We start from the raw sequence: 56,361 nt of genomic DNA, 5'->3' as shown, positions 1-56,361 counted from the left end.
CTCCCGTTCCCTGCTGCGCCCGCTCGGCGCCTGACCCCGGCGGGTGCGTCGTGAGCGTCGAATCCACGTCTGTTTCCCCTGCCCGCCAGCGGAACCTGCGCCGACTGCTGGCGCCCGAGCACGTCGCCGTCTTCGGCGGGGACGCCGCCGCCGAGGCGATCCGGCAGTGCCGCCGCATCGGCTTCGCCGGCCAGGTCTGGCCGGTCCACCCGCACCGCACCGAGATCGAGGGCCTGCGCTGCTACCGCAGTGCCGCTGAACTCCCCGAGGCGCCCGACGCGGCTTTCGTCGCCGTGCCGAAGGAAGCGACGATCGGCGTGGTAGCCGACCTTGCCGCGCGCGGTACCGGGGGAGTGGTGTGCCACGCCTCCGGCTTCGCCGAGCACGGCCCGGACGGCTCTGCGCTGCAAGAGTCCTTAGTGGACGCCGCAGCCGGGATGCCGCTGATCGGGCCGAACTGCATCGGCCTGCTCAACTACCTCGACGGCGCCGCGCTGTGGCCGGACCAGCACGGCGGCCGCCGGGTGGAGCGCGGCGTCGCGGTGCTCACGCAGAGCGGCAACATCGGCCAGAACCTCACCATGCAGCGCCGTTCGCTGCCGCTGGCCCAGCTGATCACCCTCGGGAACGGCGCTGTGACAGGTGCCGCTGAGCTGGTCGACGCGCTGCTCGAGGATCCCCGCATCACCGCGATCGGCCTGCACCTCGAAGGCGTGGACGACGTCGCAGCCCTGTCCCGGGTGGGCCTGCGGGCGCTGCGCGCGGGGATCCCGGTCGTGGTGCTGAAGTCCGGCAGCTCCGAGCTCGGCGCGCAGGCCAACCTCAGCCACACCAGCTCCCTGGCGGGTTCGGACGTGCTCTGCGACGCACTGTTCCGGCGGCTCGGCATGGCCAGGGTGCGTCGCGTGGAGACCTTCGTGGAGGCGCTGAAGTTCCTGCACGTGCACGGCCCGCTGGCCGGTACCCGGATCGCCTCGGCCAGCTGTTCCGGCGGCGAGGCGGCCCTGGTCGCCGACCTCGCCGAGCGGCGCGGGCTGGACCTCCCGCCGTTCCCGGACGGCACCGGGCGGCAGCTGCAGCGGCTGCTCGGCGACCGGGTCGCGGTGGCCAACCCGCTGGACTACCACACCTACATCTGGGGTGATCTACCAGCGCAAACGGCCTGCTTCGCGGAACTCCTCGGCGCCGGGTTCGACGCCCACCTGCTGCTGGTCGACTTCCCCCGCGAGGACCGCTGCGCCGACGGCCCTTGGGTGACCACAGTGGACGCTTTCCTCGACGCGCACCGGCAGGTGGGTTCGCCTGCGTGCGTGGTGAGTTCCCTGCCGGAAGGGCTCCCGGAACACGTCGGGGAGCGGCTGCTGGCGGAGGGAGTGGCCCCGATGCAGGGCGTGGCGGACTGCCTCGCGGCCATCTCCGCAGCGGCCGAAATCGGTGCTGCACAACGGAGATCGGACGCGACGGCTCCGCTGGAGATCCCGGTCGAAGTCGTCGGCGAGCCGCACCAGCTCGACGAGCGGGCGGGCAAGCGGGCGCTGTCCGCATCCGGAGTCGCGATCCCGGAAGGTGCTCTGACCAGCGCGGATGGCGCGCCGGAGGTCGCCGCCCGGATCGGCTTCCCGGTGGTGGTCAAGGCGGTGTCGGCCGATCTGGCGCACAAGACCGAAGCCGGTGGCGTGCGGGTCGGGCTGACCAGCGGGGAGCAGGTGCGCGACGCGGTGGCCGACATGGCCGGGCTGACCGATGCGTTCCTGGTCGAGCGCATGGTCGAGGGCGCGGTCGCCGAGCTGATCGTCGGCGTGCGCCGCGATCCGCAGTTCGGCCTGTCGCTCACGATCGGCGCGGGCGGCGTGCTCGTCGAGCTCGTGCGCGATTCGGTCACGCTGCTGCTCCCGGCGACCCGCGAGCAGATCGCCGACGCCCTGCGCGACCTGCGGATCTGGCCGCTGCTGGCGGGCTTTCGCGGACCGGCCGCCGACGTGCCCGCGGTGGTGGACGCGATCACCGCGATCGCCGAGCACGCGCGCGGCGACGACGCGCTGCTGGAACTGGACGTGAACCCCCTGCTGGCGACGCCGCGGGGAGCGGTGGCGGTGGACGTGCTGATCCGCCGCGCGAAGGAGGACGGATGACCGATCAGGTGCGGACGGACGTCGACGGCGGGGTGCTCACGGTGACCCTGGACCGGCCGAAGGCCAACGCCATCGACGTCGCCACCAGCCAGGCGCTCCACGAGGCTTTCGACCGCCTCCAGCGGGACGATTCGCTGCGCGTCGCGGTGCTGACCGGCGCGGGCGAGCGGTTCTTCTCGGCGGGCTGGGACCTGAAGGCCGCGGCGGAGGGCGAGGCCATCGACGCCGACCACGGGCCGGGCGGCTTCGCCGGTCTCACCGAGTTCTTCGACCTGGACAAGCCGGTGATCGCCGCGGTCAACGGGCTGGCCCTGGGCGGCGGCTTCGAGCTCGCGCTGGCCGCGGACCTGATCATCGCCGCCGAGCACGCGGCGTTCGCGCTCACCGAGGTGACCCTGGGCATGGTCGCCGATTCCGGAGGTGTGCTCCGGCTGCCCGAGCGCCTGCCGCAGGCGGTGGCGGCGGAGCTGCTGCTCACCGGCCGCCGCATGACCGCCGCGGAAGCGGAGCGGTGGGGACTGGTGAACCGCGTGGTCCCAGCTGGCGACCTGCTCGGTGCTGCGATGGAACTGGCTCACCGGATCTGCGGCTCGGCGCCCTTGGCGATCGCCGCGGTGAAGGAGATCGTGCGCCGCACCGCCGCCCTGGACGTCGAGTCCGGCTACCGCCTGATGCGCAGCGGGGACCTGCCGAACTACCAGGCGATGCTCCGCTCCGAAGACGCGCAGGAGGGTCCCCGGGCCTTCGCCGAGAAGCGGAGTCCGAAGTGGACGGGACGCTGAGCGGTGCGTGCGGTATCCGGGCGATACCGCACGCACCGGAGCTCAAGCGATTCGCACGCCGCTCGCCAGGGTGCGCGCGGGTGTGCGGAGCCGTCGAGCGCTCAGCCACAGGGCACCGGCGCCGACCAGGACGTTGAAGCCGAGCCCGTACGGCCACACGGCCGGGCTCGAGTACAGCTGGAACCGGTCGTAGTCGGTCATGTCCATGCGCATGCTGCGCGCGCCCAGGCCGATGGTGCTCAGCGGATCCATGCTGATCACCGGCTCTTCCCGGCCGGTGTCGGGGTTGAACTGCATCGGCGGGGCCGGCGCGGCGTCGCCGAGGATGACGAACGGGTTCGGCGCCAGCAGCCACCACACGTACTGGGGCTGCGGCACCTCCTCGGTGCGGGTCGTGGACTCGCCCAGGTCGTTCGCGATGGTGTACTCGTGCTCCTTCAAGGTCAGCGGGAGCACCAGGGCGAAGGCGATCACCGTGCCGACGGTCAGGGCGAACACCAGCAGGTAGGACATCAGCGTCGAGGTGATCCCGCGGGCGAACAGCGCCGACAGGCCCTGCGCCATCGCGCAGATCACGCCGATCAGCAGCGCGACGACCGCGACCACCGCCAGCGCGCGCAGCGGGCCGACCCCGCCCTCCAGCACCGCCCACACCGCGAACGGCAGGGTCAACCCGAGGAAGACCAGACCGGTGGTCCACGCCGCCGCGAACTTGCCGAGCGTGATCTCCCACGCCGACAGCGGCGTCACCTGCACCGTGGCGAGGGTGCCGCGCTCGCGGTCGCCGTTGATCGACTGCGCCGCCAGCGCCGGGGCCACCAGCAGCGCGAGCCCGAGCACGAAGAGCATCAGGGCGCCGAACATCGGCAGGCCGATGTTGTTCATGCCGACCTCGGACGCCGAGCGCGCGAGCCCCAGGGCGTAGCGCAGCAGCGAGGTGAACGCCGCGATGACGACGACCCACGCGACCAGCAGCCAGCGCCAGCGGCCGGTGCGCAACCGGACCCGGAACTCCTGCTCGGCCACGATCTTGATACCGCTGAGGGTCATCGGCGCTCCTCGGTGTAGGCCAGGTAGGCGGACTCCAGGTGGTTGCCGACCGGGGCGAAGCTGGACACCTGCACGCCGTCGGCGATCAGCTGGGCGAGCAGGTCCGCCGCGGCCTGCTCGGAGTCGACCTGCACGTCGATCCCGGCGGAGTGCGCGGCGTGGGCGATCCCGCGCTGCGCCAACGCCGCGGGCAGATCACCCGAGACGGCCCGCACCCGCCACGCCGAGCGGTGGTCGAGCTCGTCCATCCGGTGCTGCCCGGCGGTCTGCCCGCCGCTGACGAACACGACGCGGTCGGCGATCTCGCCCAGCTCGCTCAGGATGTGGCTGGACACCAGGACCGCGGTGCCTTCCTGCGCCTGCGCCCGCAGCAGGTCGCGCAGCTCCACGCGGGAACGCGGGTCGAGCCCGGAGGCGGGTTCGTCGAGCAGCAGCACCGACGGCCGGTGCACCAGCGCGCGAGCCAGCGCGAGGCGCTGCTTCTGGCCTCGTGACAGCACGTGCACCGGCTGATCGGCGAACTCCGCGAGGTGCACCACGTCGAGCAGCTCGGCGACCCGGGCCTTCGCCCCGGCGGCGGGGATCCGGTAGGCGTTGGCGAAGAAGGCCAGGTACTCGCGGGTGGTCAGCTGGTCGTACACGCCGAACGCGTCGGGCATCCAGCCGAGCTTGCGGCGCACCGCCAGCGGCTCGGCCACCGGGTCGTGACCGGCCACCCGCAGCTCCCCGGAGTCCGGAGCGAGCAGCGTCGCCAGCATCAGCAGCAACGTGGTCTTGCCCGCGCCGTTCGGTCCGACTAGGGCGGTGACCTCGCCGTGCGGAACGTCGAGGTCGATCCCGCGCACGGCTTCCACCGCGCCGAACCGGCGTCGCACGTCCCTGGCGAGGACGGCTTGGTCCTGCGTAGGCATCGTGTGGCACTCCTGGTCGTTGATCTTGACCGTAGGACGTGCCGGGATGCCGTTCGGTTGCGTGTGAATTCCGCGTTATGAAAGAACGGCTTTCAGCTCTGGTGGGTCGACCGGTCCGCGGTGCCCAGCGACCTGAGGGCGTCGGTGGCCGAGGTCTTGGTCTCCTGGTCCACCGAGGTGCTTTCGGGCGCGGGTTGGAGCAGGGTCTCCGACGGTGCTGCGACGGGTTCGAGATCGGGCCGGGTGCGCGGTCGCTGCGGTGCCTGCATCCGCGGGCGGGACTGCGGCGGGTACGTCCGCGGCGGGTAGGTCTGCTGCGGCGGTGCGGGCGGTTCCGGCTGGTTCGCGCTGATGTAGAGCCATTCCAGCACCAGCACGATGATCCCGATCATCAGCGCGCCGAGCGCCAGCCACAGGCCGGTCGGTTCGCCGCCGTACCACCAGAGCGCGACCGCCGCGCCGCAACCGGCGCCGGCCGCCATGGCCAGCAGGTGGAACAGCAGGTGGACGGCGTAACCCCTCACGACCCGAATACCTCCCCGTGCTCGCGGTCCGTCCCGATGCGAACTGCGCTCGTCGGAAATCAGGCGGCTGGTGCCGAACACGCACCCCGCTGCCGCTCGGTTGCCCGGTCGCGGGCCAGGTCACACCGCTGGTGGCGGGCGGACTCCTCGACAACCGATGGTAGCGCCGGAAACGCGCATTCCGCCCGATCAAGGGACCCGAATCCGATCTCACCTGTTCGGGCGACCCGGGCGGTGCGTGCCCAGCGGCTCCGACCAGCCGGACCTACCGTGAATCGAAAGGGCCCCCGTCACCCGCAACGGTGCGGTGCCGGTCGGCGCGGTCGCATCCGCCGCCGAGCACGAGGTGGCCCGGTGCAACACAAACGGGGGGTGGGTGCCGGTGATCAACTCGCTGGCTGGATTCGCGTTGGCCGCGTCGATCGGAATCGGCGCGCTCCTCGCCTCGCCGATCGTGATGTCCTGGGTCGAGCACCGGATGCTCGGCCCGCGCACGCCCGCCCGAGGTCGGCACCGCCGCCCGGCCACCAGACCCCACCTGCCCGCCTTCCGGTGGCGCGACGTCATCCCGGCCCCGCGCCGGGCGTCGGTGGGCGGTCCGGGAGCCATGCGCAAGCCCGGCCAGCGGGGCGGCTTCGACCGGCCTACAGCGGTTCGAAGCCGGGTGAAGCAACGCAGCTGACCAGCGTTTCGACCGTTGCGGCGGCCCGCGCCCGGAACCAGGTCCCGGCCGGGACGACCAGCTGCGGCGACTGCCCGGCGCCCGCGCCCAGCACGATCCGCTCGATGTCGGCCGAGGCCTCCGGCCCGTCGCCGCCCAGCAGCAGCGTCAGCGGTCCGCCCCGGTGCCACAGCCAGACCACGTCGGAATCCACCGCGCGCCAAGCCGATTGCTGCGCGGGCGGCAGCAGGAAGTAGCTCGCCGACGCCGCCGGCTGGGCATCGCCGTTCGGGCTGGTCCAGGTGCGCCGGAACCAGCCGCCCGACGGGTGCGGCAGCAGGTCGAACTCCTCGGCGGTGCGGCTGCGCGTCTCCAGGGACACGAAGTCGCCCGCGACGTCGCGCCGCGCGTAGCGGACCCCGATCACCGCACCCCGCTCCAGCGGACCGTAGACGTGCGGGAACAGCTGGTCGGCGGGGACGCCGTCGGGCGGGGAGGGGTTGGCGGCTTCCCAGCGCACGGGCGCGGAGAGCTTCGTCGGGTCGAGTTCGAGCGCGATCATCGGTTCGGTCGCCGGCCGGAACAAGGTGTTGGCGACGGCGAGCGCGGTGCGGGAGTCCGGCGAGCAGTGCACGAAACCTTCGGTGTGGAGGCTGGCGGCACGGATCGGCGAGCTGCGGTCGGCGTGGAAGGTGCTCAGCGGCAGCAGGTGCAGCAGCGTCGAAGTCACGCCGACAGTCTCTCGTGAAATCAGGGCCCGGCGCGATCAGGAATCGATCCCTTAATCCCCGGTGGTCGCGAAGAACGACCGGCGCCGCCGCGCAGACCGGGCCCGGAGAACATCATTAGGATCGGCGGCATGGTTCGGGTTGCGGTTTTGGACGACTACCAGGGTGTTGCTCGCGACTACGCGGAGTGGGATTCGCTGTCCGCTCAGGTCGAGTTCTTCCACGAGCACGTCGAGGACCCGGACGAGCTGGTGCGCAGGCTGGCGCCCTTCGAGGTGGTCGCCGCGATGCGCGAGCGCACCCGGTTCCCGCGCGAAGTGCTCGCTGCGCTGCCGAACCTGAAGCTGCTGGTGACCACCGGCATGCGCAACGCCGCGATCGACATGCGGGCCGCGAGCGAGCTGGGCATCGTCGTCTCCGGCACCGGCAGCGGTGAATCGGACCGCGCGTGGGCGCCGACCGCCGAGCTGACCTGGGGCCTGATCTTCGCGCTGCTGCGCAAGATCCCCGAGGAGGACCGGCTGATCCGGGAAGGCGGCTGGCAGGGCGGCGTCGGCGTCGAGGTCGACGGCCGGACGCTGGGCGTGCTCGGGCTGGGGCGGCTGGGCTCGCAGGTCGCCACCGTCGGCCGGGCGTTCGGCATGGACGTGATCGCCTGGAGCCAGAACCTCACCGACGAAGCAGCGGCGGCGGCCGGTGCGCGGCGGGTGGACAAGGACGAGCTGTTCGCCGCGTCCGACGTGCTGACCATCCACACCGTGCTCAGCAAGCGGACCCGGGGACTGGTCGGTGCCGCCGAGCTGGCCCTGATGCGGCCGACCGCGTACCTGATCAACACCTCGCGCGGGCCGATCGTCGACGAAGCGGCGCTCCAGGCCGCGCTGCGCGAGGGCCGGTTGGCCGGGGCGGGCATCGACGTGTTCGCCCAGGAGCCGCTGCCGGCGGACGACCCGTGGCGCAGCACGCCGCGGACGGTGCTCACCCCGCACCTGGGGTACGTCACCGAGAACACCTACCGGGCCTTCTACGCCGACACCGTCGAATGCATCGCCGCCTACATGCAGGGGGAACCGGTCCGGGTGCTCAACGCCGGCTGAGCCGGTGGTGCGAATCGGGCACTGATACGGCTTCCGTCTCGATGCGAAATCGGTCTTGACGGCTGGGGAGACGCACATCACAGTCATACCAACCAGTCGGTCTGATCGTGATCTTCGTCCTCAGTAGTCCAGCCCAGGGAGCCCGCCGATGACTGCCGGTGCACCAGCTGAGAAAGCCCAAGGAACACCCAAGAAACTGCTGTTCGCAGCCCTGATCGCCAGTTCCATCGAGTGGTACGACTTCTTCATCTACGCCACCGCCGCAGCACTGGTCTTCGGCCACTTGTTCTTCCCCGGCGCCAGCCCGCTGATCGGCGTGCTGCTGTCCTTCGCCACCTTCTGGGCCGGGTTCATCGCCCGGCCGATCGGCGGGCTGATCTTCGGCCACCTCGGCGACAAGATCGGCCGCAAGCCCGCAGTGGTGACCTGCCTGGTCATGATGGGCGCGGCGACCTTCCTGATCGGCCTGCTGCCCGGCGCGTCGAGCATCGGCGTGGCCGCCCCGATCCTGCTGGTGACGCTGCGGTTCCTGCAGGGCATCGCGGTCGGCGGGCAGTGGGGCGGGATCGTGCTGCTGCTGACCGAGAACTCCGAGGGCCGACGCCGGGGCATGGCGGGCACCTTCGGCCAGATGGGCGTCCCGCTGGGCGTGATCATGGGCAACGTCGTGTTCCTCGCGGTCGGTGCCGCGATGAGCCAGGAGATGTTCCTGTCCTGGGGCTGGCGGATCCCGTTCCTGGCCAGCGCCGCGCTGGCGCCGGTGGTGCTGTTCATCCAGCTCAGGATCGAGGACACCCCGGTGTTCCGGGAACTGCAGGAGCGCAAGGAGAAGCGGGACGAGCAGGTCGTGCGGGCGCCGCTGATGGAGGTGCTGCGCACCCGCAAGCGCACGGTGCTGCTCGGCGCCGGACTGCTGTTCGCCACCAACTCGATCTTCTACATCAGCATCTCGGGACTGCTGGACTACGGCACCCGCGAGCTCGGCATGCCGCGCCAGACGCTGCTGACGATCTCGCTGGTGTCCTCGCTGGTCGGCGTGTTCGTGATCTTCCTCAGCGGCGCGCTGTCGGACCGCTGGGGTCGCCGCCCGCTGATCCTCGCCGGTGCCGGACTGCTGGTGCTGTGGGCGTTCCCGTTCTTCTGGCTGGTCGACACCGCCACCGTGCTCGGCGTGGCGATCGCGGCCTCGGTGGGCAGCGTCGGCTCGAGCCTGACCTACGGTCCGCTGGCGGCCTACCTCAGCGAGCTGTTCGAACCGCGGGTGCGCTACTCCGGAGCGTCCCTGGCCTACCAGCTGGCGGCGATCCTGGTCAGCGGTGGAACCCCGTTCATCATGACGGCCCTGCTGGCGGCGACGGGCACCTCGTCCTCGGTCTCGGCCTACCTGCTCCTGATGGGCCTGTGCACCCTCGCCTCGACCCTCCTGCTCCGCGAAACCCGCCCGAAGTCGGCCCCGGCGCCTCAACCTCGACGTGCCGTCACGGAGTCCTGACGAAGGACCCCGCCGCGGGTGCGCAGCGGTGCTGGAGCACTGCTGCGCACCCACGCCGAACCTGGTGATCAGATGTCGGTGGCGAGCTGCTTGACCCGCTCGATGAGCTTGGCCTTCTCCGGGCCGTCGCCGGCGAGGGGCGTGACGTTGAGGGTGGTCACGCCGGACTCCTTCAGGGCCGCCAGGCGTTCCTTGACGTGGCTCTCCGGGCCGACCAGGGCGGTCTTCTCCAGGAGGTCCTGCGGCACCGCCGCGGCCGCCTCCTCCTTGCGCCCGCTGAGGTAGAGGTCCTGGATCAGCTCCGCCTCGGCCTCGTAGCCGTAGCGGCGGGCGAGGTTGTTGTAGAAGTTCTTGCCCTTCGCGCCCATGCCGCCGATGTAGAGCGCGAGGACCGGTCGGACGAATTCCAGCAGGTCCGCCACGTCCTCGCCGATGGCCAGCGGGGCCTGGGCGACCACGTCGAGCGGCGGCAGCGATGCGTCGCGCTTGGCCTTGCCCGCGGCCAGCGGCTCGCCCCAGACCTCGCCCGCCTTCTCCGGCAGGTAGAAGATCGGTTCCCAGCCCTCGGCGATCTCGGCGACCAGCTCGACGTTCTTCGGCCCGATCGCGGCGATCATGATCGGGATCCGCTCGCGCACCGGGTGGTTGATCAGCTTCAGCGGCTTGCCCAGCCCGGTGCCCTGCTCGGCGGGCAAGGGGATGTTGTAGTGCTTGCCGCTGTGCTCCACCTTCTCCCGGCGCCACACCTGGCGGCAGATCTCCACGATCTCGCGGGTCCGGCCCAGCGGAGCGTGGTACGGCACGCCGTGGAAGCCCTCGATGACCTGCGGCCCGGACGCGCCGATGCCCAGCGTGAAGCGGCCGTCGGAGACGAAGTCCATGCCCGCCGCGGTCATCGCGGTCAGGCTGGGCGTGCGGGTGTAGATCTGGAGGATGCCGGAGGCGATCTCCAGGCGTTCGGTGCGAGCGGCGATGAAGCCCATCTGGCTGACCGCGTCGTACGAGTAGGCCTCCGGGACGTAGACGATGTCCAGCCCGGCCTTCTCGTAGGTGGCCAGGTCGTCGACGGTTTCCTTGAAGCCTCCGCTGTAGTTCAGCGGCATCCCGATGCGCATCGGCCGTCCCTTCCGGTTTGCGGCAGCGGCGATGTCCAGTCGGCCACGCCGCCGAGGTTGTCCCGAGGTTACCGCCGAGTACGGTCCGGCGGGAATCGCCCGGAACCGGCTCGATTGTGATCGAGATCTCAGGAAAAGGTCGATTTGACGGGTTTTCCCGTCGTTCGGGCCCCGACAATGGGAGCATGCCGTCCCTCGAAACCGCCACAGCGCCGAACCGGGCGCGTGGTGCGCGGGTGGGCCGGGCATGAAACTTGCTCTGCTGGACATCGGATCCACCGCTGCGCGCCTGGAGATCGTCGACCTCGACCGCTCCCGGATCCCGCGCGCGGACTGGAGCGTGAAGGCCCGCACCCGCCTTGCCGAACGCACGGGCACCGACGGCGTGGTCGACGAGCGCGGCGTGGAGCACGCCGTGCGAGCGGTGCAGCACTGCGTGCGCGCCGCGGCGGACCAGCGACCGGACGCGCTGGTCGCGTTCGGCACGTCGGCGGTGCGCGATGCGGCCAACGGCACGCGACTGCGCGAGGAGCTCAGCGACGCCGCCGGGGTCCGGATCGGCGTGCTCAGCCCCCGCGACGAAGCCGCGGTCACCTACCACGCGGCCCGGCGCTGGCACGCGCGTTGCGGTGCACCCATGACCGCCGTGGACATCGGCGGCGGCACCATCGACGTGTCCACCGGGGTGGACCTCGGACCCGACGAGGTGGTCTCGCTCCCCATCGGCGCGGTCCGGCTGACCAGGCAGTACCTGCCGGACGACCCGCCGCGCCCGGAACAGGTCGACGAGCTGGTCGAGGCCGTGCGCCGCACCATCCCGCGCTCGCTGCGCGGGTTCGCCGAGCGGGACCTGGGGCATCCGGTGGCGCTGTCGAAGGTGCTGCGGCAGCTGGCGGTGCTCACCGAGAGCTCGCCGGGCAAGCTCGCCCGCCACCCCGACCGCCTCTCGCGCGCCAAGCTGCGCCCCTGGATCCCCCGGCTGGCCGAGCTCGACCAGTCCCAGCGCGCGGCGCTGCCCGGCGTTTCGCGCAGCCGCGCCCGCCGCATCCTGGCCGGGGCGATCGTGGCGGACCTCATCCTGAGCGCGATCGGCGTGGACGAGCTGGAGATCTGCCCCTGGGGCCTGCGGGAAGGCCTGGTCTTCCGGTTCGCCGAGGCCCACGGCGACAGCGGCGACGTCCGAGGGCTGATGACGACGCTGTTCCGCTGACCTCGGCGGCGGCGGGAGATCCCGGAATGCCGGTAGCGTCGGTTTCGTTCATGACCGGAATTCGCCTAGGGGGACCCGCCGTGGCAGTCGTGCTGCAGCTCCTGATCACCATGGTGGCGGTGTGGATCACCACCGCACTGCCGGGAATCGACCTGGCGGGGGAGGACACCACCGCGAAGGTGCTCACCCTGCTCGCGGTGTCGGTGATCTTCGGCATGGTCAACGTGGTGCTCAAGCCCATCGCCAAGACCCTGGGCTGCCTGCTCTACCTGCTGACCCTCGGTCTGTTCGGACTGGTCGTCAACGCCCTGCTGTTCTGGCTGACCAGCTACCTGGCCGGTCGGCTGGGCCTGCCGTTCCACGTGGACGGATTCTGGCCGGCGTTCTGGGGCGCCCTGATCGTCACGATCGTCAGCAGCGCCCTGGCGGGCATCGTCCGCCGGGCCCAGACACCTGAAGAGGACTACCGCCGCTGAGGTGTCGTGAGTGCGGGAACCGGCTCCGACCGGTTTTCGCACTCACGACCCCCGGACGGCGTATCAGCGGTCCCGCGCTAGGCCGCGATGATCACGCTCCGTGACTCGTCGTCTTCGGGTGAATGCGGACGGCAGGCCCGGGCCTGCGGGCTCCTGGTAGCGGATTCCCGTCTTCGCGGTGGGATTCGAGTAGCCGTTCGATCACCCTGTGCTATGGTGCGGTCATCCTGCCGGGGGCCGCGGGAGCGGGACGCCGCCGAACCGGCGCCTCGCCCTGGGCCGAGTGGAGTGGGGTCTCCTCCCCGACGGGAGCGCACTGGGTCGGTTCGACGGTTGCGGAGCACTGTGGCGCGGACGAGCAGTTCCGGGAGCGAGTACAAGACGATCCGGGCCCGGCTGACGCGCATCGGCCTGGTGCCCAGCGTGATCCTGCTGGTCATGTGGCTCGGGTTCTCGTCCCTGACGATCTACGACGGCTACTACGCCACGATGGTCGCCACCGGCGTGCAGAACGCCTCGATCCCGGCAGCGAACAGCCTGATGGAGTTGCAGGAGGAGCGCCGCCTCGAGCTGGAGCACCTCAGCCGCCCGGACACCGACCCCAGCGCCGTGACCGCCCAGCGCACCCGGACCGATGCGGCGCTGGCGCGCACGCGCCCCAACTTCGACCAGCTGGTCTCCGGCTCGCCGAAGGTGATCGCCGACCAGGTCCGGGGCTTGGGATCTCTGCTGGCCGAGCTGCCGCGGCAGCGCGCTGGGATGGATTCCGGCGCGGTGTCGCGCCAGGAGGCCTTCGCCTACTACAACCGGCTGCTCGAGAAGTGGGCCGACCTGTTCGACACCCAGGCGCGGATCGTCCCGGACGCGAAGGCGGGCCAGGCCGGGTTGGCCGGCAGCGAGGTGTTCCGGGCGGCCGATCGGATGTCGCAGGCCGCGTCGCTGGGCAGCGCGGCGCTGACCAGCGGCCAGTTCGGCCCCGGCGAGCACGTGACGTTCGCGCACCTGGTCGGCTCGTACCACGCCCGGCTCGACACCAACCTCCCCGTCATGGAACCGGGCGGCGCCGAACTCCTGCGCCAGCTCACCGCCAGCGACGCCTGGCGCCAGCTGACCGAGTTCGAGAACGCGCTGATCGAGAACCCGCCGCGGCCGGGCGAGCCCTCGGTGGATCCGGCCGCGTGGGGGCGGGTCAGCACCGAGGTGTCCCAGCAGCTGGTCGAAGTCGCCGTCCAGCAGGCCCGCGAAGGCATCGAGCTGAGCCTGGACAACGGCAACAACCGGCTCCTCGAAGTGCTGGCCGTCAGCCTGGGCGGGCTGGTGGCCGTGCTGATCGGCATCGTGCTGGCCGCCCGCGCCGCCCGCAGCCTGGTGGACCGGACGCTGGTCTCCAGGCTGACCAGCCTGCGCGACGACACGCTGCGGCTGGCCCGGGAACGCCTGCCGGGCATCATGTCCCGCCTCGAGCGCGGCGAGCAGGTCGACGTGGAGGCCGAGCTCGCGCCGCTGGACTACGGCACCGACGAGATCGGCCAGGTCGCCGACGCGTTCAACACCGCGCACCACACGGCGGTGGCGGCCGCGGTGCAGGAGAACCACGCCAAGGCCGGGTTCAACAAGGTCTTCCTCGGCATCGCGCACCGCAACCAGGGCCTGGTGCACCGCCAGTTGAAGGTGCTCGACCGGATGGAGCGCAACGAGGAGCACCCGGAGCGGCTGGCCGGGCTGTTCGAGCTGGACCACCTGGCCACCCGCGCCCGCCGCAACGCCGAGAACCTGGTGGTCCTCGCCGGGGTCCAGGCGGGGCGGAAGTGGCGCAAGCCGGTGCGGCTGGCCGACGTGGTGCGCGCGGCCGTCGCCGAGACCGAGCACTTCGACCGGATCCAGGTGCACCGCGCGCCGGACCTCTCGGTGATCGGCGCCGCGGTGGGCGAGGTGATCCACCTGCTGGCCGAGCTCATGGACAACGCCACGTCGTTCTCCGCACCGAACTCGAAGGTGCACGTGTACTGCGGCGACACCCCGCGCGGCGTGCTGCTGCGGATCGAGGACGAGGGCATGGGCATGCGCCCGGCCGAGCGCGACGAGGCGAACGTGCTGCTGGCCAGCAAGCCGAAGTTCGAGGACATCACGCTGCGCGGCGACTCCCGGCTCGGCCTGTTCGTGGTGGCGGTGCTGGCCTCCCGGCGCGGCATCAGGGTGGAGCTGCGCGAGGCGGAGGGCGAAGGCACGGTGGCCCTGGTCCGCCTGCCGACCAACATCGTGGCGCACGAGCGGTTGTTCGAGGACCGCACCGAGGACCCCGACCTGCTGCGCCTGCCGTCGCCGAACCCCGGCGAGCGGTCGCCCGGCGCGCCCGTCCCCGGAGCGCCGGAACGGCCGAAGTGGGAGCGCGCGCGGGGCTCCGGCCGGGGCGAGCGCGGCGACTGAGCCCGCTTGGAGCGTCAGGCGGTCAGCGCGGTGATCGCCCGGCTGAGGGAGTCCTGTTCGGTGTCGGGCAGGCTGCGGGACGCGTGCAGCATGTGCAGGGCGGTGCGCAGGCGCATGCGGTCGTCGTCGGTGCCGAGGTCGCCCAGCCGCGCGGGCAGGACGATGGCGAGCGCTTTCAGGTTCTGCCGCTCGCAGAACTTCGCGATCAGCTCGTCCAGCAGCTCGTCGGCGGGGTTGGTCGGGCGCAGCCCTTCGGCGATGGCGTACCGGGTCCAGTCCGCGTACTGCCCCGGCGGGACGTCGTCGACGTGCTCGGCGGCCGAGGCGAAGTGCTCGTGCGCCCGGTCCGGCTGGTCCAAGTCTTGGTACGACTTCGCCAGGTTCAGGTGCAGCGAGGCGAAGAACCCGGTGACCCGCTCGTCGCCGACCCGTTCGGCGCGCTCCAAGCTTTCCCGGTTCCAGCGCAGCGCCTGCTCGGGGTTCGGTTGGTGCCGGGCCAGGTAGTGGGCGGCGATGCTGGCTTCGTAGTCGTCGGCGGCCCGGTCCCAGGCCTGCTGGAAGTGCTCGCGCGCGTCGTCGGCGCGGCCTTCGGCCTCGGCCTGCATGCCTTGCGAGCACAGCTGCACGACGGGGTTGTCGGGGCTCACGGTGTTGTCCTCGTTCCTTCGGTGTGCACGGGCATGACCAGCGTGGTGAAGCTGCCCTGGTCGGCGGAGCGGACGACGACCGGCTGGTCCGGTGCGGAGATCTCCAGCAGCACGTCGGGTCCCACCCCGGCCTCCAGCGCCGGGACGAGGACCGCCGGGTCGAACGCGATGCGCAGCGGCGGTCCAGTGTGGACAGCGGGCTGGAAGGTCCCGCCCGAGATCGCGAGTTGCTGGTCCTCGGTGCGCAGGACGGCCGGACCGGGGGAGCGGAGCAGCGCTGCTCGCAGGGCGTTGCGATCGGTGATGAGCCGGTTCCGCGGGCTCGGCAGGGCGTCCAGGATCAGCCGGTAGTCGGGGAAGCCCTCGTCCGACGTCGGCAGGTTCTGCGCCCGGCCTCCGCCGCGAACCCGAGCTCCGCGCTCGTCGACCTCGATGCCGACCTCGGCGAACGGCAACGCCCAGGAAGCGACGTCGCCGAATGCGGCGGCGTCGACCACCAGACGAGCCGCGGGACCCTCGACGCGGGCCCGCAGCGTCCGCACCGCCAGGCGGTAGCGGTCCGTCGCGACCAGCCGCACTTCCTGGTCGTCCAGCTCGACGAGGATGCACCCCAGCACGGGGAACTCCGCCCGCGCGGCGCCATCGCCGACCGACGGCGAAACCTGGCGCACAGCACTGGCAAGCTCCGCCCCGCCCACGCGCGCCAACGTCCGCCGCGCGCCGCCGGGGAGCGAATCCAAGATCGCCTCGATCGCCGCCTGCGCGGCCTCCGCCACCTCCTGCGCCTGCTGGGCGTGGGCTGCCAACACGGCGCGGGCCTGCTCGGCGGTTCCGTCGAGCACCGCGCCGACCTCGGGCAACGGCACTCCGGCCGCTCGCAGCCGGCGCAGCAGCACAGCGCGCGCGACCTGGTCGGGGGAGTAGAAGCGGTAGCCGGTCACGGCGTCGACGTGCGCGGGTACCAGCACGTCGCAGTCGCCGTAGAACCGCAGCGCGCTCGGCGTCAGCCCGACCTCCCGGGCGAAGGAACCGATGCTCAACAACTCGTCGTCCACGAAAGCGATTCTCGACCTTCGACCAACTCGAAGGTCAAACCACGATCCATCGCCCCTCGGCGCTATCATCGCCACATGACGATGAATTGTTCGGCCGAGGGGCTGGACGCGGCGGTGTCGCTGTTCCGCAGCCTCTCGGACGGCACGCGGCTGGCGATCGTCCGGCGCCTGGCGGGCGGCGAGGCCCGCGTGGCCGACCTGGTGAGCGAGCTGGGGCTGGCGCAGTCCACGGTGTCGGCGCACGTGGCGTGCTTGCGGGACTGCGCCCTCGTGACCGGCCGCCCCGAAGGCCGGCAGGTGTACTACTCGCTCGCCCGTCCGGAGCTGCTGGACCTGCTGGCCTCGGCCGAGGCGCTGCTGGCCGCGACCGGTCGAGCCGTGGCCCTGTGCCCGAACTACGGCGCGGAGTTGTCCGGTGAGTGACGGTTGCGCCGACGGCTGCTCGGCCCCGGTCGATGTCGGGTTGAGCGACGCCCGCCGGGCGGTGCTGACCCGGCGGATCCGCTGGTTCGTCGCGGCGACGATCACCTACAACGTCATCGAGGCGATCGTGGCGATCGCAGCGGGCAGAGCCGCGTCCTCCACAGCCCTGATCGGCTTCGGCCTGGATTCGACCATCGAGGTCGCCTCGGCAGCGGCGGTGGCGTGGCAGTTCAGCGGCTCGGACCCGGAAGCGCGCGAGCGGGTGGCGCTGAAGATCATCGGCCTGTCGTTCTTCGCGCTGGCGGCCTACGTCACCGTCGAGTCGGTGCGCGCGCTGCTCGGCGGAGCGGAAGCCGAGCACTCGACAGCGGGAATCGTCCTGGCCGCGCTGAGCCTCGCGATCATGCCGGCGCTGTCATACGCCCAACGACGCGCGGGCCGCGAGCTCGGCTCGCACAGCGCAGTGGCCGACTCGAAGCAAACCCTCATGTGCACCTACCTCTCCGGGGTCCTGCTGATCGGCCTCCTGCTGAACACCCTCTTCGGCTGGTACTGGGCGGACCCGATCGCAGCCCTGGTGATCGCAGTGGTGGCGGTCAAGGAGGGCCGAGAAGCCTGGCGCGGCGAACACTGCTGCTGACGCCGGAGTCAGCCCAGGACACGTCGAAGGCCCGGCAACGCACTCGTTCCGCGCTGCGGAACTCGGGTTCCGAGGTGTCCAATTTCAATGGAAATCGCATGTCCAATTTCCATTGAAATTGCGTTCTCCGGGGCGGAACGAGGTGCGAGAGGACTCCCTGGGCAGGTCATCGCTCGTGAGCACTTTGTGGGGTTATAGCGCCACAAAGTGCTCACGAGCCTTGACCAGCAGGAATGGGCGGCTCGGCGGGGTTCGCCGTTGCGGCAGCTGGCAGGGGCAGGAGTTTCAGGTGGGCCTCGGTGGTGCGAAGCGCGGGCGCCTTGGTTTGTCCACTGTGGCTTGATTGAGCTGATGCCGTCCACCTGGTTCGGCCGCGATACGCGGGCTGGGGCGGGCGGACGAGGTCGGTGTTCACCGCTCGTGGAGGAGGGCCACCAGGAAGGTCGAGTCGTCGGTGAACGGGCGCAGGTCCCAAGTGGACAGCAGCAGGTCGGGCTCGAGCCCGACCGCCGCCGCGTCGGCGAAGAAGTCGGCGAACTCGTAGCCGCGGCCGGCACCGAAGCCGATCACGACCCGGCCGCCCGGCGCGAGGTGCGCGCGGAACCGCTCCAGCACGGCACTGCGCGTGCTCGGCGCCAGGAAGGTCATCACGTTCCCGGCGCAGACGATCGCGTCGAACGGCGCGGTGATGCCCCGGGCGGGGAGGTCGAGCTCGGCCAGGTCGCCGACCAGCCAGCGCGGCCCCGGGTGGTCCTGCTCGGCGGCCTCGATCAGGACCGGATCGACATCGACGCCGACGACGTCGTGCCCGGCTTCGGCCAACTGGCCGCCGACCCGGCCCGGACCGCACCCGGCGTCGAGGATGCGGGCGCCGCGCGGCACCGCGGTGTCCACGAGGCGGGCCTCCCCGGCGAGGTCGTCCCCGGCGCGAGCCATGGAGCGGAAGCGTTCGACGTACCAGGAGGAGTGCCCGGGATCGGCGGCGACCTTCTGCATCCAGATGCTCTGCTCAACCATGCCCGCATTCTCCCGGAACGAGACGCCCACCTGCCACGACCTCTTCGCGGCAGCTTGGACGATCGCGCAGGCGATCCAGCTTCTCACCCATGGATTCGTCCGAGGTGGCTCGGTTGAATCGCTGCCATGAGCAACGACACCACCCTCGTCCTCGGCGCCACCGGCAAGTCCGGTCGCCGGGTCGCCGCCCGGTTGCGGCTGCGCGGCACCCCGGTGCGCGCCGCATCCCGGTCCAGCCGGACGCCGTTCGACTGGTCCGACCCAGCCGGGTGGGATCCGGCGCTGCAGGGCGTCGCCGCCGTCTACGTCGTGCCTCCGGCCGTTCCCGGCCCGGTGCACGAGTTCGTGAGACGGGCCGAGGCCGCCGGCGTGCGACGTCTGGTCCTGCTCTCCGGGCGCGGAGCCGACACCTGGGGCGACACGACGTTCGGACTGGACATGCGTTCGGCCGAGGACGCCGTGCGCGGCTCGGCGCTGGAGTGGACCGTGCTGCGGGCGTCGAACTTCGCCCAGAACTTCGACGAGGACCTCTTCCGCGCCCCGCTGAGGGCCGGCGAGCTGGCACTGCCGGCCGGCGCAGTTCCCGAGCCGTTCATCGACCTCGAGGACGTCGCCGACGTCGCGGACGCGGTGCTGGCCGAGCCCGGTCGGCACGAAGGACAGGTCTACGAGCTCACCGGACCCCGCGCGTTGACCTTCGCCGAGGCTGTCGACCTGATCTCCCGGGCGTCCGGGCAGCCCATCACCTACAAGCAGATCTCCCCGGCCGAGTACACCGAGGTCCTGGTCGACCAGGGCTTGAGCGAGGACGACGCCCACCACGTCGCCGAGATGTTCGTCGTGATGGAGCGCGGAGTGATCGCCGGGACGACCGACGACGTCGCCGCCGTGCTGGGCCGACCGCCCCGCACCTTCGAGGAGTACGTCGTGAGGGTCGCAGCGGCCGGAACCTGGCAGCGATGACCGCCCGGCAGCTCCCCGCTCGGAGGGCTGCCCCCCGAAAAGCTCTGCTGGCACACGAATTCCTGCTGAGGAGAAACGTCAAGTGCACAGTCTGGTAGTTGTTGCCCACCCCGATGTCGCGTCGCTGACGCACGGGCTCGCCCGCGAGGTGACCACGGCTCTCTCGGACGACGGGAGGTCCGCCGAGCTGGTCGACCTCGCGGCCGAAGCGTTCGACCCCCGCTTCACCGCAGCCGACCTGCTGCACTACCGCGGCGAGGGGCCCACACCGCCGGATGTCGTGGCCGAGCAGGCGAGGTTGGACCGCGCCCAGCAGTTGGTGCTCGTCTTCCCGGTGTACTGGTGGTCCATGCCGGCCCTGCTGAAGGGATGGATCGACCGGGTGTTCGTCAACGGCTGGGCCTTCGAGTACTCCCCGGTCGGCGGCGTGCTCCCCAAGCTGGATCAGCTGAGCGTGCACCTGCTGGCCGTGGCAGGTGGTGATGCGGACGGATACGAACGCCACGGCTACGGCAACGCACTCCGGACTCAGATCGAGCACGGCATCTTCGGGTTCTGCGGCGCGAGCATCGCCTCGACCCGCATCGTGCACGACTCCGAAACCGCGTCGGTCGAGGCGCTCGCAGCGGAGGTGAGCTCCACCGCGAAACAGGTCTCGACGTTGCCGGCCGTGCTCTGAATCCAAGAGGGCCGACAAGACGATCCGGAATCCGATCGCAATGGCGGGACCCGGAAAACGGGCATCGAAACCACGCCCGAAAGCAAAAGCTCCTGTCGGCGTTTTCGCCGACAGGAGCTTGAAAAAGAATGTGGTGCGCGATACTGGGATTGAACCAGTGACCTCTACCGTGTCAAGGTAGCGCTCTCCCACTGAGCTAATCGCGCGAGGCGGAGGCGGGAATCGAACCCGCGTACAGGGCTTTGCAGGCCCTTGCCTAAGCCACTCGGCCACTCCGCCGGACTCCGCTTCCACACCGGAATCGGCTGGAACGCCAGAGGATCCAGAGCGGATGACGGGACTCGAACCCGCGACCCTCACCTTGGCAAGGTGATGCGCTACCAGCTGCGCTACATCCGCGTGCCTGCGACTTCCAGGTCCCGGGCTTCCGGGGCCGTCCGCCGCGTTGCACAGTGAACTCTAGACCACGCCCTCGAGCGCGATCAACGGGGGGTCCAACTGCCGCTCGGCGCGGTCCGCGCCGAGCCCGTTGTTCCTGGTCAGCCGAGGTCGTGGGGCAGCAGCCGGGTCAGCGCCTCGTCGACGTCGACCCACAGGTTCTCGTTGCCCGGGACCACGACGTCGTACGTGCGGTCGAGGAAGTCGGCCAGCTCCTGCGCCGAGGCCTCGAACACCGCGTGGCCCGACGGCGAGCTCAGCTCGATCGCCACGACCTCCGGGTCGTCGACGGCCGGGCGGATGGTGACATCGCCTTCGCCGGCGTGCGCGATCAGCCCGTCGGCCAGCAGGTCGCGGGCGAACACCCACTCGACCCAGCCGGCGCGGCCGGTGCGGAACGCGGCCACGACCGCGTAGGGGTCGCTGGTGTCGTAGCGCAGTTCGACCTGGACCGGCACAGCAGGCGCCTGCGGGGCCAGGAGGTCAAAGACCGCAGTGGAACGCAGAGTGACGTGATCGTTACGCATGGTTCTCCCCTTTCTGCTCCCTCCCGGTCCCTTTATCGACCGAGCAACACAGTTGTGACGCCTTAGCGGGCTCAAACGCTCGCGACTTTCGCTCAGATCACCCGTACGGGGCAGGGTGCACTTCGCTGGGCAATCAGTTGGATGCGGTGCGTGTCCGCATCGGCCTCCGGGTTCGGGGGTGGTCGCGGATCGTCGCCCCGATCGGGGGCGCGCCGCATCCGTGGTCCACACCAGAGGAAGAGATCCACTGCGAACGAGTCCGGTGGGGGAGTCGGGTCACAAGACCTGAACTCGTCCGGTGACCGGGTCGGTTACTGTCCGCAACCGAGCGAACCGGGTCCGCGTCTGGCCTTCGATCCGTCGCCCCCGCCCTGCGAATTTTCGCCTTCGCGTCCGGTTTGACCACCGGGTTTACCGCTCCGCCGACTTCGCGTGACGTCTCCTCAACAATAGGGGATGGACGCGCCCGCGCGGTCACGCGCGCGGCTGGTTGGTGAGACGCTCACCACTGCATATCCCCGGATCGGGGGAATGTCGTACTGCACCGCGATTACAGTGCAGGCGTACACCCGAACGCCCGGTCGAGAGTGGCGTCACACTGTGACCAGGATCGAAGCCGTGCAACAGGGCCGAAGGGCCCGGTCCGGCCCGGCGGCGGCCATGAGAACGGTCACAATTCCGGCGGCGCCGGAGCCCGCCGACGCCCGACTGTCGGCTTGACATCCGCCGCGCCGGAACCGGTGCCAAGCGAGCTCAGCGGTGCGAACGGGCCGTACCCTGGTTCGACCGGGCACTCCGGCCCGCACGAGCCCGCACGACCGAGCAGGTGGGAGCCCTGAGCGAGAGCACCGAGTCGGACACCCGCCCCGACGCCGACGACCCCCGCGCGCCCCGGCTGCGCGACCGCATCCGCGCATTCCGCGAACGCATCCGCACCAAGCCCGGCTTCAACCTCGCCTACCGCGTGGCGATCGGCGTCATCGGCGGCCTGGTGCTCACCGCGGGCATCGTGATGATCCCCTACCCCGGCCCGGGCTGGCTCGTCGTCTTCGCCGGCCTCGGCATCCTCGCCACCGAGTTCCACTGGGCCGGCCGCGTCAACGCCTTCGCCAAGCGCCACTACCGGCGCTGGGTGGACTGGCTCGGCTGCCAGAGCACGATCACCAAGCTCGCCGTGGGAGCCGGCACCTGCCTGGTCGTGCTGACCACGCTGTGGCTCCTCGGCCTGTTCGCGACCGTCGGCGGTTGGTTTGACCTGCATTGGAACTGGTTGGCCTCCCCCCTGTTCAACCGCTGAAAACGGTCGTGTATTGTTCTTCTTGTCGCCAGGAACGGCGACGACAAAAGAACACGGGCGATTAGCTCAGGGGGAGAGCGCTTCGTTCACACCGAAGAGGTCACTGGTTCGATCCCAGTATCGCCCACTCGAAAATCCCCCCGGCTTGCTTCGCCGGGGGGATTTTCTTCGTCTTCTGTTGTGGGGGCCGAGCCCCCACGCCCCCACGGTGCGGGGGTTGCTCGTCGACTGCTCCTCGCCGTGGGTGGCGTTCCCGGCCTGGGTTGGGGGACCAGCTTTTTGGCTCGTTCTTCGAACTCGGGGGCGGAGCACTTCGAGCTTGTGTTCCATGACCCGCTGAACCGTGTTCGCCCGCTCCCGATCATCCGCGAGCCAGGTGGCGTACGAGTGGCGGAGATCGTGGAAACCGGGGTCGCGGTCGGGGTGGCCGGAATTGTTCGGCATCTGCGCTGACGCGCGACACGTGATTGCCTACGACGACGGTGAGGTCAGGTAGGAGTTCTCCATCGCTTTCCGTGCGAAACCTCAGTTCGGGGAGTCCCTGAGTAGCTCGGAGTCGCGGCGCGTGGAATGGGTGCCGCGGGACCGCATCGGAGAGCTCACCATCCACCTGTCCGTCCGGCTGCGGATCGAGCACGCTCTGGAGCTGTGCGAGGTGCCGTGGAACTTGCGGGATGTCGCGCAGTGCGAGAGGGGCTTTCGGTCGATGTGGCCGCCGTGTCGTGCGCTCACCGGGATCAGTGCTTCAGCGCCAACTTGAGGGCGACGATCAGCAGGCCGATCACGAGGTTGACCGCGTCGGTGAGGACCACTTGGTGCCAGACGGCGCCTGCGCGCCGCGCGGCAGCGGTCGCCCAGCCCATCTGGCTGATCAGAGCGACGGCGAGGGCGAGCCAGGCCGCGCCCTGGACGTCGAGGCCCAGCAGGGGGCTGATGAGCACGGCGACCGTGGGAGGCACGGCGGCCTCCACGATGGGCCACTCCTCGCGGCACACCTGCAGCACGGATCCTCTGCTCAGGGAGCGCTGCGCCATGCGTGCGCCGAAGAGCTGGGCATGGACGTGCGCGAGCCAGAAGACGATCCCCGTGGTCAGCAGCAGCAACGCCAGCTCCAGCCGCGGGAAGGCTCCGAGCGTGCTGGCTCCGACCACGACGGAGGCGGCGAGCAGCGAACCGTAGACGCCACCGGTGTAGTCGGCGTGAGCTCGGCGTTCCGCTCTCCGCGCCCGGGCCTGCGCCCTGAACTTGTCCAGCATCCTTCGCTCCCGAGGTCAGACACCGGACACGCGGCGTCCACCGTCGTGCCGGTCTTCGCGCGGCCGGTCCGGAAAGCCGGGCCACCTCCTCAATGCTCGTCAACCAGCGGTGCCGCCGCTGCCCAGCGCTTTCGCGCAGGTCAGCGGCCCACCACACGCCAGCCGCAGCACGCCAAGACGCACGTGCCTCGGCAGGCGCGCCCAGCGCCGGGGCGGGAAGATGGGAACGTCCCGGCCCATTGGTTGGCGGGAGGTGGGGGCATGGAGATCAAGCCTCAGGCGGTCGTCCTCCCCAAGGAAACGGATCATCTCGAACAGGGGAAGTACGGGCCTGTGTTCCCCAGGACTCCTGCGTGTTACGGGTTCACCATCGTCGCGCGGGTCAAGCCCGGCCACGCCGACGCGATGCGCCAGTACGGCTACGCACTGGCCGAGGCGCTGGAAAAGGATCCGTACCTTCTCGCACCGCTGAAGCTGCACTACCTGCGCTGGGTCCTCTTCGACGACGACACGCGCTTCATGTACCAGGGGATCTTCGACACCGACTTCGACAAGTACACCGAAGACGCTGTCGCACTGTTCTCGAAGGCGGGCGTGAGCACGGCGTTCGAGCACCTGGAGGGGTTCCCGGAGGACTGGCGGACCAATCCGGAGGCGTTCGTCAGGTTCGTCCGCGAGCACCACTGCCCGAGCTTCATCGAGTACGGGGAGTACCCGTACTACACGGCGGACGAGATCAAGAAGGCTCTGCGGATCAAGAGCGCCCTGTCCGAGATGCTCGACCAGATGCAGTGAAGCTGGGAGCTGGGCGATGAGCGAGACCAGAACAGCACGGACCTACAACCAGCGGCACATTCCCCGGAAGTACACACCTGCCGGGCGGCGAGTGAGCATCTACGTCTCGTGGAGCTATCCCGCCGAGGCGGGCCGGAACCCCGCCGAGCTGGACAACCGGTTCTCCACCTTGACGGAGGTGCGGCGGGTGGCGTGGCCGGCCTACGAGGACCCGAAGTGGTCCGACCCCTATCGGTTCCAGCAGACCATCGCGGGATCGCTGGAGCTGTTCTTCTGGGCCTGGGTGGCGTTCCAGGACTACGTCGAGGAGGTCACCGGGCATCCCGTCCCGGTGTACCAGCGCATCGACCAGGCCGGTTTCCCCACCCCGCTCGATGAGCGGGTGCTCGACGACACGGACGTCCTGTTCGTCTTCGGACTGGACCACATGATCACCAGGCAGGAGGCGCAGCCCGGCGAGATCGAGGCGCTGCGGTCCTACCTGGCCCGGGAGGACGCCCGCCTGGTGCTGGGGCCCCATCACGACGTCGGTGCGTCGGACGATCTGTCCGTGCGGGAGGTGGAGCACCGCCACCACGGCGATCCCCTGGTGCCCCGCCAGCAGCGGTTCGCCACCTACGTCCGCGATCTGATGAAGGGCCTGGACGTGCCCGTCATCAACCGGTACGGGCTGCGTCCCGCCACCGGTGAGGACAACCGGATCGCCCCCTTGTCGACCGTCAGGGATCTGGACGAGAAGGGGTGGCTGAACGGGGTCGCGAACTTCAACTTCCACATGCACCTGCCGCACTACGCGGTGACGACCGACGAGCCGAAGGCCATCCACGTGCTGGCCCGGCAGCCGATCGACACCTCCCGCCCCCATCCGTTCAGCGAGGAGGGGAACACCGAGTTCAACATGTTCTTGTGGATGCCCCCGAGCGGTGACCGCGCGGCCGACGTGCTGCTGGCCGATTCCACGATCTTCAGCACGCTCTTCGGCGCCGACGACAGCCTGCGGAACTTCTGGCGCAACCTCGTTACGTAGCGGTGCCGCAGGGAGGCCGACGTGAGCGCACCCACGGACGTCACACTCGAACTCGACGACATCCAGCGCGGGGTCCTCAGCCCACGCCCCACCCCGTACTCGGCCACGTACCTGGTGTTCCGCATCGACGACCGGGACCGAGGCCGGGAGTTGATGCGGCGCGCGAGCGCGGCCGCCACCTCCGCCGCCGACACCTCCAGCCCCCTCGGGGACACCTGGGTCAGTGTCGCTGTCACGTACTGGGGCCTGCAGGCGCTGGGTGTGCCGCGCTCCTCGCTGGAGTCGTTCGCCTGGGAGTTCCGGCAGGGCATGGCGGCCCGCGCACGAGCGCTGCGCGACGAGGGGGCGAGCAGCCCACAGCACTGGGAAGCACCGCTCGGCACGCGCGACGTCCATGTGGTGATCGCGGCTGTCGCCCCCGACCCCCTGCGCCTGGAGGCGGCCATCGACCGCGCCCGGCCCGCCTACGACCGCCTGTCCGGCGTGACGTCGATCTGGCGGCAGGACTGCTCCGCGCTGCCCACCGAGAAGGAACACTTCGGCTACCTCGACGGCGTCAGCCATCCGGCCGTCGAAGGCAGCGGCATCCCGGGGTCCAACAGGCTGGAAACGCCGCTGAAGGGCGGGGAGTTCGTCCTCGGCTACCCGGATGAGATCGGCGGTCTCCAGACGCCGCAGCCGGCCGTGCTCGGGCGCAACGGCAGCTACGCGGTCTTCCGCAAACTCCACCAGGACGTCGCCGCGTTCAGGCGCTACCTCAAGGACAACTCCACCGGCACCCAGGACGAAGAACTGATCGCCGCGAAGATCATGGGCCGCTGGCGCAGCGGGGCCCCGCTGGCCCTCGCCCCGCAGCACGACGACCCCGCACTCGGCACGGACCCCCGCCGCCGCAACACCTTCCTGTACGAGCAGGACGACCCGACGGGATTTACCACGCCCGGCGGCTGCCACATCCGCCGGGCCAACCCGCGCGACGCCTCGGTGGCCGGGGAGGTACGGCTGCACCGCATGATCCGGCGCGGCGCCATCTACGGTCCGCCGCTGCCCGAAGGCGTCCTGGAGGACGACGGAGCGGACCGCGGCCTGATGTTCGCGTTCATCGGCGCCCACCTGGGCCGGCAGTTCGAGTTCGTCCAGTCGCAGTGGATGAACGACGGCGTCTTCTTCGGGGCCGGCGACACGAAGGACCCCGTCGTCGGCGCCGCGGACGGACAGACCGGCTACACCATTCCCCGGCGGCCCGTACGGCGCCGCCTCGCCCCGCTGCCCCGGTTCGTCGTCACCCGTGGAGGCGAGTACTGCTTCCTGCCGAGCCTGAGCGCCCTGCGCTGGCTCGGAGACCTTCGCGACTGACGGGCGGGCAAGCGCCATGGACGCCCTGCACCTCGTCCTCAACGCGGTCACCGTGATCTTCATCGCGGCCACCATGTTCGCCGCCGGCCTGCGGGCCACCGTCCCGGCACTGCGCGGCGTCTTCGCCGACATTCCGCTTCTGCTGCTGGCGCTGATCGCCAACATGGTGGTCATCCCGCTGCTCGGCTGGGGCATCGGAGCACTGTTCGGTCTTCCCGCGGCTGCCTTCATCGCCCTCGTCCTGATCGCCTCGTCCCCGGGCGGCCCCTTCGGGGCGAAGCTGGCGACGGTGCAGCGAGGGGACGTCGTCGCGGGCGCGGCGATGCAGGTACTGCTCGCCTCCCTCGGCAGCCTCACCTTCGCCCCCACCGCCAACGCCATCCTCACCGTCGCCGACATCGGCACCAAGGTCTCCCTCGACGTCGGCGCGCTGGTGCGGACGGTGGCGCTCCTGCAACTCGTCCCGTTCGCCATCGGCCTGCTCCTGCGCCGCTACGCCGAACCCACCGCACAGTCATGGCAACCCGCGGCAGCCGCCGTCTCCAACACCACCTTCCTGATCGTGCTGGCAGGCATGCTGCTCGGCAGCTGGCGCGATGTCGCCGACCTCTTCGGCTCCCTCGCCCTGCTCGCCGGCTTCCTGCTCGCCGCATTCGCCTTCGCCGTGGGAACGCTGCTGGCCACCGGCCCGATCACACGCCGCACCACCATGGGAGGCGTCGCCTCAGTGCGCAATGCCGGCCCCGCCCTGGCCGCCATCGGCCTCGCCTTCGCCGACCAGCCCGCCGTCCTCGGCGCACTCGCCGCGATCCTCCTCAGCGGCCTGGCGGCAGCCCTCCCCATCGCCACACTGCTCAGCAAGCGCAGGAGTACCCCAGACGCTGCCGCTCCGGGCAACTGAGCTGCGGTGATTGGGCCTCAACTGCATTGAACGGGCTGTTGCCGTTTGTGCTGCTGGGGCTCGTGGCCGGTGGTTCTTCGGGGCTGGTTCAGGTTTGGTTTGCTGCTTCTGCTTGTTCTTTCAGGATGTCGTTGTGGCCTGCGTGGCGGGCGAACTCTTGGATCATGAGCAGGTAGATCCATCGGAGGGTCACCGTGCCGACCGAGGCGTGGTGGCGGGTGGCGTCCAGGTCTGCTTCTGCGGCGATCTCTCGGGCTCTGGTGCTGGCTCGTTCGAATTCCGCTATCACGTCGGCGAGCGTTTCGTCGTTGCCGACCGTGAAGCTGGCTTCGCCCACCATGGGGCCGTCGCATTCTGATTCCGGCAGGCCGCCCAGGATGTGCTGGAACCACTTCCGCTCTGCGAACGCTGCGTGCTTGATCAGGCCGATCGACGTCGTCCTGGACGGGACGAGGCGGCGGCGGGCCTCCGCTTCGGAGAGGCCTCGGACCGTGTCGATCAGTTCGGCTCGGGTGTGGTCGAGGACGTACTCGAGCATCTGGCGCTCGGGGCCGTCGGTGATGCGGGTCGGGACCTTCATGTCGTGCGCTTCCCTTCGTGGACAGCGTGGGGTCGCGGTTTCCGGTCGGTTGGGCTGGTGGTGCTGCTGGGGGTGCCGGATTCGGCGAGACGGCCGGTGAGCGGTGATGATGTCGCTCGCGGGCGAGTGGGCCGGTTGATCGGTTCGGTGGCGAACGCGGAATCCGGGCCGGGAGGGATGTCGTCGGCGGCCAGTGCCTGGGGTGCCGAGACGATGGGACCGGCTATACCCCGGACTTCGCGTCCGGGCTGCCGCAGAGGTCCCGCGGGGGTCAACGTACCACGGTGGAGGTGAGACCGGGGTTCCCGACGACGGGGGAACGCTTCCTGCGGGTGAAGCCGCGCACTGCCGCGGATGGTCTGCGGCGTAGTCGAGAGTCGTTGGGTGCCAAGGGCATTCCGGTCGGTTCGGGGCTGTTGGTGCTGCGGCCGGGTTCTGCTCTTCGACGTTGCCGGGTTGTCGAGGCGGCGGTGGTGCGTGTGAGCTCTGCCCGCCCGGTCGACGGGTTCGCGGGGGTCGCCGTACGCTGACCTGCGTGGGTTTGAAGGGGATCTCGAGTGGTGAGGGCTTTCGGTCGTGACGCGCGGGAGTGGTAGTTCTGGTTCGCGTCGGCCGGGACCCCAGGTGATCGTCGATGCCGCGGTTCGCTGCTTCTACCAGCACGGGTACGACGGGTCGTCGGTCCGGGACATCGCTCAAGAAGCCGGGGTGACCCCCGCCGCGCTCTACCACTACTACTCCTCCAAGCAGAACCTCCTGGTGGACATCATCGCCAGGTTCATGGCCAGTTCGATCGACAAGACCGAAGCCGCGCTGCGGCGGGCCGGCCCGGACCCGGTGGCGCGGTTGTTCGCCGCCGCGCAGGCGCACGTGCTCTGGAACGCGTCCGACGTGGCCTCCAGCTTCATAGTCAACAGCGAGATCAGGAGCCTCGAACCCGCACACCGCGAGCAGAACATCGCGCAGCGGGACAGGTTGCAGCGGCTCTTCGACGCGTGCGTGGAAGAAGGCTGCGCGGAAGGCGTTTTCACGGCTCCGTGGCCGCTCGAGGCGAGCCGAGCGGTCGTCGTCATGTGCACGTTCGTGGCTCGCTGGTACCGGGAATCCGGGCCGCTCAGCCCCGAGGAGATCGCGTGGCGCTACGGGCACATGGCCCTCTCCCTCGTCGGGGCGACGCGGGGCCCGCGGTTCGAACCGCCCACCTACGAGTCGGAGTCCGTCAACGCCCCGTGAACTGCGGGACGCGCTTCTCCACGAACGCTCTCGCCGCTTCTCGCCCGTCGTCGGACTCCACGCATTCGGTGTGCCGCCGGGCCTCGAGGTCGAGTGACCGGCCGAAGTCCGCGAACTCGCTGTCGACGAGGTTCTGCTTGATCCGCGAGACGGCGAGCGGCGCCGCGGTGGCGATCTTGCCGGCGATGCCGAACACCTCCGGCAGGAGGCGGTCCGCATCGAAGACGCGCGAGACGAGGCCGATCCGCTCGGCCTCGGCGGCGTCGAACGGCTCGGAGACCAGGTACTTCTCGCGCGCTCGGCCGTAGCCGATGATCCGGGGCAACGTCCACGTCCCGCCGAAGTCGCCCGAGAGCCCGGCGTTGAGGAACGCCACGTTGAACTTCGCCTTCGCCGAGGCGTAGCGGAGATCGCAGGCGCACGCCCACGACAACCCAGCGCCCGCGCACGCCCCGTTGATGGCGGCGATGGTCACGGCCGGCATCTCGTGCAGCAGCTTCGAAGTCTCCATGAACCGCCGCAGCAGCCCCGCGCGCGATTCGGGGTCGACGCCGTCGGTGACACCACCGCCAGCGCCCCGGGAGAGGTCGCCACCGGCGCAGAACGCGCGGCCCGCTCCGGTGAGGACCACCGCGCGGATCGAGGGATCGGCGGCGACGGTCTCCAGCGCGCGCGTCGCCTGCTCGAGCAGGTCAGCGGTCATCGAGTTGAGTCGTTCCGGTCGGTTCAGCGTCACCGCCGCGACGCCGTCCTGGACCCGCAGTTGGACAAGTTCGGGCTCGCTCACCGCAGCCGCCTCCAGACTTGGTCAAGCACTGATCAATCGTTTAGATCTATGACCACGTGGTGCAGCGATCATATGCATCAGGGTTGACAGATGTCTAAACAGTTGTTTAGAAATTGCATGACCGCGATCACATCTGGAGGGAGGGGCTCGTGCCAGTTCCCGAACACGGCCAGTTCATCGGCGGTGCGGCGAAACCCGTTGGCGGGCCGTCGATCGAGGTGGAGGACCCGGCTGCGCAGCGCGTCATCGCGACCGTCGCCGACGGGGGACCTGACGACGTCGACCGCGCCGTCGGGGCTGCGCGTGCGGCGTTCGGGAGGTGGGCTGCCACGTCCCCGGCGGACCGGGCCGCGCTGCTGCGCCGGGTCGCCAAGCTCCTCGAAGACCGCCGGGAGGAGATCGCCCAGCTCGTGACGGCCGAATTGGGGGCGCCGATCCGGATCTCCCGGTCCGTGCACGCGCAGCTGCCGATCACCGTCACCTCGACGACGGCCGACCTGCTCGCATCGCGCCCCTTCGCGGAGCAGCTCGGGAACTCGCTGGTCGTCCAGCAGCCGGTGGGCGTCGTCGCGGCCATCACCCCTTGGAACTTCCCGATGCACCAGGTGACCAGCAAGGTCGTCCCGGCGTTGGCGGCCGGTGCCTCGGTGGTGCTCAAGCCCAGCGAGCTCGCCCCGCTGTCGGCGCTGCTCCTCGCCGAGGTCCTGACCGATGCCGGCTTGCCGGACGGGGTGTTCAACGTCGTCACCGGCGGGCCGGCGGCCGGTCGAGCGCTGGTCGACCACGACGACGTGGACCTGGTCTCGTTCACCGGATCCGTCGAGGTCGGGCGGGCTGTCGCTGCCGCGGCCGCGCGCACGGTCAAGCGCGTGACGCTCGAACTCGGTGGGAAGTCGGCGAGTCTCGTCCTTCCCGACGCCGACATCCCGACGGCCGTGAAGGTCAGCGTCGCGAACGCGTTCTTCAACTCCGGGCAGGCGTGCAACGCGTGGACGCGGATGCTCGTGCCGGTCGACGAGCTGGAACGCGTGAACGAGCTGGCGCTGGCGGCCGCGGCGAAGCACGCGGTGGGGGATCCGGCCGACGACGGGACGCGCATGGGGCCGGTGATCAGCGATCGGCAGCGGGAACGCGTGAGGGAGTTCATCCGCACCGGCTTGAGCGAGGGCGCGCGACTGCTCGTGGGTGGCGAGGTGCCACCGGACGGGGTGGACCGCGGTTACTTCGTGCGGCCGACGGTGTTCACCGATGTGGACCCGGCGTCCACCATCGCGCAGGAGGAGATCTTCGGTCCGGTCCTGTCCATCATCGGCTACCAGGACGAGGACCACGCCGTCGAGATCGCGAACGGCACGCGGTACGGGCTCGGCGGCTCGGTCTGGTCGCAGGACACCGACCGCGCCGTGCGCGTGGCCCAGCGGATCCGCACCGGGCAGGTCGACGTCAACGGCGCGCCCTTCAACCCGGCCGCGCCCTTCGGCGGGTTCAAGTTCTCCGGATACGGAAGGGAACTCGGCGTGCACGGCATGGCCGAGTACCTGGAAACGCAGTCGATCCAGCTTCCCGCAGCCGGTGGCTGAGCGGAGCTGATCCAGTTCGAAATCGGTCCCGAACCGGGTTTTCCGGTGCGGGGCGGCGCAATCGCGCACCGCGTTGTAGGACAACCCTACGTCCGATGACCGGTTCACCGGTGGTCGAAAGCCGAAGGGGCGCTCGAGGTGGCGAAGTGGATTCGGTTGGAACGAGGAACCCTGTCGGACGACATCGTGGCCGATCTGCGCGGCAAGATCGCCGCCGGCGAGCTCGTGCCGGGCGCGAAGCTCCCCAACGAGATGGAGCTCGCCAAGTCCTACGGAGTTGCTCGGGGAACGGTGCGGGAAGCCGTCAAAGCGCTCACCTTGATGCGGTTGTTCGAGCGGAGCACCGCGGGCACCTTCGTCACGGCGGAAGCCCCGGGGCACGTTCCGGACGACTCGCTCGTCGACATCACGTCCGAGGACCCGGATTGTTCCTCGCTCTACGAATCACGAATTCTGTTGGAAAAGCACGTGATCCTGCTTGCGTGCGAGCGGGCGACCGAGCATGATCTCGCTCAGATCCGTGCAGCGCTCGAGCGCGCCGAAAGGGCCGCGAACCGGGTCGCCGCGCTCGAAGCGGACCTCGAATACCACCACGCATTGGCGGAGGCCGCGCACAGCCCGGTGCTGCGGTACCTGTACATGGTCACCACGGACGCGATCGCCCGCGCCTATCAGACCTTCCTCCCCCTCTACACCGAGCCCAACTCGGCGGATTGGGGACTTGCGAACCACAAGGAGATCGCTCGCGCGATCGAGCAGCAGGATTCCGGAACCGCGCAACGCATCGCGGAGGAATCCCTCGAACGCGCGGCGGCCTGGGTGAAAGACATGGTCAGACTTTCCAGTCGATGAGGACAGGGAGAATCCCGGTGGGTCATTACCTCAATGCTCTGTTTGCCCCGAAAAGCGTTGCGATCATCGGTGTTTCGGCGAGCTCGAGGCGGAGCGGCAACGTTTTCCTCGACCGGCTCCGGAAGAACGGGTTCGAAGGCCGCGCGTACGCCGTGGGGCGCAACGGCGGCGTCGTCGACGGTGAGCAGATCTACCGTTCGGTGGCGGACCTCCCCGAAGTGCCGGACCTGGTCTTCGGCGCGGTCGGCGCGCAGGCGACACCGCAGGCGATGATCGATGCGGCGAAGGCCGGGGTCCAGGTCGGCATCGTGTTCACGGCGGGCTTCGCCGAGATGAGCTCCGATGGTGCCGAGGTCCAGCGCGACATGGTGGCGCGCTGCAACGAGCTCGGCATGCGCGTCGTCGGTCCGAACTGCATGGGCGTGTTCAGCACCGGCAGCCGGATGAACCTGACGGACGTCGAGAGCCTCGACCCGGGGCCGATCGGATTCGCCTCGCAGAGCGGCAACATCGCGCTCAGCGTGTTCGACGTGGCCAAGCGGCACGATCTCGGCTTCCAGACGTTCGTCAGCTTCGGCAACCAGGCCGACATCCCCGTCGCCGACTACGTCGAGCACATGGCGCAGGACGACGCGGTGGAGATCATCCTGCTCTACCTGGAGAGCCTGCAGGAGAACGTCGGTCCCGACTTCATCGCGCGGTGCCGCGCCGTAGCCGCCCGCAAGCCGATCGTGGCCATCAAGGGAGGCGTGACCGACGCCGGCCGCCGCGCGGCCGCCTCGCACACCTCGCGGTTGTCCGCGGCCGAGGACATCTACGACGCGGCGTTCGAGCAGGCCGGGATCGTGCAGGTCCGGGACCTCGACCACGTGGTGGCGGTCGTCGAGGCGCTGCTGCGCTGCCCGCCGATGAAGGGCGGCAACGTCGCGATCGTCGGCTCGGGCGGCGGACATTCGACGGTCGGCACCGACGCCGTCGAACGTGCCGGGTTGACGGTCCCGGCCTTCGACCAGGAGCTGAAGGACACTTTCGGCGGGTACCTGCCGCCGTGGGCCCCGATGTCGAACCCGGTGGACATGACCGGCGGGTTCACCGAGGACCTCACGCTGTTCCAGACCCTGATGCGCTACCCGCTGAGCAAACCGGAGTTCCACGGCGGTCTCAGCTACGGGCTGTACGGCGAGGGCTGGCGTCCGGGCCTGGTCGACGACAACGGGCTCACGTTCCGGACCGCGGCGCCGCTCTTCGCCGCTCTGCAACGAGAACTGGGCAAGCCGATCGTCTTCTACACGCCCTTCGCGAAGGACTTCGAGGAGTCGTTCTCCGAGATGCGCCGCAGCGGTGTGCCGTGCTACGGCTCGCTCGCGGAAGCCGCAGCCGGATTGGCGGCGCTGCAGAAGCGCGGCGCTTTCCTGGCGCGACTCGACGGTCTGCAGAGGACCGAACCGGATCCGCGACAGCCCGGCGCCGGTTCGGGATTCACGCTCACCGAGCACGAATCCCTCCAGAAGATCGCCGCCGCCGGGGTTCCCGCGGTTCGCCAGGAACTGGTGTCCTCCGCCGAAGAAGCGGTGGCGGCAGCGGACGCGATGGGGTACCCCGTCGTCCTGAAGGCCCAGCTGACCGATGTGGCGCACAAGTCGGACGTGAACGGCGTCCGGCTCGGCCTGACGACGGCCGACGAGGTGGCGGCCGCGTTCCAGCAGATGAGCTCGATCCCCGGCGCGGGCGGGGCGGTCGACTGCACGGTGTCGCAGCAGATCACCGGGGACCGAGAGCTCCTGCTCGGCATCCGCAAGGACGTGACCTTCGGCCACACCGTCGTCATCGGCGTCGGCGGCGTCCTGACCGAGGTGGCCGCGCGCGTCGCCGTGCTGATCCCGCCGCTCGACGCTGCCGAGTTCGCCGCCGCGATCGAGCGATCGCCGGTGGCCGCCTACTTGGGCGCCTGGCGGGGGAGACCAGCGGTCGACCTCCAGGAGCTCCACCGCCAGGTCACCGCGCTGCACGAGATGTGCCGCGCCGACGAGTCCGTCGAGAGCGTCGACATCAACCCGCTCATGGCGGTGGGAAGCGACCTCCGGGCCGCGGACGCCGCAGTTGTTCTCGAATCCGAGCCGGCACGAGGAGTCCACGATGTCCGATGAACGGGTCATCAGCGAGCTGTCGCAAGGCGTGCTGACCATCTGGCTGAACAATCCGGACAAGCTCAACGCGCTCACCTACCCGATGTACGACGAGATCGGGCGGCTGGTCGAGCAGGCCGCCCAGGACGCCAGCTGCCGCGCGATCGTCCTGCGCGGCAAGGGACGTGCGTTCTCGGCCGGTTTCGACCTGGCCCACCAGGTGGCCGACTCGGACGTCGAGTCGAAGATCGACCGGCTCCGCTCCGGCTCCAACCGGGTCCGCTGGGCGATCTGGAACTCGCCCAAGCCCGTCGTGGCCGCCGTCCACGGGTACTGCCTCGCCGGTGCCTTCGAACTCGTGCTGCCTGCGGACTTCACCATCGCGGCGGAGTCCTGCGAGCTCGGCGAGCCGGAGATCCAGTTCGGCGACGGCGCCGCGTTCCTCATGGTGCCCTGGATGATGAACCACAAGCAGGCCAAGGAAGTCCTGCTGCTCGGCGATCGGTTCGACGCCACCGAAGCGCACCGCATCGGCCTGGTGTCGGAGGTCGTCGCCGACGAGCGATTCGACGAACGCGTGCACGAGGTCGCCGACCGGCTGCGCAAGCTCCCCTCCGGTGCGCTGCGCGTCACCAAGCAGGGGATCAACCGCGTGTACGAGACCGCCGGGATGGTCGCGCACATGGACAGCTGGGTGGACACCGTGGTCCACCTGTCCTCCTTCGAGGACGAGGTGACCAGGGAGTTCAAGCGGCAGGTCGAGACGAACGGCCCGAAGCGGGCAGCCGCGTGGCGGGCCGAGTACTACCAGCCGACCCCTCGCGTCCCGAGGTCTGCGCAGCCATGACGAAACTGCTGGTCAAGCACATCGCGATCGGGATCGTGGTCATCTTCGGCGCGCTGACGCTCACCTTCGTCCTCGCCAGGATGAGCGGAGACCCGACCGGTCTCATCCTGCCCCAGGACGCCAGCGCCGAACAGCGCGCCCAGCTGCGGTCGCAGCTGGGGATCGACCGGCCGCTGCTGGAGCAGTACCTCGCCTACCTCGGTGGGGCGGTGCGAGGCGATCTCGGTGATTCCTACTTCGACAGCTCCTCGGTGTCGGCCGTCGTCCTGAGGTACCTGCCGAACACGGCCATCCTCGCGGTGTCGTCGTTCGTGCTGACGGTGCTGGTCGCCGTTCCGCTGGGCACGCTGGCCGCGGTTCGCCGGGGCGGCGTCCTGGACCGCCTGGTCCAGGCGGTCGCGGTGGTCGGGAACTCGGTGCCTGCCTTCTGGTCGGGGCTCCTGCTGCTGCAGGTCTTCGCGGTCAACCTGGGTTGGCTGCCGACGTTCGGCACGGTGGGCGTGGCGAGCCTGATCCTGCCGACCGTCAACCTGATGCTCTTCCTCTTCCCGCAGATGGCGCGGCTCACCCGCGCCTCGGTCCTCGACGTGCTGCCGATGCCGTACGTCGACACCGCCCGGACCAAGGGGGCGGGCGAGTTCCGGGTGCTGACGGTGCACGTGCTCCGCAACGGACTGCTGCCGGTGCTCGCCCTGGGCGGGGTCCAGTTCGGCAGCCTGTTCGGCGGCGCGGTGCTGACCGAGACCGTGTTCGCCTGGCCCGGGATCGGCACCCTGGCGGTCCGGTCGATCAGCCGGAGCGATTTCCCGGTGGTCCAGGGAATCGTCGTCTACGTCGCCGTGATCTTCGCGATCGTCACGGTCCTGACCGAGGTGTTGGCCCGCGCCGCCAACCCGCGGCTGAGAACAGCCGCGTGAGGAGAACTCGATGACCACGACCATTCGAGCGAGCGCACCCACCGGGGCATCGGAGAGCGTCCGCAGGCTTCGCGGCGCCCTGCGCAACCGGGTGCTCACGGCGATCGCGGCGATCGTCCTGCTGGGCTTCGCCGTCATCACGTTCTTCGGCGACCGGCTGGCCCCGATGGATCCCGGCGAGCAGCAGATCAGGAGCCGGTTCCTGCCGCCGGGCAGCGAAACGGCCGCGGGGACCCACGTCTTCGGCACCGACGCGCTGGGCCGCGACATCTGGTCCCTGGTGCTGGCCGGGGCGCACACGATCGTCCTGCAGTCGGTCCTCGCCGTCGCGATCGGCACGGCGGTGGGCGCCCTGCTCGGGCTGGTGTGCGGCTACCGCGGCGGCAAGCTCGGGGACCTCCTCGTCCTGCTGACCAACCTCCAGCTGTCCTTCCCGTTCTTCCTCCTCGCCCTGGCCGTCGTCGGGATCCTGGGCGCGAGCTTCTGGCTCGTCGTCCTCGTCGTCGCACTCGCGTCCTGGGTCGAGATCGCCCGGGTGGTCCAGGTGGAGACCCGCCGGGTGTGCCAGCTCGAGTACGTCCTCGCCGTGCGCGTGATGCGCGGATCGGGTTGGCGGATCGTCCTGCGGCACGTCCTGCCGAACGTCGTCTCGTCGATCCTCGTGCTGGGGAGCCTCGCGTTCGGCACGGCGATCGTCATCATCTCGGGGCTCGGCTTCATCGGGCTCTCGGCGCCGGCGGCGTCCCCCGGCTGGGGAGAAATGCTGAGCGACGGACGCGAGTACATGGCCTCGGCGTGGTGGATCACCGTCGTCCCCGGAGTCGCGATCTTCCTGCTCGTGCTCAGCGTGAACATCATCAGCGAAGCGATCCGGGACCGCTTCGACCCGCACGCGGGTTCCTAGAAACTTCCGCACACCAAGGAGATTCCAGATGAGACGCAGAACAAGGCTCGCGGCGGCGGTCGCTGCCGCGGCCCTCACCGCGGGCACCGCGGCGTGCTCGGTCGAGGACAGCTCGGCGGGTAGCGGGAACGGCACGATCAAGGTCGCGCTGAGCGCCGGGGTGGACATGCTCGACCCGCAGCGCTCGTCCAGCGGGCCGGACCTCGCCGTGATGAACCAGATCTACGAGACCTTGCTCGACATGGACACGACCACGCACCAGCTGAAGCCGAAGCTCGCCACGTCGTGGAACCTGGTCAACGACACGACCTGGCGGTTCGAGCTGCGCCAGGGCGTCAAGTTCACCAACGGGGAACCGTTCAACGCCCAGGCGGTCAAGTACTCGATCGAGCGCATCCTGGACCCGAAGACGACCTCGTCGGTGAGCGCCAGCCAGATCTCGTCCATCGCGCAGGTCAACGTCGTCGACGACGACACCGTCGACATCGTCACCAAGTACCCGAATCCCTCGCTGCCGCTGCGGATGCAGCCCAACGGCGGCACCGGCCGGGTCTACATCGTGCCGCCGAAGTACTTCAGCGAGTCCGATTTCGGCACCGTCGCGGACAAGCCGGTGGGCACCGGTCCGTACAAGCTGGACGCCTGGAACAAGGGCCAGTCGGTGACGCTGTCCCAGAACCCCGAGTACTGGGGCGAGAAACCGGACGTGAAGGGCGCGACCTACTCGTTCGTGCCGGAGTCCAAGACGCGGGTCGACGCCCTGCGCGCGGGCGAGGTGGACCTGATCGAGCGGATCCCGGTCGAGGAGGTGCAGAACGTCGAGGACGCGGACGGCGTGCACGTCGCCTCCAGCCCCAACGGGCTCGTCTACACCGTCCTCCTCGACATGCGCGAAGCGCCGTTCAACGACCCGAAGGTGCGCGAAGCGTTCGTGCACGCCGTCGACGTCAAGGGCATCGTCGACGAACTGCTCAAGGGCCACGGGCGGGCGCTCAGCGTCCCGATGAGCCCGAACGTCAAGCAGTACGACAACTCCATCCAGCCGTACTCCTTCGACCCGGCGAAGTCCGAGGAACTGCTGAAGGAAGCGGGATTCCCGGACAAGCTGACCGTCGAGACCAAGACCTCGGAAGGCCGGTACCCGGCCGACAAGCAGATCTACGAGGCGATGAACCAGCAGCTGAACCAGGCCGGTGCAGAAGGTCGAGTGGGCCCGGCTGATCAACCAGATGACCAGCGGCAGCGCGGGCCCCTTCTACATCATCGGCTGGGACTTCGGCGAGGAGGACGCCAGCAAGCTGGACTCCTTCATCAAGACCACCGCGACCTCCAGCATCGCCCGGCTCCCCGAGTACGACGCGCTGTCCGACCAGGCCAACCGGACCACGGACGAGGCGAAGAACCGCGAGCTCTGGCAGCAGGCCCAGAAGGTCATCCACGACAACTACGCCGTGGGCGCCATGTGGCAGGCGGACGCCATGTACGGCCTCCGGGACGGCTTGGAGTGGAAGCCGGAACTCGGCGAAGGAATCTTCCTCAAGGACATCAAGCTCAAGTGAGGGCGAAACGTCCAGCGAGTCGTCGCGGGAAAGGAGGGGACATGACCTCACCGGAGCACGGCGGGGAAGGCCCGCTGCTGGTGGTCGAGCAGCTCTCGGTCGAATTCGCCACCCCGCGGGGCGAGGTCGCGGCGGTGAACGACTTCGGGTTGTCGGTCGACCGCGGCGGCTCGGTGGCGATCGTCGGCGAGTCGGGTTCGGGGAAGTCCGCGGCGATGCGCGCGGTGCTGGGCCTGCACCAGCAGAGCAGGCGGGTGCGGATCCGGGGAACGGTCACCTTCGACGGGGTGGACCTGACCGGCGTCTCGAAGCGGCAGCTGCGCGAGATCCGCGGCGACCGGATGGCGCTGATCGCGCAGGACGCGCTGTCCTCGCTCAACCCGTCGCTGACCGTCGGCTACCAGATCATCGAGGCGCTGCGCATCAGGAAGGGGTGGAATGCGGCGCGGTGCCGGCAGCGCGCGGTCGAACTCCTCGACATGGTGGGGATTCCGTCGGCGGCGGAGCGCCTCAAGGACTACCCCCACCAGTTCTCCGGCGGGATGCGGCAGCGGGTTCTGATCGCGACCGGGCTCGCGCTCGACCCGGACCTGCTGATCGCCGACGAACCGACCACGGCGCTCGACGTGACGATCCAGGCGCAGATCCTGCAGCTGCTGCGCGATCTGCGCGAGGAGACCGGCATGGCGCTCGTGATCATCACCCACGACATGGGCGTCGTCGCGGAGATCGCGGAACGCGTCGCGGTGATGTACGCGGGCCGCGTGGTCGAATCCGGCGGGATGCGCGACGTCTTCAACTCGCCGCGCCACCCCTACACCGAAGGCCTGCTCAACGCCGTACCCCGCTCGGACCGCCGCTCGGAACGCCTCGTGTCGATCCCCGGCTCGCCGCCGAGCCCGACGAACTGGCCGAGCGGATGCCGGTTCCACACCCGCTGCGCCTACGCGCGCGACGAGTGCGCGTCGGTTCCGGTCGGCCTCGAACCGGTCGGGCCGGGCCACGACTCCGCCTGCCGATACTGGGAGGAGAACTTCCGTGCTGTCAGCTGAGGCGAGCATCGCCGCCGAGGACCGGGTGGTGGACCCGGTGCTGTCGGCGGACGACCTGGTGAAGTCCTATCCCGGTCACCGCAAGGGCGACCTCGTCCAAGCCGTCCGGGGCGTCTCGCTGAGCGTCCCGGCAGGCAAGACGATCGGTGTCGTCGGTGAGTCCGGGTGCGGCAAGTCGACGTTGGCGCGACTGCTGGTCGGGCTGGAAGAACCGACCAGCGGCTCGGTGTCCATCACCGGGCAGCGGGTGGACCGCGTCGGGCGGCGCCAGCGGGACGCGTTGATGCGGCGCGTGCAGATGGTCTTCCAGTCGCCGTTCACCTCGCTCGACCCGCGGATGACGGTGCTGCAGATCATCCGCGAACCGCTGGACGTGATGCGTCCGCGGGGATCGCGCGCCGAACGCGTTCGACGTGCCGAAGAGCTGATGGACGCCGTCGGTCTGCCCGACTACCTCGCGGACCGGCGACCCGGTGAGCTCTCCGGCGGCCAGCTGCAGCGCGTCGGTCTGGCCCGCGCCCTGGCCTCGGGCTCGGACGTGGTGATCTGCGACGAACCGGTCTCCGCGCTCGACGTGTCGATCCAGGCGCAGGTGATCAACCTGCTGAAGGACCTGCAGGAGCAGCTCGGCGTCGCCTACATCTTCATTGCGCACAACCTGAGCGTGGTCGCGACCATCTCGGACTACATCGCGGTGATGTACCTGGGGCGAGTCGTGGAGTACGGCTCCACCGACGACATCTACGACGACCCGAAGCACCCCTACACGAAGGCGCTCCTGTCGTCGGCGCCCGTGCCCGTCCCCGACGCGAACGCGCAGGAGTCGCGGATCGTGCTCGAGGGGGACCTCCCCTCACCCGCGAAAGTGCCGTCCGGCTGCGCTTTTCGCACCCGGTGCTGGAAGGCGCAGGACATCTGCGCATCGCAGGACCCCGCGCTCGAGCAGTCGGATTCCGCGGCGCGCTCGGTCGCGTGCCACTTCCCCGAGTGACCTTCTTCAACGGCGAGGAGAAAACCGATGGATGACAACGTGAACAGCACCACGTTGCGCGTGCGGCTGCGCGCCGACGACACCAAGTACGCCGGGGGCGTCATCCCGGCCGCGCACTACATGCAGCTGATGTCCGACGCGGGCGCGATGCTGGGCGTGCTGCGCGGCGAGTCCGCCGGATACCTGGCCCGCTGGGAAGGCGTCGACTTCACGTCGGTGTGCTACGTCGGCGACTACATCGAGGTGCGGTGCGAGCTGGTGCAGAAGGGGAACCGGTCCCGCCGGATGCGCGTCGAGGTGGTGAAGCTGATCAGCACGGATTCCGGCGGTCGCGGCCAGACGACGAAGGGCGTCGTGCACGAGCCGCCGGAGGTCGTCGCCCGGGGCGAGTACGTCAGCGTCATCCCGCGAGCCGACCTCGAGTAGCGGAGGACCGCGCGGAGCGCCTGCGGGCGCTCCGCACTTCCGCCGAGGAGACCTGGAACTTCGCGGGCGCGGGCCCGCCGGATGGTGGGGTGGTACCGGATGGACGCGGATGTCGCAGTCGTGGGAGTCGGCAGCATCGGCAGCCTGGTGATGTGGGAACTCGCTGGTCGGGGAGTCGACGTGATCGGCTTCGAGCAGCACGCGCCCGGGCACGACCGCGGTGCCGCGGGCGGTGAGACGAGGTTGTTCCGGGTGGCCTACTCCGACGGTGCGGCCTACATCCCGCTGCTCCGTCGATCGCGCGAGGCGTGGCTGCGGCTCTGCGAGGAGTCGGGGCACCGCTTGTTCGAGCCGTGCGGGGGCCTCACGATCGGCTCACCGCAACAGCGGCAGATCCTGGACCTGCAGGCGAACGCCGCCGCCGAGGGCGTCCCGGTCGAGGTCCTGTCCGCCGGCGAGATGGCGGAACGCTATCCGCAGCACCGCCTGCTCGACGGGGAGATCGGCGTGTTCGACGCGGCGGCGGGAATGGTGCGCTGCGACCTCGCCGTCCTCGCGGCCGCCGAGGTGGCCCGGGCGCGCGGTGCGCAGGTGGTGGCCCGCTCGCCGGTGGTGGCGGTCCGACCCGGCCGGGACGCCGTGCACATCGACACCGCGGACCGGACCTGGCGCGTCCGCCAGGTGGTGATCGCAGCCGGTGCGTGGTCCGGCGGCTTCCTCCCGGCGCAGTGGGCCTCGCGGGTCGAGCCGCGGCGCATCGCGCTGGGCTGGTACGCCCCCGAAGCCGTCGCGCAGTACCGGCCCGAGGTGTACCCCGTGGTCATCCGCGTGACCCACGACCTGTTCCTCTACGGGGCGCCCACCGTCGACGGCGCGACGGTCAAGGTCGGGGGAACGCAGCAGGCCCGCGCGATACCGGACCCGGACTCGTTCGACCGGCGGCACTCCCGGGAGGAGACCGAGGTGGCCCGCGAGGTCATCTCCGAGTTCTTCACCTCGCTGCGCCCGGAGCCGCTGCGGATGGACGCGTTCACCGACCTGTACACGACCGACGAGCGCCCGGTGCTGGGACGCGTCGGGGACGGAGGCCGCGTCGTGGTCGCCACGGGCGGCTCCGGCCGCGGCTTCAAGATGGCGCCGGCGCTCGCCGCCGCAGCCGCCGACGCGGTCGTCGACGGCACTGACGCGCCCATCCCGTTCCTGTCCCCGACCCGATCCGCGCCCGCCTGACGACGTCGTGAGCGCGAGAACCGGGTGGAGGCGGGTTTCGCGCTCACGACCGGTCACACCGCCTTCACCGGCTGCCGGAGGACGGTTTTGAGCTTCTCGGGTGGGGTTCGGCGGGGGTCGCTGAGGTAGATCTCGTGGTGGTCGCCGTTGAAGGTGAGGCCGTGGTCGGGGAAGTAGTGGTTGTGCAGGCGGTCCAGGGTGGGGGTCTCGTCGTCGTAGGAACCCCTGTGCAGGATCTGGACGCAGGTCCCCTCGGTGAGGGTGAGCAGGTGGACACTCTCCAGGGCGGGGTTGTCCTTCTTCTTCGCGACGGCGGCTGCGGACGTTCTGATCATGTCGTCGGTGATCCAGTCCGGCTGGTTGATCAGCATCGTCCAGTCCCAGGTGTCCTTGCGGCGCGCGACGAAGGCGTTGGGGTCGTCCGCTCGCCACAGGCCCTCGAGCGGTGCGACCACGAAGTCCCGGTCGAGGGTCTTCTTGCTGGTGAACTTCAGCGCGTACGCCACTCCGTAGAGGGCTGCGACCGCGTTCGCGTACGCCGGTGAGGTGTTCGGGTCGCCGTGGCCGTCGACCGCCAGGTACCGGAACTCGGGTACGTCGACGATCGTGAAGTCCTTCGCGGACGGGGCGTAGAGCCGCTTGTGCGTCTTCTTGACGTCGTACTTGTCCACCGCGTCTCCTCCTCGGGCAGGCCGCCACCTTAGTGCTGGAACCGGTGGCGCGTTGCTTTTCGCCGGTGGATGGGGCGCTGACCGCGGAAACTAGACTGGGCGCATGCGCAGGGTTGTGGGCAAGAACGTCGTGGAGTTCTCCGCGGAGCAGTTCGACGAGATGTTGGACGAGCACACCGCCGGGGTCGTCCTCGACGTCGGTGCCGGCAACGCCAAGCACGCCTACCACATCGCGCGCGCGGAGCCGGACAAGCTGGTGATCGCGCTCGACGCGGCCAAGGACAACATGCAGAAGGTCGCCGGGAAGACCAAGGTGTCCCCGGCCAAGGGCGGGGCGCCGAACCTGCTCTGCGTGTGGGCCTCCGCCGAGAAACCGCCGTCCGAGATCCACGGCGTCACGGAGCTGCACTCGCTGATGCCGTGGGGGAGCCTCCTGCGCGGCATGCTCGGCTCCGACACGGACATGCTGCTGGGGCTCGCGAAGCTCTGCGTGCCCGGCGCGGAGTTCCTGGTCACGCTCAACCTGCACGCGTGGCGTCCGCCTGTGCCCGAGGTCGGGGAGCACCCGGAGCCGACGCCGGACTCGGCGATGGAACAGCTCGCGCCGTACTACGCGGAGGGCGGCTGGACCTTGGACACTGCCAGGTACTTCGGTGCCGAGGAGCTGAACGCGCTGGCCACCTCGTGGACCAAGCGGCTGGGCTCGACCCGCGACGAACTCGACGTGCTCGGTCTCACCGGCGTCATCGGGAAGGCGTGATGGCGGGCGTGCTCCTGCGCATGACGTGCCGCGGTCATGCGAACATCCGCGCCACGCACGGGAAAACCCTGGAGTTCGCGGTCGACCCGGAGATCACTCCGCGGGCGACGTGCGTGGTCGGGGTCGCCGCTGAGGTCCACGAGCTCGACGCGCCGGGGATCGCCGGGCCGGTGCGGATCACCATCAGCGCCGGGGAGCGCAGCGCGACCGTGCGCGCGGTCGCGAACTCGATGTGGCGCCCGGGATCGACGGCCGTGGTGCGGCGGAGCTCCGAGCGGATGGCGAACACGTTGGCCACCGACGCGGACCTGGCGGCGAGCACGCTGCCCCGTGAACTGCTCGACGGGCTCAGCGATCCGGAGTCCGAAGTGGACATCACGGTGGAACGCGACTTCGACGTCGCCGGTGGGCTCGTCTTCTTCCACGCTCGGGAAAGCGACGTTCTGCGGCTTCGTGTGGAGATCGCCGCAGCCTCCTCCGTGGTCGTCGAGGACCAGGCGGCGCGCTCCCTGGTCGACTCGGCGCGGGGTGAGGACCGCCGGGCGCCCGTCATCGATGCGCGCAAGGCCGACCAAGGGCGACTCCGCGCTGCGTTGGAACAGGGCGAACGGGTTCTGGTGGTGTCTTCGAGCAGCACCCGCAGCGACGTGGTCGCCCGGCTGGTGACCGCGGACGTGCCGTTCGAGGTGATCGGCCTGCCGGCGCAGCTGGCAGTGGCCGCGACGTCGTCGAGCCAGGCGCCGGTGGTGCTGGTCGACGAGACCAACCGGCGCGGCATCGTCAAGGCCGTCCGCCGGCACGCGAACGCTGCGGTCGTCTTCCGGTGCGCCGCCGATCAGCTGTCCGGGATCGTCGAGGACGCGGGGGAGCGCGGGGTGGCGACGTTGCCCGTCAATGCTTCTGAGCGGCCACGGCTGGGCTCGGAGCTCCCGTCCGGATCGGCCGACGTGTACTGCTGCATCGCGCCCGTCGACGGGGCGGGGGAGGACACCGAGGTCGACGCGCCCCGCCTGATCCGTTCCCTGCTCGACCAGGGCGTCTCGCAGAAGACGATCTCCCGGGCGCTGATGGACTCGGCAGGCTGGTCGCGCCGCCAGGCCTACGAGGTGGTGCTGGGCCTCACCAAGGGCGACAGCGAGGAGTGACCGGCGCCTGACCCATCGCTCGTGTGGGTTACGTGGTCTCCCAGGGGTGACTACTGCGTGTTTCGGTTCACCTCGTTTCGGCTGGACGGCACGGGGGGTGGGCCCGGAGACTGGGTTCCGGGCCGCCGATGAGGGCTCGAATCCACTCGGACTGATGTGCCGGTCCGCGGAATCGCTCTTTATCGATCCAGTTCGTCGTGTCCTCGAAGCGCGGCGAGCTGGGCCCCACCAACTCCCGTCCTTCCCCGAGAGGAGAACTGTGCCCTTCGCGCTGGTCGCACTCGCCGTTGGCGCCTTCGGCATCGGTACCGCCGAGTTCGTGATGATGGGCGTGCTGCCGCAGGCTGCCGCCGAGCTCGGAGTGTCCATCCCGACCGCGGGGAACCTGATCTCCGGCTACGCCCTCGGCGTCGTCGTCGGGGCGCCCGCGTTGACGCTGCTGGGCGCCCGGTTGTCCAGGAAGACCATGCTCCTGCTGACGATGGGCCTGTTCACCGCGGGCAACGCGCTCTTCGCGCTGGCGCCCAGCGCCGGGGTCGGCGTGATCTTCCGGTTCCTGACCGGGCTGCCGCACGGTGCCTTCTTCGGCGCCGGGGCCGTGGTCGCCGCCAGCATGGCCGGCGCGGGCAACCGGGCCAAGGCCGTCTCGATGATGTTCATGGGCCTGACCCTGGCCAACGTCGTGGGCGTGCCGCTGGGCACGCTGCTCGGGCAGCAGTTCGGCTGGCGGGCCACCTTCGTCGTGGTCGCCGCGGTCGGCGCCCTCGGCGTCGCCGCCATCGCCCGGCTGGTCCCCGACCAGGGCCGACCCGCTGCCGGCCGGTCCGCGGTGCGCGAGCAGCTCGCCGCGTTCCGCTCGCCGCAGGTGTGGCTGGCGCTGGCCATCGTCACCTTCGGGCTCGGCGGCACCTTCGCCGTGCTGAGCTACCTGACCCCGATCCTCACCGACGTCTCCGGCTACTCGCCGACCGCGGTCACGCTGGTCCTCGCGCTGGCCGGGCTCGGCATGACCGTCGGCAACTTCCTCGGCGGCCGGATCGCGGACAAGGCCGTGATGCCCGGCGTCTACGCCGCGCTGATCGGGGTCGCCGCGGTGCTGGGCGTGTTCACCTTCACCTCCGGCAACAAGATCACCGCAGCGGTGACGGTCTTCGCCATCGGCGCCGTCGGCTTCATGGTCGCGCCGATCATGCAGGCCCTGGTGATGGACAAGGCGGGCGGCGCGCCGTCGCTGGTGTCGGCGGCCCTGCAGTCGGCGTTCAACATCGCCAACTCCATCGGCGCCTACGCCGGTGGCCTGGTGATCGCGGGCGGCCTCGGCCTGCTGGCCCCGAACCTGGTCGGCGTGGGGCTCGCAGCGGTCGGCCTCGTCCTGGCCGCAGCCCTGGGCGGCCTGGACCGCAAGCGCCCAGCGGTCCCGGAACCCGCAGTCGCCTCCCCGGCACTCCCCGAACCGGCAGTCGCCTCCCCGGCAGTCGCCGAACCGACCGAGCCGGTCGCCGAACCGGTGGCGATGCCGCGGCCAGCGGCGGTGCCGCAGCCGGTCGCGGCCTGACCTCCGCGGCGCGCTTCGGCACGCTGGAGTCAAAATTCCATTGAAATCGGACGTCCAATTTCAATGGAATTTGCGTCCCCCCGGCACCTCCGTCGGAGCCCGTGAGTCTTTTGGGTCGCCATGGCAGCCCGAAGGACTCACGGGCTTCGTGCTGGGCTCCTGGTCGTCCGGCGGTTTCGGGAAAACCGGGTCACCTCGGGTGGCGGGATCGGTACGCTCCGGCGCGGAGGGGACGTGATCACCTCGGGGAGGCGACTGGATGAGCTGGAGCAGATCGGGATCGTCGACCGGCGAGTCGGTCGACCTGCGCACGGAAGTGCCGCACTCGGCGCGGATCTACGACTACCTGCTCGGCGGGCGGGACAACTTCGCCGTCGACCGGGACGCCGCCGCCGAGATCGTGCGGGCCGTACCGCACATGCGGACCTCGATGCGGGCCAACCGGGAATTCATGTGCCGGGCAACGAGGTTCCTGGCCGAGCGCGGGTTCCGGCAGTTCCTCGACATCGGCACCGGGCTGCCGACCTCGCCGAACCTGCACGAGGTGGCGCAGGACGTCGCGCCGGAGTCGCGGGTGCTCTACGTCGACAACGACCCGATCGTGCTGGCCCACGCCCGCGCGCTGCTGACCAGCGCGCCCGAGGGCAGAACCGCTTACGTGGACGCGGATCTGCGCGATGCGGGCGAGATCCTGGAGTCGGCGGAGTTCGCGGAGGTCTTCGACCTCGACCAGCCGGTGGCGCTGAGCCTGATCGCGATCCTGCAGTTCCTGCCGGACGAAGCCGAAGCGCTCGGCGTCGTCCGCCGGCTGCTGGACGCCCTGCCCAGCGGTAGCGCGCTGGCGCTGTCGACGGTGACCGCGGACAGCGCGCCCGGGGTGACCGACAGCGGCGTCGCCGCGTACCGGTCCAGCGGCATCAACACCAAGGCCCGCACCGCGGCCGAGGTGACGGCCTTCTTCGACGGGCTCGACCTGGTCGATCCGGGAGTGGTGCTGGTCCACCGGTGGCACCCGGACGAGGCCGAGGAGATCCCGGACGAGCAGATCTACATGTACGGCGCCGTCGGCATCAAGCCCTGAGTGCTTGTCTTTGAACTCCTTTTGCATGGCGGTGCCGGTAGCGGAACCTCAGCGCCCGCCTGGTCTGCGGGTGCCCAGCCTTATGTATGCCAATACACGGCGGCTGGGCCGTCCTCGCCAGGCGAACGCTGAGAACCCGCGGCGGTGCAAGTGCCGAGGGTGGGCTATGCGCCTGCGGCGCATCAAAGACAAAACGAGGATCGAAGAAATGCGCTGAGAGCTCGTCCGGCCTGCGCGTTCTGCCGCTCGGTCGTTAGCGTTGCGAAATGGGTCTGGTTCCCGCGCGTCCGGGCGCTTAGGGTCGGCCGCGACGGACCAGCGGTGGACGGAGCGGCCTTGAACGAGATCAGCAACACCGAGCACGCGACCGGCGTGGTGGACGACGACGGCATCGCCACGGTCACGATCCGCAACGCCAAGGTGCTCAACATCGTCAACAGCGCGGTCAGCGGCGAGGTGACCGCAGCGATCGCCGAGCTGGCCGAACGGCCCGAGGTCCGGGCGCTGGTGCTGCGCGGCACCGGCGACCGGGCGTTCATCGGCGGTGCCGACATCACCGAGATGGCCACGTTGGAGCGGGGCAGCGCCGAGGTGTTCATCGACGGCCTGCGGCGGCTGTGCCAGGCGGTTCGCGACTTCCCGGCGCCGGTGATCGCGCGCATGCCGGGCTGGTGCCTCGGGGTGGGCGTGGAGGTCGCGGCGGCCTGCGACCTGCGGATCAGCAGCAGCACCGCGAAGTTCGGGATGCCGGAGGTCGCCGTCGGCATCCCGTCGGTGATCCACGCGGCCCTGCTGCCCAGGCTGATCGGCGGCGGCCGCGCCGACTGGCTGATGCTCACCGCGGAGAACATCGACGCGGAGACCGCGCTGTCGTGGGGCCTGGTGAACGAGGTCGTCGCCCTCGAGGAACTCGACGATGCGGTGGCCCGCACCGCCCGCCGGTTCGCCGAGTTCGGCCCGGCCGCGGTGCGCCAGCAGAAGAAGCTGCTGCGTTCCTGGGAAGCGCTTCCCCTCGACCAGGCCATCGCGGACAGCGTCGCCGAGTTCGGCACCGCCTTCGACACCGGCGAACCGCAGAAGTACATGACCGAATTCCTGAACCGCAAGCGGAACTAGGCGGCGCCGGGTCGTGAGTGCGTAACAGTGTTCGAACACTGTTACGCACTCACGACCCCTCGGCCAGCTCCCAGGCGCGGCGGCGGGCTCGCTGCGCAGCGGCGATGAGCTGCTGCCAGGTGTGCTCGTCGACGTCGGGCGCTGGGCCGAGGAGGTGCAGCGCTTCGGGGGTGCGGTCGTCGGGTCGGTGCGGGTGCACCTCGATCGCCGCGAGGTCACCGCGTGCGGTGAACAGCGTCGACGGGTCCAGCTCCGGCGTGGAGCGGGCCGCGCGGAGGTCCGCGAGGAGCGGGTCGCGGTCTCGGCCGCGCAGGCGGGTCAGCAGGAACGGGTCGTCGTCGAGCCGGGGTGCCAGCACGTAGTGCACGGCTGTCGCGTGCGCGCAGGGTTCGGCGCGGCTGCGGCACGTGCAGGTCGACCCGAGTTCGCCGGTCCGCGGGAACAGCGAGAGGTCCACTTCGCGCAGCGTGTCGTCCACGTCTTCCGGCAGCTCGCCCCGCAGGAGCGCGGCTGCGTGCCGGAGCTGCCCGGCCAGCGCTGTGACCGCCGTGCGCCATTCCGCGTCGGTGAAAGCGGGCAGCGTCAGCACCACGTCGAGGACCTTGCCGCGCGCGTGCACTTGGGCGGTGACGGATCCGGGGGCGACGACGAGGTCCTGCACGGCTCCGTGGCGGGCCAGCGAACGTCCGTGCGGCAGGCGGGGGTTCGGGTAGGTGGCGCCGAGCGATTCCAGCGCGCGCCGCCAGCGCCGACCCCACCAGGTGGAGCCGAAAGCCGTTGCTTCCGAAGGGCGTTTGTTCGACATCAGTCCTCCGTGGACAGTTCGACGAGCTCGCGCAGCGCCTCGTCGGTCAGCTCGGTCAGCCAGGACTCGCCGCTGCCGATCACCGAATCGGCCAGCGCGCGCTTCTGCTCCAGCAGTTCGGTGATGCGCTCCTCGAGGGTTCCGTGCGCGACCAGCTTGTGGACGTGCACGCTGCGGGACTGGCCGATCCGGTGCGCGCGGTCGGTCGCCTGGTCCTCGACAGCCGGGTTCCACCAGCGGTCGTAGTGCAGGACGTGCGTGGCACGGGTCAGGTTCAGGCCGGTGCCACCGGCTTTGAGGCTGATGATGAGCACCGGGGGAGCGGTGTCGTCGTCCTGGAACGCGTCCACCATCGCCTGCCGGCGCGCGGTGCTCAGCCCGCCGTGCAGGAACGGCACCTCGGGCAGGCCCAGCTCGTCGGCCAGGTGACCGGCCAGCAGCTCGCCCATCACCCGGTACTGGGTGAACACCAGCGCCCGATCGCCGGCGGCGACCACCTCGCCCAGCATCTCGGCGGCGCGGGTGAGCTTGCCGGATCGCCCGGGCAGCGGGCCGGATTCGCCGAGGTAGTGGGCCGGGTGGTTGCAGATCTGCTTGAGCGCGGTCAGCAGCTTCAGGATGCGGCCGCGCCGACCGATCCCGGTGCCCAAGCCCGCGTCCAGCGAGTCGCGCACCGCCTTCCGGTACAGCGCGGCCTGCTCGTCGGTCAGCGCGCAGGTGACCACCGATTCGACCTTGGGCGGCAGATCGGTGGCGACCTCGTCCTTGCGGCGGCGCAGCAGGAACGGCGCGACGATCGAGCGCAGCCGCCGGGTGGCCTCGGCGTCGTGCCACCGCTCGATCGGGACCGCGAACCGCTCCTTGAAGCGGCCGGGTCCGCCCAGCAGACCGGGGTTGGCGAAGTGCATGATCGACCACAGCTCGGCGAGCCGGTTCTCCACCGGCGTACCGGTCAGCGCCACCCGGGTGCGGGCGCGCAGCCGGCCGGCGGCCTGCGCGGTCTGCCCGGAGTGGTTCTTGATCTGCTGCGCCTCGTCCAGTACCACGACATCCCAGTCCACATCGGACAGGAGCTGGAAGTCGGTGCGCAGCAGGGGATAGGTGGTGATGACCACGGATCCGGGCGTGAACGCGGCCGGGTCGAGCGGGCGCCGCGGGCCGTGGTGGCGCAGCACCGGGAGCTTCGGCGCGAACCGGTGGAGCTCGCGCTGCCAGTTGTCCAGCACTGACGTCGGGCACACCACCAGCTGCGGTCGGTCCCCGGCGCGGGCGGCCAGCAGCGCGATGGTCTGCAGCGTCTTGCCCAGACCCATGTCGTCGGCGAGGACCGCGCCGAAGCCCAGCTCGGCCATGTTCTGCAACCAGGCGGCACCGCGCTGCTGGTAGCTGCGCAGCGTCGCATCGACACCGGTCAGCACGGGTTCGGACGTCGGCTCGCCCAGGCGTTCCACCAGCGCTCGCAGGCGGCCACCGGCGGAGACGTCGACCTCGCCGAACTCGGTGGACCGCCGTCCTTCCAGCACTGCGGCCAGGGCTTCGGACTCCGAGAACGCCTGGGCCTTCCCAAGCCTGGCGCGGACTTCCTCGGCTTCCCGCACGTCGATGCTCACCCAGCGGCCGTGCCAGCGCACCAGCGGACGGCCCAGCGCGATCAGCTCGTCGAGCTCCTCCGCGCGCAGCACCTCGTCGCCGATCACGGCTTGCCAGCGGAACTCCGCGCCGTCCTCGGCGTGCAGGCGTCCGCGCAGCCGACGCACTCCGGCGAGGTCGCTCGGCACGTCGACGGCGATGCCCGCCGCGGTCAGCTCCGGGCTGGTCGCCAGGAACTCGGCGGCCTGGTTGGCGTCCAGGCGCGCTCGGGTGGGGCGTTGCTCGGACAGCGCCGCATCCAGCGGGCGGAAGATTCGCGCGGCCTCGGCCAGGCCTTGCACCAGTGCGTCTTGCGGTGCACCGATGGTGGTGCCAGGCAGCTCCAAAGTGGCGTTGCCGGCCGACCAGACGCGTTCGGCGGACACCGAAACCCGCGGCTCGGCGGCGGATTGCAGGTGGAAGCCCACCAGCCAGGGTTCGTCGTCATCAGCGGGGACCTCCAGGCGGAGCTCGAGGTTCCCGCCGAGCGGCTCGACCGGGTCCGACGGCAGCTCCCGGGCCCATTCCTGCAGCGCGGACCGTGTGGTCCCGTCCAGCTGCGCGGTCGGATCCGGGCTGGTCAGCGCTGTGATCCACGCTCCGGCGTCGGTGATCGCCTCGCCGCGTGCGCAGGTGTCGGCGACGGTGTCGCCGAAGGCGGCCAGCATCTCCGGTGCGGTCCACATCCCGCCGTCGCGGCGCAGCGCGTGCGCGGCCGGGGGCATCGCGCCGGCCAGCGCGGCGAACCGGGTGTCGTGCAGGTTCGCCAGCCGCCAGCACGCTGTCTCGCCGCGCACGTCGGGGACCAGGTGCCCGGCGGTGACGTGCTCCAACGCCAGTTTCGCTGCCACACCCCAGGCGATCAGCGAATCCCCGGGCCGCTGCCACGCGGGCCAGCGGTCCGGGGACGGCAGCGCGGCCAGCGGCGCGAGCGCGTCGGCGATCGGCACCACGACCGAGGGCAGATCAGCCGCCGCGACCTCGCCGTCGTCGGGCAGCACGGTGGCCAGCTCGTCCTCACCGCCGTTCGGGAAGCCGAGTTCGCGCGCCGCTTTCGCGGGATCCGCCGTGCCCCAGAGGGCGAGTTCGGCTCGGTCCGGGCGGAACGTCGCCTGCAACCGGTCTGGAATGCCGGATCGTCGAGCGGAAATTGTCGGTCCTCCGTCCAGCAGTCGTCGAAGGGCACAAGACACCCCCGACTGCGATTTCCCGTGCGCCGAACAGTACCGGAAACAATCCGGCATTTCCAAAAACGCAGTTCACCGAAGCAATTTGACAAATTGCCGGTACCAGTGTCAGTCGCGACTTGACTTTTTCGCTATCAGGTGGCCTGACCTGGTGTTTCGTGGAGTCGTGAGTGGCGGTGGCGGTTCTTGCGACCATCGCCGTTCACGAGTTAGGAACGGCTCTCGAAGAACCGGATCAGCTCAGCGGCGGTATCCCGCGGGTTGTCTTCGGCAACGAAGTGCCCGGCACCGGGAACGGTTGCTCGACGGGCGCCGGGAATGGCCGCGGCGAGCCGATCTCCGACCGATGGGACGAGCCATTCGTCGTGTTCACCCCACAGCACCAGCGTCGGCGCGGTGACCTCGTCGAGGCGGGCGACGGCTTCGCAGGTGTCCTCGAAGCTGATCGCCGCAACCTGGTCGACCCACCGCTGCTGCCCGTCGCTGCCCGTCCACGGCTCGAGGTAGGCCGCCGCGGAGGCGTCGGACATGCGGTGCGCGGCGGTGCGCATGCGCGGGGCGATGATGTCGGCGAACACGCGCGGCGGCATCGTCCGGTAGGCCTCCGCGTAGCGCTGCATGTGCTCGGTGAACGGCGTGTTCCACGGCCCGATCACCGCCGCGTCGAGCAGCGCGAGGTGGCTGGCCGGGACCTGTTCGACCAGGTGGGCCCGCATCACGGTGCCGCCGCCGATGTCGTGGCCGACGAGGCCGGGCGACTCCAGGCGCCAGTGCTCGACGAGCTCGGCCAGCGTCCGGGCCTGCCGCGCGATGGACGGCGCGATGCCCGGGTCCGGGCGCGAGTCGCCGAACCCGAGCAGGTCCCACACGTGCACGGTGAACCGCTCGGCCAGCACCGGGACGACGTCGCGCCACAGGTACGACCACGCGGGCGTGCCGTGCACGAGGACCACGGGCGGCCCATCGCCGAACACGCCGGTGGCGACCTCGCCGCCGGACACCCGGACCCGCCCGTCGAGCCGCCAGGTCGTGGATCCCATCGAACCTCCAAGCTAAGGTGTGAAAGTGAGTTTCACCGGTTACCGTAGCGGGCGAGGTAAGCTTTGAAAATAGATTTCAACGATTACGCAAGGGGTGCTGGTCTCGCGACCGACCTGGTCAACACCGCACCGGAGGTCCGCCGCATCGCGGGCGAAGCCCTGGCGGCGCTTCCTGACCTGCGAAGATTCCTGGACGAGCGCGGAGTCGATGCGGAGCTGACGGCGGACGACCTCGCCGAGGTGCACGAACTCCGCCGGGAACTGCGCGTCCTCCTCGACGCGGAGGACGAAGACCAGGTTGCCGAAGGCGCAGCGGACCTGGTGCGACGGGCAGGCATCGGCCCGCTCCTCGGCCGGGACGCCGACGGCCGGTGGAAGTGGCAGGTGGAAACAGCCCCGGATTCACCCCTGGTCGACGAACTCGCGGCACTCGCCGGCCTCGGCCTGCTCGGAGCGCTGCGCGCGTTGGGGCACAACCGCTTCCGCCACTGCGCCTCGCCGGACTGCGAAGGTGCGTTCGTCGACACCAGCAAGGCGGGCCGCCGCCGCTACTGCACCCCGGACCTCTGCGGGAACAGGATCAACGTCGCCAACCACCGAGCCCGGCACCGCACCACCTGAAGGGGCTTCCGGAAGCCCCTGCGGCGGCGGAGTTACTGGCTCAGGGATCGGACGGTGAGCATCTGCTCGGCGCGGCCGACCGGGCCCCGGGTGTCGTGCAGGACTGTGCTGGTGATGCCGCGACCGTCGGCGCCGAAGATGACCGCGGTGTCCAGGCCGGTCCAGTCGCCCTCCGGCTGGCGGTGGAAGTGGATCGTCAGGTCGACGTTGGGGAACATCCACTCCGTCGGGTGCTGGCGGACGGCGATGCCGTTGGCGGTGTCGACGAGCGCGACGTACGACGCCACCGGGCCGGCCTGCTCACCGGCGACCAGGTCGTAGGAGGTCGACACCCACGCCGTGGTGCGCCCGGGCTGCGGTTCCCCGACCGTGCGGGCCTCCAGCGACGCGATGAACCCGCCGTCCCACACCGAGCTCATCGGCCAGGGCTCCAGCGCGTCCGGGTGCGGCAGCGGTTCGGGCTGGCCACCGGAGACGGAGCTGGTGTCCTGCGCGGAGAGGTACCAGGCGCGGGCGCGGACCACGGGGCGCCCGCCGATGATCGCGGTGGCCTCCACCAGCTCGATGGTGCGGCCCGGGCGCAGCGTCTCCACCTGCACCTCGAACTCGTCGAGGTCGATCTTGCCCAGGATGTCGAAGCTGATCCGGCTGATCAGCAGGCCCGGACGCGGTCCGACCGAGCGCTCGATGGCGTGGACCAGCAGTCCGCCCAGCGGGCTGAAGTGCTGCTCGTCGCTGCGCCACGCGCCGCTGGCGTGGGCGGTCGGCTTGAACCGGTTCGCGTCGAGCCGTTCGAAGTAGCTGGGCTTCAACGAAATCCCTCTTCCCGCTCGTGGTCGTGCCGTTCCAGGGTATTTGCGGGGAAGGCCCGGCCGAACGGGAAGTGTCGATCCCCACGTGAACAGGCCCGGCCCGGAAGGGGGATCGGGCCGGGCCTGCTCGTCGGGGGTGCGTCAGCTCTGGGTGATCAGGGAGCGCAGGAAGAACGCCAGGTTCGCCGGGCGCTCGGCGAGACGGCGCATGAAGTAGCCGTACCACTCGTCGCCGTAGGCCACGTAGACCCGCAGCTTGCCGCCCTCGGCCGCGATCCGCCGCTGCTCCTCGGTGCGGATGCCGTACAGCATCTGGTACTCGAAGCTGTCCGCGTCGCGCCCGGCCCGGGCCGCCAGGTCGGTGGCGATCGAGACCATCCGCGGGTCGTGGCTGGCCACCATCGGGTAGCCCTCGCCGTTCATCAGGATCTTCAGGCAGCGCACGTAGGAGCGGTCGACCTCGCCCTTGTCCTGGTAGGCCACCGAAGCCGGCTCGGAGTAGGCGCCCTTGCACAGGCGCACCCGCGAACCCTCGGTCGCCAGGTCGCGGCAGTCCTGCTCGGTGCGGTGCAGGTAGGCCTGCAGCACCGCGCCGACCCACGGGAAGTCCACCCGCAGGTCGCGGAGGATGCCCAGGGTGGAGTCGGTGGTGGTGTGGTCCTCCATGTCCAGGGTGACCGTGGTGCCCGCGTCGGCCGCTGCCTCGCAGATCAGCCGCGCGTTGTCCAGCGCGATCTTCTCGCCGTCGCTGGGCAGGAACTGGCCCACGGCGGAGAGCTTCACCGACACCTCGGCCCGGTCGGCCAGGCCCTCGGCCTTGAGCACCGAGAGCATCCGCTCGTAGGCGCGGACGGTGTCGTTGGCCTGCTGCGCGTCGAGGGTGTCCTCACCGAGGTGGTCGAGGGTGACGTGCATGCCCTGGTCGCGGAGCGCGCGGGTGGCGGTGACCGCGTCCTCGGGGGTGGTCCCGGCGACGAACCGCTTGACGACCGGCTTGGTCAGCGGGTTGGCCTCGACGAGGTGGCGCACGCCCTGGGAACGGGCGGCGGCCAGCAAGGTGCTGCGCAGCATTGCGGCTCTCCTTCTGGTGAAAGGAAGTTCGGGGTTGGATCTCCTGCCTTCCGCGTTGCCTGCTTGATGCGTGCCGCGGTCCGCCGAGGCCTCGGAGCGGCACCGGCGTTTCGGTTCGGAGTGAGAGGTGTCGGGGGTCGTCAGCGGCGATGGTGGTC

The 56,361-nt window shown here is 70.2% G+C and carries 53 protein-coding genes and 4 tRNA genes (1 of these 57 only partly in view); 36 read left to right on the top strand and 21 right to left on the bottom strand.

Annotated elements, in window-relative coordinates:
* The 3 genes in view from OU415_RS13115 to OU415_RS13105 are tightly spaced (at most 16 nt apart) and all read left to right on the top strand, a layout consistent with a single transcriptional unit that may run on beyond the window.
* On the top strand, positions 1–34 hold the final stretch of the coding sequence (locus tag OU415_RS13115) for an acyl-CoA dehydrogenase family protein (protein WP_270948972.1). Its footprint begins 1,127 nt before the window's first position; the window shows 34 of its 1,161 coding nt (coding positions 1,128–1,161); its start codon lies beyond the left edge, outside the window; it ends in the stop codon at positions 32–34.
* A 16-nt stretch (positions 35–50) separates the two neighbouring features.
* Positions 51–2,132 carry an acetate--CoA ligase family protein gene (locus OU415_RS13110; protein WP_270948971.1) on the top strand — a complete coding sequence of 694 codons (2,082 nt, stop codon included), beginning with the start codon at positions 51–53 and terminating at the stop codon, positions 2,130–2,132.
* Complete coding sequence (locus tag OU415_RS13105; RefSeq protein ID WP_270948970.1) at positions 2,129–2,914, top strand: enoyl-CoA hydratase-related protein; 786 nt, start codon at positions 2,129–2,131, stop codon at positions 2,912–2,914. Before OU415_RS13110 ends, OU415_RS13105 begins: the two co-directional genes overlap by 4 nt.
* Before the next feature lie 42 nt (positions 2,915–2,956).
* Here the strand turns inward: OU415_RS13105 and OU415_RS13100 are convergent, their stop codons facing one another.
* The 3 genes from OU415_RS13100 to OU415_RS13090 form a co-directional block, all read right to left on the bottom strand.
* Positions 2,957–3,964 carry an ABC transporter permease gene (locus tag OU415_RS13100; RefSeq protein ID WP_270948969.1) on the bottom strand — a complete coding sequence of 336 codons (1,008 nt, stop codon included), beginning with the start codon at positions 3,962–3,964 and terminating at the stop codon, positions 2,957–2,959.
* Positions 3,961–4,875, bottom strand: a complete 915-nt coding sequence (locus OU415_RS13095; protein WP_270948968.1) for an ABC transporter ATP-binding protein — start codon at positions 4,873–4,875, stop codon at positions 3,961–3,963. The genes OU415_RS13100 and OU415_RS13095 overlap by 4 nt, the downstream gene beginning before the upstream one ends.
* A 92-nt stretch (positions 4,876–4,967) precedes the next feature.
* A complete protein-coding gene (locus OU415_RS13090) occupies positions 4,968–5,399 on the bottom strand; it encodes a superantigen-like protein SSL4 (RefSeq protein ID WP_270948967.1) in 432 nt (143 codons plus the stop codon).
* 382 nt (positions 5,400–5,781) lie between these two features.
* Here OU415_RS13090 and OU415_RS13085 point away from each other — a divergent pair, with 382 nt between their 5' ends.
* The gene (locus OU415_RS13085; RefSeq protein ID WP_270948966.1) at positions 5,782–6,081 is read left to right on the top strand and encodes a hypothetical protein; all 300 of its coding nucleotides are present in this window, start codon (positions 5,782–5,784) and stop codon (positions 6,079–6,081) included.
* Here OU415_RS13085 and OU415_RS13080 read toward each other — a convergent pair.
* Positions 6,044–6,790, bottom strand: a complete 747-nt coding sequence (locus OU415_RS13080) for a cupin domain-containing protein (RefSeq protein ID WP_270948965.1) — start codon at positions 6,788–6,790, stop codon at positions 6,044–6,046. The two genes, OU415_RS13085 and OU415_RS13080, sit on opposite strands and share 38 nt — an antisense overlap.
* A gap of 129 nt (positions 6,791–6,919) precedes the next feature.
* Between OU415_RS13080 and OU415_RS13075 the strand changes: the two genes are divergently transcribed.
* Both OU415_RS13075 and OU415_RS13070 read left to right on the top strand, forming a co-directional pair.
* Positions 6,920–7,885, top strand: coding sequence for a D-2-hydroxyacid dehydrogenase family protein (locus OU415_RS13075; protein ID WP_270948964.1), 966 nt, complete (start codon positions 6,920–6,922; stop codon positions 7,883–7,885).
* A gap of 148 nt (positions 7,886–8,033) precedes the next feature.
* Positions 8,034–9,377 (top strand): MFS transporter, encoded by a 1,344-nt coding sequence (locus OU415_RS13070; RefSeq protein ID WP_270948963.1) that lies wholly within the window; start codon positions 8,034–8,036, stop codon positions 9,375–9,377.
* Between the two features lie 68 nt (positions 9,378–9,445).
* Here OU415_RS13070 and OU415_RS13065 read toward each other — a convergent pair whose 3' ends face one another.
* A complete protein-coding gene (locus tag OU415_RS13065) occupies positions 9,446–10,492 on the bottom strand; it encodes an LLM class F420-dependent oxidoreductase (protein WP_270948962.1) in 1,047 nt (348 codons plus the stop codon).
* A 247-nt stretch (positions 10,493–10,739) separates the two neighbouring features.
* On the opposite strand from OU415_RS13065, the gene OU415_RS13060 reads away from it, so the two are divergent.
* The 3 genes from OU415_RS13060 (at position 10,740) to OU415_RS13050 (ending at position 14,605) form a co-directional block, all read left to right on the top strand.
* The gene (locus OU415_RS13060; protein ID WP_270948961.1) at positions 10,740–11,702 is read left to right on the top strand and encodes a Ppx/GppA phosphatase family protein; all 963 of its coding nucleotides are present in this window, start codon (positions 10,740–10,742) and stop codon (positions 11,700–11,702) included.
* An 80-nt stretch (positions 11,703–11,782) separates the two neighbouring features.
* Positions 11,783–12,178: a phage holin family protein gene (locus OU415_RS13055; protein ID WP_270948960.1), complete on the top strand. Its 396-nt coding sequence runs from the start codon at positions 11,783–11,785 to the stop codon at positions 12,176–12,178.
* A 345-nt stretch (positions 12,179–12,523) separates the two neighbouring features.
* Positions 12,524–14,605: a sensor histidine kinase gene (locus tag OU415_RS13050; RefSeq protein ID WP_270948959.1), complete on the top strand. Its 2,082-nt coding sequence runs from the start codon at positions 12,524–12,526 to the stop codon at positions 14,603–14,605.
* Between the two features lie 14 nt (positions 14,606–14,619).
* On the opposite strand, the gene OU415_RS13045 is transcribed toward OU415_RS13050, so the two are convergent.
* Positions 14,620–15,252, bottom strand: coding sequence for a hypothetical protein (locus OU415_RS13045; RefSeq protein WP_270948958.1), 633 nt, complete (start codon positions 15,250–15,252; stop codon positions 14,620–14,622).
* Complete coding sequence (locus OU415_RS13040; protein WP_270948957.1) at positions 15,249–16,307, bottom strand: DNA polymerase III subunit beta family protein; 1,059 nt, start codon at positions 16,305–16,307, stop codon at positions 15,249–15,251. Before OU415_RS13040 ends, OU415_RS13045 begins: the two co-directional genes overlap by 4 nt.
* Positions 16,308–16,382: 75 nt before the next feature.
* On the opposite strand from OU415_RS13040, the gene OU415_RS13035 reads away from it, so the two are divergent.
* Both OU415_RS13035 and OU415_RS13030 read left to right on the top strand, forming a co-directional pair.
* Complete coding sequence (locus OU415_RS13035; RefSeq protein ID WP_270948956.1) at positions 16,383–16,730, top strand: ArsR/SmtB family transcription factor; 348 nt, start codon at positions 16,383–16,385, stop codon at positions 16,728–16,730.
* Positions 16,723–17,370, top strand: coding sequence for a cation transporter (locus OU415_RS13030; protein ID WP_270948955.1), 648 nt, complete (start codon positions 16,723–16,725; stop codon positions 17,368–17,370). Before OU415_RS13035 ends, OU415_RS13030 begins: the two co-directional genes overlap by 8 nt.
* 411 nt (positions 17,371–17,781) lie before the next feature.
* Here OU415_RS13030 and OU415_RS13025 read toward each other — a convergent pair whose 3' ends face one another.
* Positions 17,782–18,387, bottom strand: coding sequence for a class I SAM-dependent methyltransferase (locus tag OU415_RS13025; RefSeq protein ID WP_270948954.1), 606 nt, complete (start codon positions 18,385–18,387; stop codon positions 17,782–17,784).
* A gap of 126 nt (positions 18,388–18,513) precedes the next feature.
* Between OU415_RS13025 and OU415_RS13020 the strand changes: the two genes are divergently transcribed.
* Entirely contained in the window at positions 18,514–19,350 is an 837-nt protein-coding gene (locus tag OU415_RS13020) for an NmrA family NAD(P)-binding protein (protein ID WP_270948953.1), read from the top strand.
* An 82-nt stretch (positions 19,351–19,432) separates the two neighbouring features.
* Positions 19,433–20,029 (top strand): NAD(P)H-dependent oxidoreductase, encoded by a 597-nt coding sequence (locus tag OU415_RS13015; RefSeq protein WP_270948952.1) that lies wholly within the window; start codon positions 19,433–19,435, stop codon positions 20,027–20,029.
* 131 nt (positions 20,030–20,160) lie between these two features.
* Here the strand turns inward: OU415_RS13015 and OU415_RS13010 are convergent.
* The 4 genes from OU415_RS13010 to OU415_RS12995 form a co-directional block, all read right to left on the bottom strand.
* Positions 20,161–20,235 (bottom strand) — tRNA-Val (locus OU415_RS13010).
* A gap of 1 nt (position 20,236) precedes the next feature.
* Positions 20,237–20,308, bottom strand: a tRNA-Cys gene (locus OU415_RS13005).
* 47 nt (positions 20,309–20,355) lie between these two features.
* Positions 20,356–20,428: transfer RNA gene (locus tag OU415_RS13000), tRNA-Gly, on the bottom strand.
* 140 nt (positions 20,429–20,568) lie between these two features.
* Positions 20,569–20,994 carry an SsgA family sporulation/cell division regulator gene (locus OU415_RS12995; protein ID WP_270948951.1) on the bottom strand — a complete coding sequence of 142 codons (426 nt, stop codon included), beginning with the start codon at positions 20,992–20,994 and terminating at the stop codon, positions 20,569–20,571.
* Positions 20,995–21,820: 826 nt separating this feature from the next.
* On the opposite strand from OU415_RS12995, the gene OU415_RS12990 reads away from it, so the two are divergent.
* A complete protein-coding gene (locus OU415_RS12990; RefSeq protein ID WP_270948950.1) occupies positions 21,821–22,291 on the top strand; it encodes a TIGR02611 family protein in 471 nt (156 codons plus the stop codon).
* 55 nt (positions 22,292–22,346) lie between these two features.
* A tRNA-Val gene (locus OU415_RS12985) sits at positions 22,347–22,418 on the top strand.
* 610 nt (positions 22,419–23,028) lie between these two features.
* Here the strand turns inward: OU415_RS12985 and OU415_RS12980 are convergent.
* Positions 23,029–23,547: a hypothetical protein gene (locus OU415_RS12980; protein WP_270948949.1), complete on the bottom strand. Its 519-nt coding sequence runs from the start codon at positions 23,545–23,547 to the stop codon at positions 23,029–23,031.
* A 261-nt stretch (positions 23,548–23,808) separates the two neighbouring features.
* Here OU415_RS12980 and OU415_RS12975 point away from each other — a divergent pair, with 261 nt between their 5' ends.
* From OU415_RS12975 to OU415_RS12960, 4 genes are read left to right on the top strand one after another with little or no spacing between them, the layout of a single operon-like run.
* The gene (locus tag OU415_RS12975; RefSeq protein WP_270948948.1) at positions 23,809–24,342 is read left to right on the top strand and encodes a hypothetical protein; all 534 of its coding nucleotides are present in this window, start codon (positions 23,809–23,811) and stop codon (positions 24,340–24,342) included.
* A gap of 16 nt (positions 24,343–24,358) precedes the next feature.
* A complete protein-coding gene (locus OU415_RS12970; protein ID WP_270948947.1) occupies positions 24,359–25,369 on the top strand; it encodes a hypothetical protein in 1,011 nt (336 codons plus the stop codon).
* A 21-nt stretch (positions 25,370–25,390) separates the two neighbouring features.
* Positions 25,391–26,725 (top strand): Dyp-type peroxidase, encoded by a 1,335-nt coding sequence (locus OU415_RS12965; RefSeq protein WP_270948946.1) that lies wholly within the window; start codon positions 25,391–25,393, stop codon positions 26,723–26,725.
* 16 nt (positions 26,726–26,741) lie between these two features.
* Positions 26,742–27,626 (top strand): bile acid:sodium symporter family protein, encoded by an 885-nt coding sequence (locus tag OU415_RS12960; protein ID WP_270948945.1) that lies wholly within the window; start codon positions 26,742–26,744, stop codon positions 27,624–27,626.
* An 88-nt stretch (positions 27,627–27,714) separates the two neighbouring features.
* Here the strand turns inward: OU415_RS12960 and OU415_RS12955 are convergent, their stop codons facing one another.
* Positions 27,715–28,206 (bottom strand): DinB family protein, encoded by a 492-nt coding sequence (locus OU415_RS12955; RefSeq protein ID WP_270948944.1) that lies wholly within the window; start codon positions 28,204–28,206, stop codon positions 27,715–27,717.
* 624 nt (positions 28,207–28,830) lie between these two features.
* On the opposite strand from OU415_RS12955, the gene OU415_RS12950 reads away from it, so the two are divergent.
* Positions 28,831–29,439 (top strand): TetR/AcrR family transcriptional regulator, encoded by a 609-nt coding sequence (locus tag OU415_RS12950; protein ID WP_270948943.1) that lies wholly within the window; start codon positions 28,831–28,833, stop codon positions 29,437–29,439.
* On the opposite strand, the gene OU415_RS12945 is transcribed toward OU415_RS12950, so the two are convergent.
* On the bottom strand, positions 29,426–30,226 hold the full coding sequence (locus OU415_RS12945; RefSeq protein WP_270948942.1) for an enoyl-CoA hydratase: 801 nt from the start codon (positions 30,224–30,226) through the stop codon (positions 29,426–29,428). The genes OU415_RS12950 and OU415_RS12945 overlap by 14 nt on opposite strands.
* A 149-nt stretch (positions 30,227–30,375) precedes the next feature.
* Here OU415_RS12945 and OU415_RS12940 point away from each other — a divergent pair, with 149 nt between their 5' ends.
* The 10 genes from OU415_RS12940 (at position 30,376) to solA (ending at position 42,710) form a co-directional block, all read left to right on the top strand.
* The gene (locus tag OU415_RS12940; protein ID WP_270948941.1) at positions 30,376–31,806 is read left to right on the top strand and encodes an aldehyde dehydrogenase family protein; all 1,431 of its coding nucleotides are present in this window, start codon (positions 30,376–30,378) and stop codon (positions 31,804–31,806) included.
* Between the two features lie 186 nt (positions 31,807–31,992).
* Positions 31,993–32,658 carry a FadR/GntR family transcriptional regulator gene (locus tag OU415_RS12935; RefSeq protein ID WP_270948940.1) on the top strand — a complete coding sequence of 222 codons (666 nt, stop codon included), beginning with the start codon at positions 31,993–31,995 and terminating at the stop codon, positions 32,656–32,658.
* Complete coding sequence (locus tag OU415_RS12930) at positions 32,655–34,805, top strand: acetate--CoA ligase family protein (protein WP_270948939.1); 2,151 nt, start codon at positions 32,655–32,657, stop codon at positions 34,803–34,805. The genes OU415_RS12935 and OU415_RS12930 overlap by 4 nt, the downstream gene beginning before the upstream one ends.
* Positions 34,795–35,631, top strand: a complete 837-nt coding sequence (locus OU415_RS12925) for an enoyl-CoA hydratase/isomerase family protein (RefSeq protein ID WP_270948938.1) — start codon at positions 34,795–34,797, stop codon at positions 35,629–35,631. The genes OU415_RS12930 and OU415_RS12925 overlap by 11 nt, the downstream gene beginning before the upstream one ends.
* Entirely contained in the window at positions 35,628–36,548 is a 921-nt protein-coding gene (locus tag OU415_RS12920) for an ABC transporter permease (protein WP_270948937.1), read from the top strand. The genes OU415_RS12925 and OU415_RS12920 overlap by 4 nt, the downstream gene beginning before the upstream one ends.
* A gap of 10 nt (positions 36,549–36,558) precedes the next feature.
* Positions 36,559–37,452 carry an ABC transporter permease gene (locus tag OU415_RS12915; protein ID WP_270948936.1) on the top strand — a complete coding sequence of 298 codons (894 nt, stop codon included), beginning with the start codon at positions 36,559–36,561 and terminating at the stop codon, positions 37,450–37,452.
* 28 nt (positions 37,453–37,480) lie between these two features.
* Complete coding sequence (locus OU415_RS12910; RefSeq protein ID WP_270948935.1) at positions 37,481–40,063, top strand: oligopeptide/dipeptide ABC transporter ATP-binding protein; 2,583 nt, start codon at positions 37,481–37,483, stop codon at positions 40,061–40,063.
* Positions 40,050–41,054 (top strand): ABC transporter ATP-binding protein, encoded by a 1,005-nt coding sequence (locus OU415_RS12905; RefSeq protein ID WP_270948934.1) that lies wholly within the window; start codon positions 40,050–40,052, stop codon positions 41,052–41,054. The genes OU415_RS12910 and OU415_RS12905 overlap by 14 nt, the downstream gene beginning before the upstream one ends.
* 27 nt (positions 41,055–41,081) lie before the next feature.
* Complete coding sequence (locus OU415_RS12900) at positions 41,082–41,480, top strand: hotdog fold domain-containing protein (protein WP_270948933.1); 399 nt, start codon at positions 41,082–41,084, stop codon at positions 41,478–41,480.
* 99 nt (positions 41,481–41,579) lie between these two features.
* Entirely contained in the window at positions 41,580–42,710 is a 1,131-nt protein-coding gene (solA, locus tag OU415_RS12895) for an N-methyl-L-tryptophan oxidase (RefSeq protein ID WP_270948932.1), read from the top strand.
* A gap of 53 nt (positions 42,711–42,763) precedes the next feature.
* Here the strand turns inward: solA and OU415_RS12890 are convergent, their stop codons facing one another.
* Entirely contained in the window at positions 42,764–43,381 is a 618-nt protein-coding gene (locus OU415_RS12890) for a GyrI-like domain-containing protein (protein WP_270948931.1), read from the bottom strand.
* Positions 43,382–43,484: 103 nt separating this feature from the next.
* Between OU415_RS12890 and OU415_RS12885 the strand changes: the two genes are divergently transcribed.
* The 5 genes from OU415_RS12885 (at position 43,485) to OU415_RS12865 (ending at position 49,038) form a co-directional block, all read left to right on the top strand.
* Positions 43,485–44,141 carry a hypothetical protein gene (locus tag OU415_RS12885; RefSeq protein ID WP_270948930.1) on the top strand — a complete coding sequence of 219 codons (657 nt, stop codon included), beginning with the start codon at positions 43,485–43,487 and terminating at the stop codon, positions 44,139–44,141.
* Complete coding sequence (locus OU415_RS12880; RefSeq protein ID WP_270948929.1) at positions 44,141–45,286, top strand: DUF371 domain-containing protein; 1,146 nt, start codon at positions 44,141–44,143, stop codon at positions 45,284–45,286. Before OU415_RS12885 ends, OU415_RS12880 begins: the two co-directional genes overlap by 1 nt.
* A gap of 259 nt (positions 45,287–45,545) precedes the next feature.
* Positions 45,546–46,841 (top strand): MFS transporter, encoded by a 1,296-nt coding sequence (locus tag OU415_RS12875; RefSeq protein ID WP_270948927.1) that lies wholly within the window; start codon positions 45,546–45,548, stop codon positions 46,839–46,841.
* Positions 46,842–47,100: 259 nt separating this feature from the next.
* Complete coding sequence (locus tag OU415_RS12870) at positions 47,101–47,922, top strand: SAM-dependent methyltransferase (RefSeq protein WP_270948926.1); 822 nt, start codon at positions 47,101–47,103, stop codon at positions 47,920–47,922.
* A 336-nt stretch (positions 47,923–48,258) separates the two neighbouring features.
* The gene (locus tag OU415_RS12865; protein ID WP_270948925.1) at positions 48,259–49,038 is read left to right on the top strand and encodes an enoyl-CoA hydratase; all 780 of its coding nucleotides are present in this window, start codon (positions 48,259–48,261) and stop codon (positions 49,036–49,038) included.
* Between the two features lie 49 nt (positions 49,039–49,087).
* On the opposite strand, the gene OU415_RS12860 is transcribed toward OU415_RS12865, so the two are convergent.
* The 3 genes from OU415_RS12860 to OU415_RS12850 all read right to left on the bottom strand — a co-directional run bounded on the left by OU415_RS12860 (position 49,088) and on the right by OU415_RS12850 (position 53,699).
* The gene (locus OU415_RS12860) at positions 49,088–49,843 is read right to left on the bottom strand and encodes an SWIM zinc finger family protein (RefSeq protein ID WP_270948924.1); all 756 of its coding nucleotides are present in this window, start codon (positions 49,841–49,843) and stop codon (positions 49,088–49,090) included.
* Positions 49,843–52,590: a DEAD/DEAH box helicase gene (locus OU415_RS12855; RefSeq protein ID WP_270948923.1), complete on the bottom strand. Its 2,748-nt coding sequence runs from the start codon at positions 52,588–52,590 to the stop codon at positions 49,843–49,845. The genes OU415_RS12860 and OU415_RS12855 overlap by 1 nt, the downstream gene beginning before the upstream one ends.
* Before the next feature lie 278 nt (positions 52,591–52,868).
* On the bottom strand, positions 52,869–53,699 hold the full coding sequence (locus OU415_RS12850) for an alpha/beta fold hydrolase (RefSeq protein WP_270948922.1): 831 nt from the start codon (positions 53,697–53,699) through the stop codon (positions 52,869–52,871).
* 63 nt (positions 53,700–53,762) lie between these two features.
* Here OU415_RS12850 and OU415_RS12845 point away from each other — a divergent pair, with 63 nt between their 5' ends.
* Positions 53,763–54,320, top strand: coding sequence for a CGNR zinc finger domain-containing protein (locus OU415_RS12845; RefSeq protein WP_270948921.1), 558 nt, complete (start codon positions 53,763–53,765; stop codon positions 54,318–54,320).
* 32 nt (positions 54,321–54,352) lie between these two features.
* Here OU415_RS12845 and OU415_RS12840 read toward each other — a convergent pair whose 3' ends face one another.
* Both OU415_RS12840 and OU415_RS12835 read right to left on the bottom strand, forming a co-directional pair.
* Complete coding sequence (locus tag OU415_RS12840) at positions 54,353–55,132, bottom strand: thioesterase family protein (protein WP_270948920.1); 780 nt, start codon at positions 55,130–55,132, stop codon at positions 54,353–54,355.
* A gap of 141 nt (positions 55,133–55,273) precedes the next feature.
* Positions 55,274–56,203, bottom strand: a complete 930-nt coding sequence (locus tag OU415_RS12835; protein WP_270948919.1) for a proline dehydrogenase family protein — start codon at positions 56,201–56,203, stop codon at positions 55,274–55,276.
* Positions 56,204–56,361: the final 158 nt, after the last annotated feature.

The sequence above is a fragment of the Saccharopolyspora oryzae genome, assembly GCF_027853915.1.
In the GTDB taxonomy this organism is placed as follows: Bacteria; Actinomycetota; Actinomycetes; order Mycobacteriales; family Pseudonocardiaceae; genus Saccharopolyspora; species Saccharopolyspora oryzae.
This window is presented reverse-complemented; position numbering and strand designations above follow the sequence as displayed.

Excerpts from the sequence above, each read along its gene's own strand:
- OU415_RS13105 (WP_270948970.1), top strand. The coding sequence starts at position 2,129 with ATGACCGATCAGGTGCGGACGGACGTCGACGGCGGGGTGCTCACGGTG.
- OU415_RS13100 (WP_270948969.1), bottom strand. The coding sequence starts at position 3,964 with ATGACCCTCAGCGGTATCAAGATCGTGGCCGAGCAGGAGTTCCGGGTC.
- OU415_RS13095 (WP_270948968.1), bottom strand. The coding sequence starts at position 4,875 with ATGCCTACGCAGGACCAAGCCGTCCTCGCCAGGGACGTGCGACGCCGG.
- OU415_RS13075 (WP_270948964.1), top strand. The coding sequence starts at position 6,920 with ATGGTTCGGGTTGCGGTTTTGGACGACTACCAGGGTGTTGCTCGCGAC.
- OU415_RS13070 (WP_270948963.1), top strand. The coding sequence starts at position 8,034 with ATGACTGCCGGTGCACCAGCTGAGAAAGCCCAAGGAACACCCAAGAAA.
- OU415_RS13065 (WP_270948962.1), bottom strand. The coding sequence starts at position 10,492 with ATGCGCATCGGGATGCCGCTGAACTACAGCGGAGGCTTCAAGGAAACC.
- OU415_RS13060 (WP_270948961.1), top strand. The coding sequence starts at position 10,740 with ATGAAACTTGCTCTGCTGGACATCGGATCCACCGCTGCGCGCCTGGAG.
- OU415_RS13035 (WP_270948956.1), top strand. The coding sequence starts at position 16,383 with ATGACGATGAATTGTTCGGCCGAGGGGCTGGACGCGGCGGTGTCGCTG.
- OU415_RS13025 (WP_270948954.1), bottom strand. The coding sequence starts at position 18,387 with ATGGTTGAGCAGAGCATCTGGATGCAGAAGGTCGCCGCCGATCCCGGG.
- OU415_RS13020 (WP_270948953.1), top strand. The coding sequence starts at position 18,514 with ATGAGCAACGACACCACCCTCGTCCTCGGCGCCACCGGCAAGTCCGGT.
- OU415_RS12995 (WP_270948951.1), bottom strand. The coding sequence starts at position 20,994 with ATGCGTAACGATCACGTCACTCTGCGTTCCACTGCGGTCTTTGACCTC.
- OU415_RS12980 (WP_270948949.1), bottom strand. The coding sequence starts at position 23,547 with ATGCTGGACAAGTTCAGGGCGCAGGCCCGGGCGCGGAGAGCGGAACGC.
- OU415_RS12975 (WP_270948948.1), top strand. The coding sequence starts at position 23,809 with ATGGAGATCAAGCCTCAGGCGGTCGTCCTCCCCAAGGAAACGGATCAT.
- OU415_RS12970 (WP_270948947.1), top strand. The coding sequence starts at position 24,359 with ATGAGCGAGACCAGAACAGCACGGACCTACAACCAGCGGCACATTCCC.
- OU415_RS12960 (WP_270948945.1), top strand. The coding sequence starts at position 26,742 with ATGGACGCCCTGCACCTCGTCCTCAACGCGGTCACCGTGATCTTCATC.
- OU415_RS12955 (WP_270948944.1), bottom strand. The coding sequence starts at position 28,206 with ATGAAGGTCCCGACCCGCATCACCGACGGCCCCGAGCGCCAGATGCTC.
- OU415_RS12930 (WP_270948939.1), top strand. The coding sequence starts at position 32,655 with ATGAGGACAGGGAGAATCCCGGTGGGTCATTACCTCAATGCTCTGTTT.
- OU415_RS12925 (WP_270948938.1), top strand. The coding sequence starts at position 34,795 with ATGTCCGATGAACGGGTCATCAGCGAGCTGTCGCAAGGCGTGCTGACC.
- OU415_RS12920 (WP_270948937.1), top strand. The coding sequence starts at position 35,628 with ATGACGAAACTGCTGGTCAAGCACATCGCGATCGGGATCGTGGTCATC.
- OU415_RS12915 (WP_270948936.1), top strand. The coding sequence starts at position 36,559 with ATGACCACGACCATTCGAGCGAGCGCACCCACCGGGGCATCGGAGAGC.
- OU415_RS12910 (WP_270948935.1), top strand. The coding sequence starts at position 37,481 with ATGAGACGCAGAACAAGGCTCGCGGCGGCGGTCGCTGCCGCGGCCCTC.
- OU415_RS12900 (WP_270948933.1), top strand. The coding sequence starts at position 41,082 with ATGGATGACAACGTGAACAGCACCACGTTGCGCGTGCGGCTGCGCGCC.
- solA (WP_270948932.1), top strand. The coding sequence starts at position 41,580 with ATGGACGCGGATGTCGCAGTCGTGGGAGTCGGCAGCATCGGCAGCCTG.
- OU415_RS12885 (WP_270948930.1), top strand. The coding sequence starts at position 43,485 with ATGCGCAGGGTTGTGGGCAAGAACGTCGTGGAGTTCTCCGCGGAGCAG.
- OU415_RS12880 (WP_270948929.1), top strand. The coding sequence starts at position 44,141 with ATGGCGGGCGTGCTCCTGCGCATGACGTGCCGCGGTCATGCGAACATC.
- OU415_RS12870 (WP_270948926.1), top strand. The coding sequence starts at position 47,101 with ATGAGCTGGAGCAGATCGGGATCGTCGACCGGCGAGTCGGTCGACCTG.
- OU415_RS12860 (WP_270948924.1), bottom strand. The coding sequence starts at position 49,843 with ATGTCGAACAAACGCCCTTCGGAAGCAACGGCTTTCGGCTCCACCTGG.
- OU415_RS12850 (WP_270948922.1), bottom strand. The coding sequence starts at position 53,699 with ATGGGATCCACGACCTGGCGGCTCGACGGGCGGGTCCGGGTGTCCGGC.
- OU415_RS12835 (WP_270948919.1), bottom strand. The coding sequence starts at position 56,203 with ATGCTGCGCAGCACCTTGCTGGCCGCCGCCCGTTCCCAGGGCGTGCGC.